At 60.9% G+C, this 57,671-nt stretch carries 45 protein-coding genes and 1 pseudogene (2 of these 46 cut by a window edge); 36 read left to right on the forward strand and 10 right to left on the reverse strand.

The features are described 5' to 3' along the window. The 7 genes in view from FIU93_RS06670 to FIU93_RS06700 are tightly spaced (at most 25 nt apart) and all read right to left on the reverse strand, a layout consistent with a single transcriptional unit that may run on beyond the window. A protein-coding gene (locus FIU93_RS06670; protein ID WP_152505130.1) for a DUF499 domain-containing protein crosses the window boundary here: on the reverse strand, window positions 1–1,817 show its 5' portion. Its footprint begins 1,480 nt before the window's first position; 1,817 of the gene's 3,297 nt are visible here — the first part of the coding sequence; its start codon is at window positions 1,815–1,817; its stop codon lies beyond the left edge, outside the window. Window positions 1,818–1,830: 13 nt separating this feature from the next. Continuing rightward, a complete protein-coding gene (locus tag FIU93_RS06675) occupies window positions 1,831–4,743 on the reverse strand; it encodes a DUF1156 domain-containing protein (RefSeq protein WP_152505131.1) in 2,913 nt (970 codons plus the stop codon). Beyond that, on the reverse strand, window positions 4,740–6,011 hold the full coding sequence (locus FIU93_RS06680; RefSeq protein WP_152505132.1) for a hypothetical protein: 1,272 nt from the start codon (window positions 6,009–6,011) through the stop codon (window positions 4,740–4,742). Before FIU93_RS06680 ends, FIU93_RS06675 begins: the two co-directional genes overlap by 4 nt. A 4-nt stretch (window positions 6,012–6,015) precedes the next feature. Continuing rightward, window positions 6,016–10,248 (reverse strand): ATP-binding protein, encoded by a 4,233-nt coding sequence (locus tag FIU93_RS06685; protein ID WP_152505133.1) that lies wholly within the window; start codon window positions 10,246–10,248, stop codon window positions 6,016–6,018. Further along, window positions 10,245–10,736 carry a hypothetical protein gene (locus tag FIU93_RS06690; RefSeq protein WP_152505134.1) on the reverse strand — a complete coding sequence of 164 codons (492 nt, stop codon included), beginning with the start codon at window positions 10,734–10,736 and terminating at the stop codon, window positions 10,245–10,247. Before FIU93_RS06690 ends, FIU93_RS06685 begins: the two co-directional genes overlap by 4 nt. 9 nt (window positions 10,737–10,745) lie before the next feature. After that, window positions 10,746–14,249: a helicase-related protein gene (locus tag FIU93_RS06695; RefSeq protein WP_152505135.1), complete on the reverse strand. Its 3,504-nt coding sequence runs from the start codon at window positions 14,247–14,249 to the stop codon at window positions 10,746–10,748. Window positions 14,250–14,274: 25 nt separating this feature from the next. Beyond that, entirely contained in the window at window positions 14,275–15,138 is an 864-nt protein-coding gene (locus FIU93_RS06700) for a WYL domain-containing protein (protein ID WP_152505136.1), read from the reverse strand. 151 nt (window positions 15,139–15,289) lie between these two features. On the opposite strand from FIU93_RS06700, the gene FIU93_RS31325 reads away from it, so the two are divergent. From FIU93_RS31325 to FIU93_RS06760, 14 genes are all read left to right on the forward strand, one after another. After that, window positions 15,290–15,433 (forward strand): hypothetical protein, encoded by a 144-nt coding sequence (locus FIU93_RS31325; protein ID WP_173017284.1) that lies wholly within the window; start codon window positions 15,290–15,292, stop codon window positions 15,431–15,433. Window positions 15,434–15,451: 18 nt separating this feature from the next. Then, entirely contained in the window at window positions 15,452–18,106 is a 2,655-nt protein-coding gene (locus tag FIU93_RS06705; RefSeq protein WP_152505137.1) for a PD-(D/E)XK nuclease family protein, read from the forward strand. Further along, complete coding sequence (locus tag FIU93_RS06710) at window positions 18,103–21,498, forward strand: UvrD-helicase domain-containing protein (protein ID WP_152505138.1); 3,396 nt, start codon at window positions 18,103–18,105, stop codon at window positions 21,496–21,498. Before FIU93_RS06705 ends, FIU93_RS06710 begins: the two co-directional genes overlap by 4 nt. A 14-nt stretch (window positions 21,499–21,512) precedes the next feature. Beyond that, entirely contained in the window at window positions 21,513–24,851 is a 3,339-nt protein-coding gene (locus tag FIU93_RS06715) for a DEAD/DEAH box helicase family protein (protein ID WP_152505139.1), read from the forward strand. A gap of 181 nt (window positions 24,852–25,032) precedes the next feature. Further along, window positions 25,033–25,212, forward strand: coding sequence for a hypothetical protein (locus FIU93_RS06720; protein WP_152505140.1), 180 nt, complete (start codon window positions 25,033–25,035; stop codon window positions 25,210–25,212). Beyond that, window positions 25,209–25,613 (forward strand): DUF2958 domain-containing protein, encoded by a 405-nt coding sequence (locus FIU93_RS06725; protein ID WP_152505141.1) that lies wholly within the window; start codon window positions 25,209–25,211, stop codon window positions 25,611–25,613. The genes FIU93_RS06720 and FIU93_RS06725 overlap by 4 nt, the downstream gene beginning before the upstream one ends. A gap of 118 nt (window positions 25,614–25,731) precedes the next feature. Further along, entirely contained in the window at window positions 25,732–26,220 is a 489-nt protein-coding gene (gene radC / locus FIU93_RS06730; RefSeq protein ID WP_269585035.1) for a DNA repair protein RadC, read from the forward strand. A 178-nt stretch (window positions 26,221–26,398) separates the two neighbouring features. Further along, window positions 26,399–28,558, forward strand: a complete 2,160-nt coding sequence (locus FIU93_RS06735) for a ParB/RepB/Spo0J family partition protein (RefSeq protein WP_152505142.1) — start codon at window positions 26,399–26,401, stop codon at window positions 28,556–28,558. A gap of 452 nt (window positions 28,559–29,010) precedes the next feature. Then, window positions 29,011–29,175, forward strand: a complete 165-nt coding sequence (locus FIU93_RS31330; protein WP_173013792.1) for a hypothetical protein — start codon at window positions 29,011–29,013, stop codon at window positions 29,173–29,175. A 278-nt stretch (window positions 29,176–29,453) separates the two neighbouring features. Further along, window positions 29,454–33,794, forward strand: a complete 4,341-nt coding sequence (locus FIU93_RS06740) for a strawberry notch family protein (RefSeq protein WP_152505143.1) — start codon at window positions 29,454–29,456, stop codon at window positions 33,792–33,794. Further along, window positions 33,794–34,828 (forward strand): toprim domain-containing protein, encoded by a 1,035-nt coding sequence (locus tag FIU93_RS06745; protein ID WP_152505144.1) that lies wholly within the window; start codon window positions 33,794–33,796, stop codon window positions 34,826–34,828. Before FIU93_RS06740 ends, FIU93_RS06745 begins: the two co-directional genes overlap by 1 nt. Before the next feature lie 323 nt (window positions 34,829–35,151). Continuing rightward, on the forward strand, window positions 35,152–36,087 hold the full coding sequence (locus tag FIU93_RS06750) for a DUF2493 domain-containing protein (RefSeq protein WP_152505145.1): 936 nt from the start codon (window positions 35,152–35,154) through the stop codon (window positions 36,085–36,087). 158 nt (window positions 36,088–36,245) lie between these two features. Then, complete coding sequence (locus FIU93_RS06755; protein WP_152505146.1) at window positions 36,246–36,662, forward strand: hypothetical protein; 417 nt, start codon at window positions 36,246–36,248, stop codon at window positions 36,660–36,662. A 696-nt stretch (window positions 36,663–37,358) separates the two neighbouring features. Next, window positions 37,359–37,760, forward strand: a complete 402-nt coding sequence (locus FIU93_RS06760) for a single-stranded DNA-binding protein (RefSeq protein ID WP_152505147.1) — start codon at window positions 37,359–37,361, stop codon at window positions 37,758–37,760. 308 nt (window positions 37,761–38,068) lie between these two features. Here FIU93_RS06760 and FIU93_RS06765 read toward each other — a convergent pair whose 3' ends face one another. Beyond that, a complete protein-coding gene (locus FIU93_RS06765) occupies window positions 38,069–39,109 on the reverse strand; it encodes a hypothetical protein (protein ID WP_152505148.1) in 1,041 nt (346 codons plus the stop codon). Window positions 39,110–39,218: 109 nt separating this feature from the next. Here FIU93_RS06765 and FIU93_RS06770 point away from each other — a divergent pair, with 109 nt between their 5' ends. Next, entirely contained in the window at window positions 39,219–39,686 is a 468-nt protein-coding gene (locus tag FIU93_RS06770; protein WP_152505149.1) for a hypothetical protein, read from the forward strand. 141 nt (window positions 39,687–39,827) lie between these two features. Here FIU93_RS06770 and FIU93_RS31665 read toward each other — a convergent pair. Together FIU93_RS31665 and FIU93_RS06780 are read right to left on the reverse strand one after the other, a co-directional pair. Beyond that, window positions 39,828–40,028, reverse strand: a pseudogene (locus FIU93_RS31665) (helix-turn-helix transcriptional regulator); the annotation flags it as partial. A 30-nt stretch (window positions 40,029–40,058) separates the two neighbouring features. Further along, window positions 40,059–40,307 (reverse strand): helix-turn-helix transcriptional regulator, encoded by a 249-nt coding sequence (locus tag FIU93_RS06780; RefSeq protein ID WP_152505150.1) that lies wholly within the window; start codon window positions 40,305–40,307, stop codon window positions 40,059–40,061. Between the two features lie 280 nt (window positions 40,308–40,587). Here FIU93_RS06780 and FIU93_RS06785 point away from each other — a divergent pair, with 280 nt between their 5' ends. From FIU93_RS06785 to trbL, 21 genes are all read left to right on the forward strand, one after another. Continuing rightward, the gene (locus FIU93_RS06785; RefSeq protein WP_152505151.1) at window positions 40,588–40,854 is read left to right on the forward strand and encodes a DUF2285 domain-containing protein; all 267 of its coding nucleotides are present in this window, start codon (window positions 40,588–40,590) and stop codon (window positions 40,852–40,854) included. Window positions 40,855–40,976: 122 nt separating this feature from the next. Continuing rightward, window positions 40,977–41,204, forward strand: a complete 228-nt coding sequence (locus FIU93_RS31865) for a DUF6499 domain-containing protein (RefSeq protein WP_353621135.1) — start codon at window positions 40,977–40,979, stop codon at window positions 41,202–41,204. Between the two features lie 277 nt (window positions 41,205–41,481). After that, entirely contained in the window at window positions 41,482–41,745 is a 264-nt protein-coding gene (locus FIU93_RS06790) for a DUF2285 domain-containing protein (RefSeq protein ID WP_286202270.1), read from the forward strand. 136 nt (window positions 41,746–41,881) lie between these two features. Further along, window positions 41,882–42,163, forward strand: a complete 282-nt coding sequence (locus tag FIU93_RS06795; RefSeq protein ID WP_152505153.1) for a helix-turn-helix domain-containing protein — start codon at window positions 41,882–41,884, stop codon at window positions 42,161–42,163. A gap of 11 nt (window positions 42,164–42,174) precedes the next feature. Further along, window positions 42,175–43,056 (forward strand): replication initiator protein A, encoded by an 882-nt coding sequence (locus tag FIU93_RS06800; RefSeq protein WP_269585037.1) that lies wholly within the window; start codon window positions 42,175–42,177, stop codon window positions 43,054–43,056. A 211-nt stretch (window positions 43,057–43,267) separates the two neighbouring features. Beyond that, window positions 43,268–43,921, forward strand: a complete 654-nt coding sequence (gene parA, locus FIU93_RS06805) for a ParA family partition ATPase (protein ID WP_152505155.1) — start codon at window positions 43,268–43,270, stop codon at window positions 43,919–43,921. After that, on the forward strand, window positions 43,918–44,169 hold the full coding sequence (locus FIU93_RS06810; RefSeq protein WP_152505156.1) for a hypothetical protein: 252 nt from the start codon (window positions 43,918–43,920) through the stop codon (window positions 44,167–44,169). Before parA ends, FIU93_RS06810 begins: the two co-directional genes overlap by 4 nt. A gap of 23 nt (window positions 44,170–44,192) precedes the next feature. Further along, window positions 44,193–44,681 (forward strand): DUF2840 domain-containing protein, encoded by a 489-nt coding sequence (locus FIU93_RS06815; RefSeq protein WP_269586233.1) that lies wholly within the window; start codon window positions 44,193–44,195, stop codon window positions 44,679–44,681. Next, a complete protein-coding gene (locus FIU93_RS06820; protein ID WP_152505158.1) occupies window positions 44,681–45,244 on the forward strand; it encodes a S26 family signal peptidase in 564 nt (187 codons plus the stop codon). The genes FIU93_RS06815 and FIU93_RS06820 overlap by 1 nt, the downstream gene beginning before the upstream one ends. A gap of 10 nt (window positions 45,245–45,254) precedes the next feature. Continuing rightward, window positions 45,255–45,974 carry a lytic transglycosylase domain-containing protein gene (locus tag FIU93_RS06825; protein WP_152505159.1) on the forward strand — a complete coding sequence of 240 codons (720 nt, stop codon included), beginning with the start codon at window positions 45,255–45,257 and terminating at the stop codon, window positions 45,972–45,974. Window positions 45,975–46,217: 243 nt separating this feature from the next. After that, window positions 46,218–47,957 (forward strand): VirD2 family relaxase/mobilization nuclease, encoded by a 1,740-nt coding sequence (locus FIU93_RS06830; protein ID WP_152505160.1) that lies wholly within the window; start codon window positions 46,218–46,220, stop codon window positions 47,955–47,957. A gap of 25 nt (window positions 47,958–47,982) precedes the next feature. Further along, a complete protein-coding gene (locus FIU93_RS06835; protein WP_152505161.1) occupies window positions 47,983–49,968 on the forward strand; it encodes a conjugal transfer protein TraG in 1,986 nt (661 codons plus the stop codon). 5 nt (window positions 49,969–49,973) lie between these two features. Continuing rightward, window positions 49,974–50,402 (forward strand): CopG family transcriptional regulator, encoded by a 429-nt coding sequence (locus FIU93_RS06840; protein WP_152505162.1) that lies wholly within the window; start codon window positions 49,974–49,976, stop codon window positions 50,400–50,402. A 449-nt stretch (window positions 50,403–50,851) separates the two neighbouring features. After that, a complete protein-coding gene (locus FIU93_RS06845; protein WP_152505163.1) occupies window positions 50,852–51,499 on the forward strand; it encodes a VOC family protein in 648 nt (215 codons plus the stop codon). Between the two features lie 476 nt (window positions 51,500–51,975). Then, the gene (gene trbB / locus FIU93_RS06850) at window positions 51,976–52,968 is read left to right on the forward strand and encodes a P-type conjugative transfer ATPase TrbB (protein ID WP_152505164.1); all 993 of its coding nucleotides are present in this window, start codon (window positions 51,976–51,978) and stop codon (window positions 52,966–52,968) included. Then, window positions 52,965–53,297 carry a TrbC/VirB2 family protein gene (locus FIU93_RS06855; RefSeq protein ID WP_152505165.1) on the forward strand — a complete coding sequence of 111 codons (333 nt, stop codon included), beginning with the start codon at window positions 52,965–52,967 and terminating at the stop codon, window positions 53,295–53,297. The genes trbB and FIU93_RS06855 overlap by 4 nt, the downstream gene beginning before the upstream one ends. After that, the gene (locus tag FIU93_RS06860; RefSeq protein ID WP_152505166.1) at window positions 53,297–53,578 is read left to right on the forward strand and encodes a VirB3 family type IV secretion system protein; all 282 of its coding nucleotides are present in this window, start codon (window positions 53,297–53,299) and stop codon (window positions 53,576–53,578) included. Before FIU93_RS06855 ends, FIU93_RS06860 begins: the two co-directional genes overlap by 1 nt. Window positions 53,579–53,593: 15 nt before the next feature. Then, complete coding sequence (trbE, locus tag FIU93_RS06865) at window positions 53,594–56,026, forward strand: conjugal transfer protein TrbE (RefSeq protein ID WP_152505167.1); 2,433 nt, start codon at window positions 53,594–53,596, stop codon at window positions 56,024–56,026. Then, the gene (trbJ, locus tag FIU93_RS06870) at window positions 56,023–56,778 is read left to right on the forward strand and encodes a P-type conjugative transfer protein TrbJ (protein ID WP_152505168.1); all 756 of its coding nucleotides are present in this window, start codon (window positions 56,023–56,025) and stop codon (window positions 56,776–56,778) included. The genes trbE and trbJ overlap by 4 nt, the downstream gene beginning before the upstream one ends. A 20-nt stretch (window positions 56,779–56,798) precedes the next feature. Continuing rightward, window positions 56,799–57,071, forward strand: a complete 273-nt coding sequence (gene trbK-alt / locus FIU93_RS06875; RefSeq protein WP_152505169.1) for a putative entry exclusion protein TrbK-alt — start codon at window positions 56,799–56,801, stop codon at window positions 57,069–57,071. Between the two features lie 3 nt (window positions 57,072–57,074). Further along, window positions 57,075–57,671, forward strand: partial view of a P-type conjugative transfer protein TrbL gene (gene trbL / locus FIU93_RS06880; protein WP_152505170.1) — the 5' portion only. Its footprint extends 768 nt past the window's final position; only the first 597 of its 1,365 coding nucleotides appear in the window; it begins with the start codon at window positions 57,075–57,077; its stop codon lies beyond the right edge, outside the window.

Genomic DNA, 57,671 nt, shown 5'->3' on the forward strand with positions numbered 1-57,671 from the left:
CGCCTGGTCGCCGAGTAGCGGTTCAGGTTCGGCGCCGATTGATCGATCTTATAGGGCGTGGACGTTGTGCCATCGACATCACCGGCGATGATCGACTGCCAGCTTACGTCGAGATAGTGCAGCAACTCCGGCTCAATGCGCGGCGAGCTAACCGCGACGCTTCCTGGCATGATCATCACCGACGGGTCGCCGCTCATCCAAAGCTCGTGGACGGCCTGCGCCATCAGACGGAGTACGCCTCGCGTACGTTGGAATTTTTCGAGTGAACCCCAACTCGTGTAGAGTTGATCGAACAACTCGGGATGGATCGGATAAGCCTTCTCCAGCTTGCGGCGGTAGTCTTCGTCCGCGCAGCCCTGCGGGAAATCGTTGGCGTTCTCTCGATAGAGCTTGGCGAACTGCTTCAGCGTGTTGTCACGGTGATGGAATTTGTCGCCGGGGATGTCCTTGAACAGCCGCCGCCGGACGATTTCATAGCTCTCTTCCTGGCTCGCCGGCCGCCACGAGGATTCCACACGGCTGAAGGTCTGCTTGAGGCGCGCTAGCGCTTCCTGGCCCCCTTCGCCACCCACCTCGATCTGCGAGGCGGGTAAGGAGGCGACGAGCAGTGTGCCGGGGCTAGCCTTCACCGCCTCCGTCAGCGACTGAACGAAGGACAAATTCGCATCGAACGACCCCGACGGCAGCCCCTCGACCTTGTAGATCTGCCGGAGGTAGGCGACCCATTCATCGATCAGGATTAGGCTCGGCGCATATTTCTTGAAGAGCGCCTCCAAGAGGTTCGAGCCCGGTGCGATGCCGCTGGCGTCGTTTCCCGCCACCATGGCATAGGCGTCAGCGCCGCCAAGCTGCCAGGCGAGTTCACCCCAGGTCGTTCGGATTTTCCGATCACCCTCGGCGTGGAGCACGTCCTGCGGTCCTCGCGATGTGCCGACGAGCACAGCGCGATTGACGCCCTTCGGCACGCTAAGGCCCTGCTTTTCGAGCAACTGGTCCAGGCCGGAGAGATCCTGGACCGGAGTCGGGCCGCCCATGTGATAGAGGGCCAGCATCGAGTGTGTCTTGCCGCCGCCGAAGTTAGTTTGCAGTTCAACGACGGGATCGCCGCCGCTGCCGGACAGCCGCTTCGCTGCCCCGATCAGCAGCGCGCTCAAACCTTCCGTCAGATAGGTGCGGCTGAAGAACTGGCGCGGGTCGCGATATTCCGGCGGAGCGCTGCCCGAATGCACCTTGGCGAGATCGGCTGCGAATTCGGCCTGCTGGAACTCGCCGGTGGCAACATCCTGGTGCGGCTCGACCACCTCGCGCCACGGCAATAGGCCGGCCACGGTCTCGACCGAGATTTCGAGACGCTGGGTTTTCCGTCGCTCCTCGTTGCGCCGAAGCTCGGTGAACTTCGTGCGCAGAATAGTGTCGCGCATCTTGCCGAGCTGCTCGGCCGTCTCGCCGGCGCTGATCGCCTCCATCAACCGACGCATGGAATCGAGCGCGCGCTCGGCGTCGTCGTAGGTGAAGGTCGCGTTGTGCGATAGCTTGTTCCGAACGTCGCCCAGCTCATTGACCAGCGAGCGTTCGGCACGGCCGAGCACCGCTTTGAACGCCTCGCTCCAGAAGCGATCCATGACGTTGAACAGCGCGGCCTGGTCCCAACCGACCGCGCCGCTGCTGTTAGGACGCAAGTTCGGCAGCTTTTCCAGCACCTGGACTTGCCAGTGCCCCTTTAGCGAGGTTTCGAGCCGCTTTTCGACGAAAGGAATCAGCGCCACCGGCAGCAGTTCCATTCCTTCAAATACATATTGGCGCGTGCTTTTTGCCACGTTCCGTTCCCCCTCAAATATCCAACCGGATCTGACGATCGCCGCGTGCGTCGTGGATGGACGCCGCGGCCTTTGTCAGCTCAGTCCAATCGGCGATCAGGGCGTTGTAGGCCGTGGCCTCCTTCGCATCCTTCCGCTTGTTTGCGCTGATGTCGTAGAGGCAGTAGGCGAGATCCTTCACCGCCACGGCCTGGGTGCTGATCTTCTTCAAAAGGACGGCGGTATCGTGGGAGATACCGTCCTTCTCGTGCAGGCGGATCAAATGCTGGAGACACTCCCACACCGTCAGGTGTCTGTCCTCTTCCGGATCCCAATCCTTGTCGAGTTCGTCACGGGCGAGGATGCGGACCTTGCCGGCGGCGCTATCTATGATCCCGGCGTGCTTGACGCTTTCGACCGCGATACCGCGCGCACGGGCAAGGTTGTCAGCCACACCATAGTCCCCCTTGCCTTTCCCGTGCTGCTCGAACCAGGTGATGGCGAACCGGGTGTCCGCGTCGAACTCACCCTGGATGCCCCCTAGGTACTCGTCGAGTTCTTTGTTGATGAGCTGAAGCGCGGTTTTCACGCTCATCGGATTGTCGTCTGACTCCAGCACAGTCTTGTAGCGCGAGAACACGCCCATGCCGGGGCCGATGGCTGATTGTGGCATATCCGCCGGCGCGATGTTGGCGGCCTGAAGCTCGGAGATCGATGGCGGCAGCTCGCGCTTCAATGCACGGATGAACTCAGCGCGTGTAATGCTTTCTGCCGTGGTTTCCTTCTTTCGACAAACGAGGACGACGGAGTTGGCAAGAGCATTGGTCCCCGAGGCGATCATGCGGTTCGCCATTTCGGTACGCATCGGCCAAGTACCAACGACAGCGTAGCCGGCTTCGACTACTGCTTGCAGAAAGGTGGCCCAACCTGTCGAGCTGATGCCCTCTTGATCAATCTCGCTCTGCTTGAATGCGTAATAAATCGTCGCCGGAAACGCATCCGATGATTGGGCCGCCATATTCGCGATTGCACGGCTCATCCCATCAAGGAAAAAGCGTTCGGCAGACTCGCGCCCCCCATGCCGATACGGCGTTGCTACCAGCTCCTCGGCCTTGGGCGTGGCGAGAACGGAAAAGACCTCTGGATATACCTTCTGGATATTTGGCTTCATCCAGCAGTAGAAAAAGTCCGACAAATCCGCATAGCCAATATTGTCATAATAGGGCGGATCGCACGAAATAACGGTCCCCGCTGGGTATTCGGCGGTCTGCGCGTCCTGATTACACTCGATACCCGGTGAAAATGGTAGAAACCGGTCCAAAACCTTGGAAACCGTTGTCGCGCTCACGAGAAAATCGCCAGCAGCACTTGCAAATGGATTGGCCTCGAAAAAATCCCACGACATGGGAATAGCCTGCCGACTGAACATATTCTTTAGCTGCGTCTTGTCCGCTGCCCACCGGCAGATCGTGTTGCAGCTGTCGGCAAGTCTGCTACCCGCCAATCCAAGATAGACGCTTACTGCCTCAGCATAGGCTTGGGCTCCGCTACCGCCATCGCGCAAAGGTACGCCATCGTTCTGGAGTCCGACGGCCAAACCATCGACCTCAATTTGTTCCCGTGCTTCCTGTACCAGATCGCTGAAAGTGTTCAGAGCCACCAACTGGCGATCAGTGAACAAGTCGCCGAAAGTCGCTAGGCCGTAGTCCACCGTCCAGAAATTGCGAGGATCGTTCGGGAGTTTGGTTACCGGTTCCCATACAGGCTTTGCCGACAGGGCGATTGTTTCGTGCATCTCCGTAGGCGCGACATAGGCTCTGCTGCGATTACCTTCCGCAACAATGGCGATCAGCGTTTGGCCCATTTTGCCGGCACGCCCATTACTCTTCACATAGTCAGGAGTGATTGCAGCATCTGACATAAGGCAGCGGAAATTCGCGCCGCGACCTGCCTTGGTCCCCTCCTTGGCCGCCGCGATCTCGGCTTTGGTTCCGCCATGCCTGACCCGATAGGAAATGGACTTCGCCTGCTTATCGACGATGGGCTCGACCCACGCCTCCTTGCCGGTCTTAGTGCTGAGCAGGAAGCTCGATGCGATTGGTACCGCAACATTCGAGAACGCTGGATCGGGACTTGGCACCGTGCGCGCCCAGATCCAACCAATCACTGTCGCCCTGGCCCCCCCATATCCCTTCGTCAGTTCAATCTGCGGATAGAGATGCCCGATGCGTTCCCATGCCTTCTTGCGCATCCACTCGCCGTAATATTTGACGTCCTCCGCTAGACCCTCGGCGTTACGATAGAACTGCCGGTCCTTCGCGCCCCGATGGACCGGCTCCTTGTCCTTGAACTTCGGCGGGATCTCGATCATCGCCTTGCCGATCATCACCGCGACCGGGTTCAGATCAGACCCATAGGCGGGCAGACCGAGACGCTGCGCCTCCAGCGGGATTGACCCGCCGCCCGAAAACGGGTCATAGACTGGCGGCAACTCGCCGCCGCAGCTCTTGCGGATTTCGACACGGGCCCGTTTCAGCACCTTCTCGTTAGTCGAGTTCTCCCACTTCACCAGGTCCTCGATGATGGCGAAGAGCCGCTTGCGCTCAATCTCGACCGCTACGTCCTCCAGCGTCGGCTCTGGTGAAACCGCCGCCGTCCCCTGCGCCGAAGCCTTGCTCTTCTCCCAAGCAGCAAGGCGCTCCGGTAGTTCCGCTTCCGCCTGAGCACGGAGTGAGGAGTTGGCGAGCAGTTCTTCGGCGTGAGACGAAGGGTCATCAACCAGCTGGGCAAAAAGAACAGCTCGACACGCAGCTAACGGCCGCCGCGCCCACCACAGATGCAGCGTTGACGGATGGCCATGCCTGATCGACTTCTCGCGCGCAGAGGCCGCATTGATCGCTTCGAGCGGAATGGCGACTTCGATGAGTTTCTTTTTGTAAGCTGTCACAGTTCCACCTCGATCCAATCGAAATCAGGAAACGGCTCGCCCGGATGCCGAAGCCTTAGCTCGCCCATCAAGGAACCGTCCGAAAAAACACTGCCGTAAAATGTCCCGCCATCCAGATCGGCGGGCGTGTCTCGCCGCTCCGATGGTTCCAGCGCCATCAACTCTGAAGCACCAGCCGGCTGTACCGCCGAACTCAGAGCGCGCAGGACTTTCAGATCAAGGCCGACAAGTTCGATGTCGATGCCATCCCGGAACCAGGGGAAAGGCCAAAACGGCCAGTCTCGGAATTCACGCCAGAATTTGCGGCTAGACAGGTCGGGATACCTCGGCGCCACAGACGCGATGCTGACAGCATATTGGCGTCCACCCACGGATAGAAGAGGAAACTCGTATCGCCGCGGCTCCTCTTCGTCTTCCCGAAGCCGAGTAGCCGCGTCGTCCAATCCCATCAGCGATAGCCACGAGGAATAATTAGCCCGGCGAACCGCGTCGCGGGGGAATTCGACAGGATTTTCAGAGATCTCCGGTTCAGGGTCGACGAAAGCGATAAGCGATGTCTCGCCGGAAGTATCTCCGGTTTCACGTAGGAAGGTGCCGATCGCAAAGCTCTTGATTGGCTGGGGGGTGATATATTTGTCCCAACCGTCGAGCTGGGTCAGTCCCTCCCTCAGGGCGCCTTTGATTGGCGGTTTCCGTCCAGGAGTCGAGAACCCACCCTTGCACTCGGCGAGCACCCATTCCTGTCGTGCGTTTTCGGCGATGAAGTCTGGTGCCTTCGTCTTGTCTGCTGGCCATTGCCTATTTTGCGTGGTGGCGCGTTTCCTCCATTCGGTTTCAAAGCGACCGACATAGGCGTAGCCGGTGTCCTCCAGGAACAGTAGAGCCATACCTTGTGCAATCCGACCGGCTAAGCCAGTGCCGGCGAAGTCAGCATAGAAATTTGACATGCCCTCGTTCAGGCACCATTCGCTCGCGTCCCAATCGAACAGGTGACCGTTTTCGAGAAGAAACCCGGTAGCCCCTACCCACCGAATTGGCGCGGACGGCCACCGCAAGCAATCAGCCTTCTTGACCGCGTGGGCGAGACGCCAAGCACTGAAATTCACGGTGCCCGATGCTTTCGGTAGCGGTCGTGTACGACCGTGGGGCTTCTCCACCTTGGCCTTCGCCAATTCATGGACGGGGAGGTTGCTGTGCCCGTTAAACGCCTGAAGGACCCGTTTGGAAACGCCACCCCAACGAGCCATGTGGTCGAGCGGCAACGCCATAGCGCTAGTCGTTGAGGTCATAAACGAGCCTGTATGTTGCGGGATGAATGGTGATCTCGCCGTTGTCGCGCAGCGCGCGTAGGTGAGTCCCCGTCATCTCGACGGGCTCGCCCTCCGGGTTGACGAGAATGAATGAGTACACGTCGGGCTTCAGATCGAGCAGGCCCCAGATGTCAGCTTCGATCTGAAGCGCGTCGCGCTCCAGACAGTGTTCCTTCGGATAGTAGTGGCACAACACCTCGCCGCTTGCCGAGCGGCGCTCCCACGGAAATCTCGCACCATTGGCGCGGCCGATCCAGCTTCCATCCGAATTGAAAAAGCGGTCGTTGCCGTCGGCCTTGTAACCGTGGGCGAGCGCGAAACGCGCCATGACGCTGGGACGTGGAGGCTTGGGGGCAACACGGGGCTTGGTGGCGATTTCAGCGTCAATCAAGTCATGATCCAGCTCTTTGGGCTGCGGCTCGGGTTCGGGCGGTGCGGTGGATTCATCGTCCTCCGACAGATGGACATCGTCCTTCGCGATCGACGCAGCATCCTCATCAGCGCCCGCGGAAGGCTCCCCTACTACACCGTCCTCAATCGGTGCGGCTTCGGGCGGGAGCTCGACAGCCGACGCAACGGTTTCTTGCTCAGGGCCAAGCGTGAAGTTCTCCTCGAGGTAGTCCTTTATGTCCTCAGGCGATCGATCGAACGCATAGGCTAGGGCTGCGCGAATATCGGTAGTCAGGTTCCTTCCGATCTCCTCGGGCACGCGCTTGGCGAGCTTCGCCTTCGGTAGAGGGCCAACGAACAGTTGACGGTCCAGCCAAAGGACGTCGGTAAGCCGCGCGGTGCCAGCGGGCATACCATCGAGGTAGGGAATGACCTCCAGTTTGGGCGCCTGGACCCAGCTTGTCTCCGCAATCGCTTCCGCTAGTGCTCTCACACGCTCGGTGTCGGCGGAATCGGCAAACTCGATCCGCCCGAGCTGAACTCCGAACGCTGTCAACCAGGCGCGCCGGTCTTCAAGACCCGTAAGCGACGAAGGCTGGTTGAAGCGCTCTTCGACGAGGTCCGATAGCGCAGCCATTGACGCAAACGGGACAGCCTGAACCGTGTCGGCCGAGAGCTGACGGAGATCCGCAGTCCTGCGTTTTACCCAATTGTGAAGGTGCCCGTAAGTGAACAGGCTTTGCATGCTGAGCATATACGCGAGCGTGTCCACCGGAACCCATTCGCCCAGCAGGTTCACCCAATGGCCGCACTCTTCCCAGATTCGCGTCGGGTAGCGTCCCAGCAGGGTGCGAACGCGACGCGCATCGTCGGGCGACAGCACCTTTTCTGATTCCAGAGTGCCCAGCCATTGTAGCGCCAGGTCCGCTGACGGACGATCAGCGACACCGATGCGCCGCCATAAGCTGAGATCGACCACCGAGACCCGGACTGTCGCAGCGCCAGGAACATCCTCTTCATCCCCGGCTAGGAACACTCCTCCCGACGTGACCCACGTGCCGTCGTGGGCAAGTATGAGTTTCTCGGTCCTGAAGGCATCCCTGATGCTCTGCGCGTCCGTGGTCGAGCTTCCGTCAAACATCTGATCGAGACGGCGATACCATTTCTCGACTTCGTGGCTAGGAGCCCTGTCCGACTTTGCCAATGCGCGCAGCCGGTCGAGCAAGCGCTCCGGGCCGCTCGGTGTATTCCGGACGCCGAGCAAGTCCAGCAGCGGGCGGGTCGTTTCCCGGTCGAGCAGCCCCTGCACAAAAGGCTCGACATCGATCAGTGCTTCCGTCTCCGGGGTGCGCCGCAGAAGATCGCCGGGTTTATGCAGGAAACCGCGCACATCGCGAAGGCACGGCAGCTCCCGAAGCCGCGATGCCCACGTCGGAAGTAGCCCGCGGCGCAATACGGTTCGTCGATGGCCGTTGGAAGCTTCCTCAACGATTGTCGCAGATGCCTTCTGTGACCAGAAATCGCTCTTCTCCGCAATCAGTCTCTCCGCGACGGCAGCCCATATGCCGTCGTCCGTCTTTGCTGCGCGCTGCCAATGCGTCCAAAGCTCAGCTGGAAAGTCCCAATCGTTAATATAGAACCACGGGTCCTTGTACCGATACTCAACCCGTCCCGAGAATGCTCGCTTCTTGAGCTCGACATTCAGCGAAGACTCGCGTCCCGAGAACGTCCGCGTCTCTGCAAGGGGTGGGAATGTCCGCAGCCCCGATCTGCCCGACGAGATCCATTGGAGCCACTCGTCGCGGGTACAGGACTTGAAGCTCGCAACATAATCGGGATGTAGAAGCCGAGTTTTCTGGATTGCCTCTGGCAACAGCTGTTCCAGCGTGCCGTGCTCATCGAACAGCACGGCCTTTTCGATAGCGCGAAGCTTCAGGTCAGCACAGGCATACCGAAAGGATCCGCCGATGGTGACCCCCAGCTTAGCTGCGATTTGGGCAAGCTGGACGCACTCGACCAGCTTTGGCTGATCAGAACTGAAGTAATCGACGGCGACGCGTTCGATCACGGCATTGACGTCGCTGGTCCCGTCAAGGCCGATCTCCTCTAGCACCGCGAAGGCTGCCTCGACAGCGTCGCCTCGCCCAGTGTCCTTGGCACTCCTGCCGCGACGCTGTTCAGCGAGGAAGCGCGTCCAGTTCTGGTTGAGTACTATCAGATGGTCGGCCAGGAACTCCCAGTCCTCGTCCGACTGTAGCAACTTCTTCTCGCCGAGTCGTACGACCTCCGAGGCTGAGTAGAGCACTTCCTTGCCTTGGACCGGAACGACGCGTAGTTGATCGGCGTTGCGGCATTGCCAGCCAGTCACCTCGGGCGCGATATACGACCACAAATTCAGCAGGTGTCGCCACGTGGACGGTCGGGGGAGATGCTTGTTACGCAGTTGCTCAAGCAGATCGGCTTTCGAAAATTCCTCGACTAGGTTCCAATGAACCAGCTTGGTTCGGTCTCTCGACGACACATGCTGGCAGAGCGCCGGTCGCGACTGTTTATCGAGCAAGGCCATCGCCTGGTCGGCGGGCCAGATATCAAATATCGGCTGTGGGACAGCGATCGCCCCGTTGGCTGCGGCGACATGGCCTTCTTCGGTGAGCAGGACCGGCCGATCTCCGATCGCTTCATCAAACGCCAGCTCGACAATGGCAGCACAAGTCCCTTCTAGCGTGCTCGCCTCTCGGTCGACGTCTGGGAGAAACCCGTAGGCATCCGCCCTCTCTCGCGGACTGGCTTTGGCTTGTTCGAGCCAATCTGCCATCGCATTGGCGGCGAGCTCGCCGGTGCGCTTCAGCAGCCAGCGATTGGTCGGCGACGTCTCTGGATCTTTGATCTTAAGTCGCGCAGGATCCTGGATGAAGGGAGCGTTGCAGGCGAAGGGAAGCGGGGTCTCAACACCGGTCGGCAGGACAACATAGAGTCGTCCTTTCGCTCCCAGGACGATCTCCACCCGGCAGGGTGGAAAGTCGCCGCCGTCCTCGGCGCCAATCATACGCTCCTTACGGATCTCGTCGAGCGCATCGACCGGAAACTCCTCTTCGGCCGAGCGCACCAGCAGGAAGGGATCATCCGCTTTATCGTCAAGGGCCATCCATTCGCTGTTGGCGATGGGACCCGGGCCGAGGCTTTGCCAATGCACTGCCTCATCGCCGATTTGAAGGCGGCGAATTGTCTTGAAGAAGAGCAGCGACACCGGGCTTTTCAGCCATTCGTCGAGGTTCTTTTCGACCTCACGGCGCAGCAAGGGGTTGGAGATCGCCACCTCGACACGCGTCGTTCCCGACGTGGTGCTCGCGCCGTCGATCCAGCGCGGTTCGGTGAACCGGGTGCGTTCGAAGGCGATAGCGAGAGTCGGCGTGAAAAGCTCGACCCGATCACCCAGGCTGAATGTGCTCTTGAAGCCGATTCCCCGAAAACCGATCGTATGGAGGGCGCGCTTGTTCGAGTAGCCGAAGCGGCAGATCGACGCGAAATGAGCTTCGATGAAATCCTCGCCATCATGCTCGAACACGAAGCGATCATTCTCGATCGATACCCGCGCTTCCTTGGCGCCAGCATCGTCGGCGTTCTGAAGCAGCTCCGAGAGAATGTGTCGCGGGCTTTGCACCTGTTTGAAGAGCTGGTGCCAAGGACCTGCGAGCTCCGGGTCCGCTTCGAGCTGGTCCCAACGTCTCGACGCGCTTTCCCGTATCCGATGGAAATAGCCGGGGGGAGCGGCGGCGCTGGCCGCTATTTGACGCCCCGCGCTCATAGCGGCCACTCAAGTGTAGAGGGAGTGGCTACCAGTTCTGGTCCGCGCGGTGGGGAGCTTTTGCGCCAGCCACCCTTGACCGTTTGGATCGCGGAAATCGCCAAGCGTTGCGCGGCAGCCAGCTCGCACAGTTCGGACACGTGCCAAAATACCGCCCAGTGCCCTTGATTATCCGACGAATATTGCCCCGTAGTCGGGGGGCGATGCAACATGCCATTCGAATGCTTGCCGTTTCCGCTTTCCTCACAACCGACATACCATCCCACCCAGGACACGATAAAACTGTCCTTCGCCGGTACGTCCTCATGCGACGGATATATGAGGACAGGAACACGCTGATCGGCGCGCAGTTCGTCGACTTTGCGGAACAGCTCCCACTTGCGCGAGCCAAATGCAACGAAGCCGGTATTGCCGGAGATTTCGGCTCCCGATTGAAGGTGCTCCAGCGGAACAGGGGCGAGGATGGAGAAGTCCTGGATATCAATCACGACAACCCCCTAAGCTGGCTCTTGCGCCCGCTCCAGCAGGCGACGAAGGTCGAATTGAATTGCTGTTTCAAGGAACGAGGGCTCCCGCTCGACGAGCGGGCCACGCACGTAGCGCGGTTCATGGGCGAAGCCGTCGGCGACCGCTACGATCGCCAGAATGAATTTCTCCGGCTCGTGCAAGGACGTGATGACTTCCTGGCGCGTGATCATCACGGAATTTGCACCATCGATGCGACCTTTGACTTCTATGAACCGAAGATGCCCCGATTTCGGATCATGTGAAGCAATGTCGTAGCCAACCTTCTGGCCGGAGACATCGACAGGAGCGTGTCCCAGAGCGCGTTCCGCCGCCATCACCGCTTGCATCGCGGCAATCTCGATTTTCTTGCGGGCGGCGGGATCTTCCGCGAAATGGTCTGGAACTCGGGGGGCATCCCGCGCAGCCAGAAGGCCATGCGGAATGACCACCATGCCACCGCGCACACGTGGCGGTTGGGATGAAATAAACCGCTCCTGCTCAAGCTGGTCCATTCGGCGCTTCTGCCGCTCCGCGAGGTCCTCGGCACGACGCTGCGCGTTCTGCCAGTTTAGCCGGGTTCGCTTACCGGCCTTTTCTTCTTCTTTCAGTTCGAAGGCACGCGAGTCCCAGTAATTGATCTCTTTTTTCAGTCGGGCCCGGACTTCCTGCTCGACCTTCTCGACTTCAGGCAACCGGCGGGCCTTGACCTCTGAGACATGTTCCTGGGCCAGTTCCACCGTGGCAAACCTGATCGCAGACTTCTCCAGTTCGCTGGTCAGCCATTGCTCGTCGAGCAGGTCACGCACAGCGTCGATCTCTTCTGTCTTTGCCGGTCGCAGGTTGAGATGAGGCGCGATTCCGGCGTTGACAGTCGTGCCGGCTCGGTCGATTGCGGCGAACTGGAGGCGCTGCGAGATTACATGCGGCTTCCCTGCGCTTGTGGTTCGGCCGTCCTGTACTGTGTGCTCCAGAAGGAAGATTGCCGAAATCGCGTCGCCCGGATCGGTCTCATCGACCATGATTGCACCTTGGCGCATGATCTGCTCATATTGCTCGCGGATCAGGCTGATTACGGCCTCCAGAAGCGGGTGACCGGGGCAGATAAAGGAAGCGACTGGCTGCTGGTTGATGTGGGCCTTGTCGAAACAAATCCGCTCATATTGTTTCTGAACAGGCGCTCCGGTGCCAATCTGCCGATCGCGCTCGCGGATGCGTACCGGAACGTGCGTGATCTCCCAGCGCCCATCTTCGCGACGCTTGAGACGGCCACCGAGATGCTGGAATGCCTCAATGAAGAAACTCTGGATGTGATGAGGCTGGAGCCGCTGTGCTTCGGCACGCTCCATTTCGAGTCGCAGCTCATCGACCTTGGCCGCGGGCATAGTGTCGTTGGTCAGCGCCCGCCGCCGAAGTAACTCCAGCAGATGGGATTGATCGACTGCTCCATCTACCTGGCGGAAGAGATATGCTTTCACATCCTCCTGCTCGCTGTACTGCACTGCCTGGAGGAGCAGCTCCTTGAGCGACGTACCTTCAAAAAGCTCACCCAGCACATCGTAGACGCGACCGCCCAATGCCTCCCGTGCCGTCTCCAGCTTTTCTAGGAGCCGCGCATAGACTTCACCTTCGCGCGTGTCAGCCGCCACGAGATTCCACAAGTGACATACCTCGGACTGCCCGATTCTATGGATGCGACCGAACCTCTGCTCGATCTTGTTGGGATTCCATGGAAGGTCGTAGTTGACCATCAGATGCCCGCGCTGAAGGTTCACACCCTCGCCGGCTGCGTCGTTTGCGATAAGGACAAGCAAGTCCTTGTCCTGCATGAATCGCTCGATAACTTTTCGACGTTCCTCGCGCGATACCCCGCCATGAATCACGTCGACTGCCTCGGGATTGCCAAGGCGCGCACGTACCTTGTCGAGAAGATAGTGAAGCGTGTCTTTGGGCTCTGTGAAGATGATCAACTTACGGCGATTCCCCGCCGCGTCAGTCATGAGATCATCGTCGAGAATACGATTGAGTTCGGTCCACTTCGTGTCCACGCCGGAACGCAGGACGCCCATGGCTTTGGACTCGAGGTCTTTCAGCGTCTCGACTTCCAACGCAAGCTGTTCGATCGTCTCAGCCGTCGTCGCGCCAGTTGAAATCAGATCCTCAAGTTCGTCGATCTCCTCCTGGCCGTATTCCTCGATGTTGCCCAGCATATCAGCGTTGAGCGCCGGCTCAGCGACTCCGGCACGGCGCCCTTTGGCCGCCAGCCGCGCTTCGCCCAACTCTGTCTCCAAACGCTCGCGACGGCGTTTCAGCGACTGGTAGATTGCTGCCGGAGATGAAGCGAGGCGCCGTTGCAGGATCTGTAATGCGAAACCAACATTGTTGCGCTTCTTGTTATCCCCTTCGGCGAACCGCTGCACACGGTTCATTTCGGTACGCACATATTCGGTGACGGCAGTATAAAGGGCGGCCTCGCCTTCGGAGAGCTCGTACTTGACTGTGCGGGCACGGCGCGGCGGGAAAAGCGGCCGGCCGTCGAACTTGAGCAATTCCTCCTTCGTCAGCCTCCGCATCATGTCTTCGGTGTCAGCGTAATGTACGCCGTCCCGGAATCGGCCTTCGAAACGATCGCCGTCGAGCAGTGCCATGAAGAGTTGGAAGTCCTCCTCCTTACCATTGTGTGGGGTCGCCGACATGAGCAGGAGATGGCGACAGACTTGCCCAAGCTTCTGCCCGACTTGATAGCGGCGTGTATATTTCACCTCGCCGCCAAAATACGTCGCTGACATACGATGTGCTTCGTCACAGACGATCAGGTCCCATTCGCGGGCGCTCATGAGCTTCTCCTGAAGCTCCTCGTTGCGCGCCAACACATCGAGCCTGACAATTAACCGGTCTCGATCGCTGAACGGGTTGCCCGACCGCGAGGTTTCGATCATGTCACGTGTGAGGATGTCGAATTCCAGATCAAATTTTTGCCCGAGTTCGTCTTGCCACTGCTCAACAAGACTGCCAGGCGCGACGATCAGGCATCGTTCGAGATCACTTCGTGCGATCAACTCCTTGAGGAGCAGGCCGGCCATGATCGTCTTACCGGCACCAGGGTCGTCTGCGAGGAGGAAACGCAACGGCTGGCGCGGCAGCATCTCGCCGTATACTGCTGAGATCTGGTGCGGCAACGGATCGACCAGGCTCGTGTGAATGGCGAGGTAGGGGTCGAAATAGTGTGCCAGCTTGATGCGGTTGGCCTCGGTCACGAGACGCAAAAGCGCGCCATCGGCATCGAACGACCAGGCTCGACCGCTCTGCTCCACCTCAAGGCGATGCTCATCGTCGCGATAGAGGACCGACTCCGCCACCGTTCCGTTATGGTCGCGGTAGACGACGTTAATCGCCTGGTCGCCAATCCAGTCGACCGAAACGACATGCGCCGGCCTCGCCGAGGCAATACCGCAGATCGACGCGCCGTTCTTTACATCCTCGAGTTTTGCACCCATCAGTCGACGCTTCCCCCCGAAATCTTCATAGCTGAAGCTCCGCCTTTTCCAGCGCCGCCTCAGTCTCCTTGCGGTTTAATGCAACGATATGCTGCGTACGAGGGCTTTGCTTTGCCGCATCCACAAGCAAGCCAAGTCGCTTGAGAACATAGAACAGCATTGCATAGCGAACCGAAAGAACGCCGCTCCCGTGGTCGAACCCGTAGTCTTTGGCGACAACCTTTTTCTGGCTCTCCGTGAGATCGGGATGCGGACCGATGACCACGTCGAAAAAGTTGTTCCAGAGCCAGTCCTGCTCGCCAGTTGCCCCGGGGTCGCCTTTGCCGCCGACTTCAAGCGTCCGTGGCAACAGGAAGTCCTTGAACTTGTGCTCAAGGTGACAATAGGCGCGAACATGCCAACGGAACCCGTCATAGCCAAACGCATGCGGCGTGATCCTTCTCCAAATCGGATCCGGGCGAACTTTGTTCATAGACTGATAGAAGACATCCACCGAGACGCCTTCGCGCACGGCATCGAGAATCTTGCGCAGAACCTCGATGTCGACATCCCGCTTGGGCGTTAGCGCAACATCGGTCTTGGGGAGTTCCGCAATCCAGGAATCACTTGATGGGACGGAGCCTTCGGCAACTGAACGAAGCTGGGCGAGATAGACATAAGGGTCGGGATCCAGGAAGCGCAGGACAAACTTCTTGGCAGCAACATAGCGCTTGCCGCGCTTGTCATACTCCATGTTTCCGGGCGCCCTCTCCTGATAAAGCGCCAGATCTTTCGAAGCCTGCGGAACCGACACGCCAAAAAACTCAACGATGTCGGCGCGGTTGATCGAGCCCTCCCAGAACAGGCGAAACTCAATAAATTCAAGCCTTTGCTCAACACCCCAGCGCACTCACGGCTCCCTGACTGCGAGAAACTATACGATTGGCCACCTTGGTCAGACTATAAACTATATGGACAAGACGGAAAGTCCGTGTAATTATTATTCCCATTATAGCCGTTCGTCAACGGCAGAACATCGCTAATTGCCGAAGGAGAGGGTGATGCCGAAGCGCAGTGCAAACCGTGAGGTAACCAGCAAGAAGGCGGCGAGCGCAGCCGCGAAGGTCTTACGGAACCCGAATAGCAGCAAGGCAGCCAAGAGCGCGGCTGCGTCGGCGCTGACCCAGCGTCCGAACAAGAAGTAACCCGGAAAGGGGGCAGCGATGACGGCCGCGAAGCGATCCACCCTTGTCGTGTATGGTCGCCTGGCAATGCGGGAGGCCCGCCTCGCGGCGGCTCGTGGCGGTCAACATGGCCTCCAGATCATGTCATTCGAACAAGCCGCGGTGCGGCTCGCGGGCGGCTTCACCCGCGCGATCGACGAAGAAAGCCTGCGCGCGGCGATCCAGACGGTCCTCCCTGAAACACCGATGGGCGAACTGGAAGATATCAAGATGCTGCCGGGCATGATCGGCGCGGCCGCCGACACACTGCACAAGGCGTGGCGGGCAGGTATCGATCTTGCCTCCCGGTCAGCTGATCATCCAAGGCTTGAAGCCATCGCTCGCCTGGAGGCCGCTGTTCTCACCGAACTTCCGGGCGGAATGATGTGTTCGGTCGATATTGTCGCCACAGCCATCAGCCGGATCACCCATGCGCCCGCCATATTCGGCTCGATGGAAATCGTCGGACTGACCGAACTGTCTCCCTGCTGGCGGCCTCTGCTGAAGGCGCTCGCCGAGCACATCCCCATGCAATGGACGTCAGGTCCTCGCCCTGTCCCAGCCTGGCTCAAGGAAAGCGGAGTTGCTGTCTCTCGAGGCGATGCTGAGGCGCCGACCATTCGATCCGTCAGTGCCGCGACCGCTTACCATGAGGCAGTCGAGACACTGCGTTGGGTTCGGTCACTGCTCGCGTCGGGCGTATCGCCCGCCGACATTGCCATCGCCACCGCGTCGCCGGCCGACTACGACGATCATTTTCTCGCGCTGCGAGCCGATGCCAATATTGATCTGCATTTCGTTCATGGCGTCCCTGCCGTCACGACACGTGACGGACAAGCGGCAGCGGCACTCGCCGACATCGTCGTGCGCGGACTTTCGCAGTCGCGCTTGCGCCGTCTCGCCGCCCTGTGCCGCGATTCTGCACCTCTGGCTTCCCTTCCCGATGGCTGGATGCGCGTCCTTCCAAGCGATGCACCCTTGTCAACGCCGTCCGCCTGGAACCAACTGCTGGCGCGCCTCGCGCCAGACGACTGGCCTGACGGCATGGATCACGCCCCGGTGTTGCGTGCTGCGGTCGATCTGCTGGCAAAGGGACCGGACGCGGTACAGGAGATCGGCGAAGCCTTCCTCAAGGGCCGGGCATTGTCCATCTGGCGCAAAGCCCTTCTGGCAGGGCCCGCCGGCGCGATCGACAGCACGCTGGAATCATTGAAACAGGATGACGGGCTCGAGGCCTCCGTCTCCGTGGCCTGGATGCCGGCCAGCGCCCTCGCCGCGTCGCCGCGACGCTTCGCTCGGCTGATCGGTCTCAATTCCTCCCGCTGGCCACGCGGGATCGCCGAAGATCGGCTGATCCCGGACCACATCATTCCAACGGGCGAGCTCGACCCGCTTCCCGTCAATCTGGCAGATCGCCGTGACTTTGATACGATCCTCGCCACTACGGGCAGCGACGTCGTCCTCACCCGCGCCCGACGCGACAGCGACGGCCGGCTGCTGGGTCGCAGCCCTCTCCTCGCCACCTATGACGAGGAAGCCTATCTGCGGCGCAACGCCGTTCCCGCCCATGCCTTCAGTGAAACCGACCGGCTGATGGCGCGGCCACAGGAATTCGCCGCCGATCCCCAGGCATTGAGTGCGCGTTCCTGCTGGCGCGATTGGCGCATGGCCGATGTGACAGCTCATGATGGAATGGTCAGGTCTGATCATCCTTTGGTTCTCGCGATCCTCGCGCGGACCCAGTCGGCGAGCTCGCTCAAGACACTGCTGCGCAGCCCCATCAACTTCCTCTGGCGCTATGCTCTCGGTTGGAAATCCCCGCAAGGCAGTGCCGAGCCGCTCGTGCTTGACGCCCTGCAAACCGGCGACCTCATCCATCTGGTGCTCGACGGCGCCCTGCGAAACCTCGAGGCGACAGGCGGTATCGCGTCCGCCGACGTGGCTGCCGTTCGGGCTGCGGTGGACGAAGCTGCTGGTGCGGTGGCGGCCGAATGGGAAAGCGAACGGCCCGTTCCGCCCGCTGTTATCTGGGGCCGCACGCTTGGGGACGCGCGCGCTCTTGCCGGACAGGCGCTTGCCTATGGCAATGATCATTTGCCGGGCAGCCGATCCTTTGGCGAAGTCCCGTTCGGCGGGTCCGAGCCCAAGTCGGAGGCGGCATTGCCCTGGGACGCCAGTGTGCCGGTGATCATCCCCGACACCGGATTTCAGATTGCCGGCTATATCGATCGGCTCGACATCGCTGATGACGGCAGTTGGGCGCTCGTACGCGACTACAAGACCGGTAAGTCGCCCAAAGGCAACATCCGCATGAACGGCGGCCGCGAGCTTCAGCGTTGCCTCTATGCCTTCGCCGTCAAGGCGCTCCTGGGCGACCACATCGCGATCAGTGCCTCGCTGCTCTATCCGCGTGAACCGCTTGACCTCCGGCTTGACGAGCCGGACATCGTCCTGGCGGAGATCAAGGCATATCTGCAGGCGGCGAGAACCGCATTGGCCAGCGGCGCTGCACTGCCCGGGCCGGATACCGGAGGCGACTATGACGATCTCGCTTTTGCCCTGCCGGCAAACGCAGGCGCCACCTACTGCAAACGCAAGCAAGCCGCTGCAATCGAGCGGTTGAGCGAAGTCGCGCCGATCTGGGAGGCGGAATGATGAGCAGCGTGGAAGTCCTCAAGGATGATGGTGCCCGGCGTGACGCTATCAGCCGCCACGACCGGTCCATCCTGGTGGAGGCCGGCGCGGGGTCGGGCAAGACCGCCGTCATGGCCGGCAGGATCGCTGTCATGCTGGCGCAGGGTGTCGCGCCAAGTTCCATCGCCGCGGTTACGTTTACAGAACTGGCGGCCAGCGAGCTCCTCTTGCGCGTCCGCGATTTCGTCGAAGATCTCGCCGCCGGCCATGTCGCACCGGAGCTCCGCGCCGGCCTGCCGGAGGGACTGTCTGCGGCGCAGCGCGACAATCTGATTTCGGCCAGCACGGCGATCGACGAAATCACCTGCTCGACCATCCACGGCTTCTGTCAGCGATTGATCAAGCCCTACCCGGCGGAAGCTGATATCGATCCGGGCGCAGCGGTCATCGATCGCAACCAGGCCGATCTCAACTTCCTCGAAATCGTCGATGGCTGGCTGCGCGAGCGATTGTCTGGCGATCAGGGCGGTGTCCTGGCCGAGATGGTGCTGCATAGCCCGGGAGAGACCGTCGCTCTGATGCATAAGATCGCCGAAGCCCTCCGGCGTTCGAGGAATCTGGTCGCACCGGACGCGATGCTCTTTGCAAGCCACCTGCAAGCCTTCCAGCAGGCGGCCGACGAACTATCGGCCTTTGTGCAAGGTGCCGGCGTCGATGAGCCGGAAACGGAGGTCTTCGCCGCGCGCTTTTCTGAAATGGTGGCTGCCCTTCCATCCGTTGCAGATGGTTCCACGCCCGCCGCACTCGTCGGGCTGCTGGTTGCACGTCCGCATCCCGACCTTACGACCGGGGCAGGCAGTTTTTACGCCTACCGCAAGAAGGGCAAATGGGCGGCGGCGGCCAAGCAGGCCGGGCTTTCCAAGGCAGACGGTGACAGGCTGAACGATACGGCCAGCGGTTTGTACGAGGCGTGCTGTGGCGCGTGGACCGCACTGCTCCAGGCGGTTTCCGGCCAGGTCCTGACGACATTGATAGATGAAGCACGCACAATCCTGGCACGCTATCGCGAGCACAAGCGCGCCAGCGCCCAGCTTGATTTCGACGATCTTATCTACGCCGCGCGCGATCTGTTGCGTGACCATGAAATTGTGCGACAGGCGCTCGGTCAGCGGTATTCAAAGGTCTTGGTCGACGAGTTTCAGGACACCGACCCGCTCCAGGCCGAAATCTTTTGGCGTCTATGCGGTGATCCCGGCGATGACCCGAAGGACTGGACGAACTTCCGGATTAGGCCGGGCGCACTCTTCTTGGTCGGTGACCCCAAGCAGGCAATCTACCGCTTCCGCAGCGCGGATGTCGGTGCTTATGTCCAGGCCCGCACGGCCTTCTCGAATCAGGACGTGGACGGACTCGTTTCGATCTCGACCAATTTCCGTTCCTGTGCCTCGATCCTCACTTTCGTCAACGAACGGTTCGAGGCTGTTCTATCGGCTGATGGCCAGCCCGGCTTCACAGCGCTCGATCCCTTCCACAGCGATCCGGATGATGGCGTCTGCGTCGCGGCGATCGATATCGCGGTTGCTGACGAGAACGGCAAGGCCAGCGCCGAGCAGCGACGCGACGCCGAAGCCGAATCGGTGGCTGAACTTTGCGCGCGGTTGATCGGCAGTCATCCGGTCCGGGATCGCAAAGCCGGTGCACAACGCCCCTGCCAGCCAGGCGACATCGCCCTGCTCGCCCCGACCGGCGCGGAACTCTGGCGTTATGAAGAAGCCCTTGAACGCCGTGGCATCCCGGTCGCAACCCAGGCCGGTAAAGGTCTGTTTCGTCGGCAGGAAGTTCAGGACCTCATCGCGATCACGCGGGTTCTCGCCGATCGTCGTGATACGCTGGCGCTCGGCGCACTGCTGCGCGGCCCGATTGTCGGGCTCAGCGAAGAGGAACTCCTGGACATCGTCTGGGCGCTTCCGCGTTCGGAACAAGAACCCGACCGGATCCCGTGGCTCGACCTCGGTGTCGACCCGGCGACAATAATGCATCCGCTGGCGCGCGATGTGATCGAGCGGCTGCAGGCGCTCCAGAAACGCGCCAACAGCACGACACCGCACGATCTTCTTTCGCAGGCCGTTGATGTCCTTCGGGTACGCCCTGTTCTTCTGGAACGGCATCGCGGTCAGGCAGAACGAGCGCTTGCCAATGTCGATCTCTATCTCAGCCTCGCCGTCAGCTATGCAGTACGCGGCCTGCGGGCCTTTTCCGAGACAATAACGGCGGCATGGATGGATGAGGCCCGTGCCGTGGAAGGCCGGCCTGATGCGCAGGAAGAAGCCGTCGCCCTCTACACGATGCATGCCGCGAAAGGTCTCGAATGGCCGGTCGTCATCCCCATTAACACCATGACAGGTGTGATGGCGCCTGATAGCGCCGTGACCGATCGCCAGACTGATACCTTCTACTGCCCGGTTCTGGGTGTCCCTCCGTCCGGTTACGACGCGGCGCGGCAGGCTGAGAAGGATGAACTGGACCGCGAGCGGGTTCGGCTCTGGTATGTCGCGGCAACCCGCGCCCGGGAGCTCTTGGTCTTGCCGCGGCTCGACGCCACGCCTTCAGCGTCGGCCTGGATCGGCCTGGTGGACCTGTCCCTGACAGAACTCCCTCCCCTTGACGTGTCGCATCTGCCGATCGATCCGATCGTGGTGACAGGCGATGCCGCAAACGACCAGACACGGGAGAGCTTTGACACTGAGGCTGATTTGATTGCTGAAAGGCAGATGCACCTGACCTGGCTTGCGCCGAGCCGCGACGAGACGGCGACCGGTTCGGTGCTTCAGGAAGAAGAGCCGGATATATGGATCGGCTCCGCTGATACTTCGGCACCAGACGCAGAAGCGGCCGCCTCCCTCCAGGGCGGGCGCGCGCGTGGACTTATCCTTCACAAGCTCATGGAAGAAATTCTGACAGGGGAATGCGACGAGGCCGGCGCGGCTCTCATCGCGCGTGCCGCTGACCTCATCCGTGCGCTCGGCGAGGAGCCCGCCTCCGAGCCGGCGAACGGGCTTTCGCCTGAGGAACTGGTCGGTTGCGTTACGCGAACGCTGGCCTTGTCGGAGGTGGCGGCCTTGCGTCCCTCATTGCTCGCTGAATTTCCGGTCTATGCCCTTCAGCAAGAGGATGCCGAGCTGGTTGCGACTGCCGGCATCGCGGACGCGCTTACAATTGATCCGGAAGGTCGGCCAACCGTCGTGATCGACTGGAAGAGCGACGTGAATCCCGCCCAGGAGACACTCGATCACTATCGGGCCCAAGTGCTTGCCTATCTCGACATGACCGGTGCTGAACGGGGCCTGATCGTTCTGATGACGAGCGGAACGGTGATCACCGTCCCGCCTTCGCCCCAGACGATTGCGGCTTAGTCTGGGACGCGACCATGGCCTCCCGCAAACGCCCCGAACCCGCCCAGGACGATCTCTTCAATCCCGAGGTCGAACTGCTGCTGCCGGCTCGGCTTGCGATCGAGGGCAAGGTCCTGGGAAGTCCGATACGCCAGTTGGCGGTTCCGCCGCTGCGCGTGCGCTGCCGGCTGCGACCCTTTTCGATCCGCCGTGCGACGGGTCATGAAACCACGCTGCCGACCGGCGAGGCACTGAAGATTCTCAATGCGAAGACTGCCACCTCGCTGGAGGCGGATCTCATTCTTCTGGTCCCCGGTGCAAGTGAACCTGCGCAGATCGCCAAAGCACTCGATGCCGGCAAAGGCCGGTGGATGACTGCGTTGCCCATCCGCATCGACACGTTGAAGCGCCAAGCGCGGGTCGAACGGCTGGCAGCGGTTTCGGCATCCTGGTCAGGCGCCTTTCATCTCCGGGAGGGACGAGCAGCCGAAAGTGAGCAGCCAGCCCAGCCCGGTCTGCGACGTCCTCAAATCGGCGCGTTGCACGCGGCTTTGGCCCATGCGACGCGATCGAGCGATCCGGCCACCATCGTCATGCCGACGGGCACCGGCAAGACGGAAACCATGCTCGCGCTCAACGCCCACCAGCGCTTCGAGAGACTACTGGTCGTGGTGCCGACGGACGCCCTGCGAGAGCAGATCGCGGGCAAATTCGAGACCTTCGGCGTGCTGAGGCAACAGCAATGCCTGGAAGACAAGGCAGTATTTCCCGTGGTGATGCGCCTTTCGCACATTCCGACGACGGTAGCCGAGGTGGATGAGATCTTCGACAGCGCCAATGTCATCGTCACGACGATGCAGATCGCCGGCCGGGCCGAAGCAGCGGTCCAGGAGCGGATGGCAGCACGTGCCTCTGCGCTGTTTATCGACGAGGCTCATCACATCGGTGCCCCGACCTGGGCCCGCTTTCGGGGTCTCTTCGCCGATCGCGAGCCGCCGCTTCCGATCGTCCAGTTCACCGCCACACCGTTCCGTGAGGACGGCCGGCGCGTCGACGGCGAGTTCATCTACACCTATCCGCTCAAGAAGGCGCAGGCCGAAGGCTATTTCAAACCGATCCGCTTCGAGGCTGTTTTCGGGCTCGATCAGGCGGACGCCGATCTCGCGGTCGCGGAGAAGCTCGGTGAAGTCCTCCAGGGTGATCTGGCCGCCGGCCTCAACCATCTCGCCATGGCGCGCTGTCAGACCATCGACCGTGCCAGAACCCTCCACCAGCTTTACAGCGAGATGTACCCGGAACTTCGTCCGGTCATCGTTCATAGCCAGCAGTCGATCCGTGAACGTCGTGCAAACCTTGCCGCTCTGCGGCGCTTCGAGAGCCGGATCATCGTTTGCGTGGACATGCTTGGCGAAGGTTTCGATCTGCCGGAACTGAAGATCGCCGCCCTGCACGATCCGCACAAGAGCATAGCCGTCACCATCCAGTTTGTCGGCCGCTTCACCCGCCAGGATCCGCGCCTCGGCGACGCCACCGTCATCGCCAACACCGGCATTGACGACATTGATCGTTCACTGGCCAAGCTCTATGCGGAGGATGCCGACTGGAACGCACTGGTTGAGGCACTCAGCACCGCGAAGATCGACCGGCAGGTCCGCCGTTCCGAGATGTTCAAGGGCTTTGTAGGCGACTTGAGCGACATTCCGCTGCAGACGCTTGAACCGAAGATGAACGCCGTCGTCTATCGCACCAATTGCAATGGTTGGGAGCCTTTGCGGGCCGAGGACTTGTATAGTCCCGGCGTCTATCTCGGCATGAAGGTTAACCCACACCAGCGTGTCGCCATCTTCGTCACCCGCTCCGAAGAGCAGGCCGGCTGGACCACGGCCCAGCACGCGACCAATGTCACCTGGGACCTGCACATGATGCATTGGGATCCCGATAGTCAGCTCCTCTATATCAGCAGCTCAATCAAGGGACCGTATGACCGATTGGCCAAGGCGGTCTGCGGTGAGGCCACACGCCGGGTCGAGGGCGAGGAGGTGTTCCGCAGCCTGCACGGGTTCAATCGCCTGATCCTGCGCAATCTTGGCCTGACGCACCATCAGGGACGCGGTGTCCGCTACTCCATGTATATGGGTGTCGATGTCGCCGACGGACTCGACACGGCGAAGTCCCAGTCGCGCATCAAGAACAACGTGTTCGCAACCGGGTTCCTCGACGGCGTTCCCGCCTCTCGTGGCTGTTCAGCCAAAGGCAAGTTCTGGTCGATTTCGCGGGTTCGTGATCTGACTGACTGGGTCGAATGGTGCGCGGATATCGGCAAGGCCGTCAACGATCCAGGGATCACCACCGATGGCGTCTTCAAGAGCGCGATGCGACCTCGCCAGATCAGCGAACGCCCAAATGTGCCGCCGGTCGCGATCCACTGGCCTGAATCGCTGCTGACGCAAATCGAGGACCGGATAGAAATCAGTTTCGGCGCCGAGCCCGTAGCCTTCGCCGAATGCGACATCGAGCTGCTGGATCATGAACGCACGGGTCCGTTGCGCTTCGCTGTGCGCAGCGACACCCATATCGCCGAATTCGAAATCGTGTTTGCCGAAGGTGTCGCCCGCTATCCGCAGCGCTCTGGTCCGAAAACAACCATAAAGGTCAGCGGCAAGGTGAAACCGCTGTCGGAATCCTTCGGCGAGGATTCCCCGCAGATCGACTTTGGAGATGGCTCACTGCTGATCTACAGCCACCTCTATGCCCTGCCTGAAGGCGTCGTGGTCGAACCCTATCCCAACGACCGGATCGAGGCCTGGGATTGGTCGAAAACCAATATCCGCGCCGAGGCGCAGGGACCTGAGAAGCGTGCCGACTCGGTGCAGCGACGCGTCATCGAGACATTGCTCGCAGAGCGTGACGCATATGACCTCATTTTCGACGATGACGGCGCCGGCGAGATCGCGGATGTGGTCACTCTTCGAATAACTGAAGGTCTGGTGCAGGTGACGCTTCACCATTGCAAATATTCCAGTTCCGACACGCCTGGTGCACGGGTGAAAGATCTCTATGAAGTGTGCGGGCAGGCCCAAAAATCCGCCCGCTGGCGTGATCGTCCCAATCGAATGTTCATTCATATGCTGAAGCGGGAGAAGTTGCGCCTCGAGAAGGGCCAGACTTCCCGCTTCGAACATGGAACGGCCGCCTTCCTCAAGAAGCTGAAAGCGAGCTGGCAGGACTATCGCTACGAATTCGATGTGCGCATTGTTCAGCCTGGACTGTCGCGAGCGGCCGTCACAGAGGAAGGGCTGCATCTACTAGCCAGCGTGGAAACCTATCTCCTTGAGACGCGTGCCATGCGGCTGAAGGTAATCGCAAGTAGCTGACCGCTCGAAGAAGATGGAGGGGAAAGCCTTCCCCTGCGACCGAGCCTGTAGTCTTGGCCGACCCCTTCGAGCGGGGGAATCCCCCGCAACGCCCCCTTTGAGAGTGAGAGTGCGGACGGGTTTGCCGTGACGGGATGAGGACCGGAGGAGAAACCTCCAGCGCCCGTCGCGGAGACCCGCGATGTCCAAACAGAACCGTAAATCCGGCGCCCGGAGCAACCGGACCAACCTTTACTCCGAAATCACCGACAAAATCATCGCCGAGCCGGAGGCCAGCCGGGCAGCCGACTGGATCGAGTCCTTCCTTTCGGATGAGACTGGTTCCGCCGACGCCGGCACTGGCGACAAGAGGGCGGCATGATCCTCCTGACTCCCGATCTCCGTGAACGCCTGCTTGCCAACGGCCGTGAGCGCGACGCCGACCACGTGCCGGTCGTCAAATTCTTCAATCCTTTCGGCCAAGGCGTCTGGCTAGCAACCGAGCTCGATCCTGACGGCGACATTCTGTTCGGCCTTGCTGATCTCGGCTATCCGGAACTTGGGCATTTCTCGCTGGGGGACCTGGAATCCATCCGGCTGCCCTTCGGCATGGGGATCGAGCGCGACATCCTGTTTCAGACCGACGTGCCGGTCTCGGTCTGGGCGGAAGCGGCCCGTCAAGCCGGCAGCATCCGCGCGGCCGAGCGCATGCTTTATGCCCGGCATCGAAGCGATGATGTGCGCAACAGGAATTCCGTGGATGCGGAAAACCGGAACGCCTGAATTCTGGCTGCAGTGCTTTACGGGTCTGCGCCGCTCTCAGAGGAAGAGGGCGGCGCGGTTCCTCGTGACGGGTTGTGAGCATTGGCAAGGGGCCTGCTGCCCGTCGGGAGACCAGACCATGACCCGGCATCAGAAGACATTTGCCATGGAAACGCAGCACGCACCAATCTCGGCTGAGGAGCGGGTGGTTATTTACGAAGCGCGCCAGATTCTGCTGCGCCACCTCAACCAGAACCCGGTCCTGTCGTCCTGGCAGGCGGTGCTCGACTATTGCGCCCTTACCATCCGCGGCGAGGTCGAGCGGTTTCATGTGCTTTATCTGGACAAGAAGAACAGGCTCATTTCGGATGAGTGTCTGGCGACCGGAACCGTCGATCACGTGCCGGTCTATCCAAGGGAGGTCCTGAAGCGCGGTCTCGAACTCAACGCCACCGCGCTGATCCTGGTCCACAATCATCCGTCCGGCGATCCCGAGCCCTCGCGCGCCGACATCACGATGACGAAGGAAATCAGAAAGGGCTGCCAGGTTCTGGGCTTGACGCTGCATGACCATATCATCGTCGGCATCGGCCGGGAGGTCAGTCTGCGCGCCCGCGGCGAGATCTGATGGATTGCAGAATGCGCTGACGGAACCCGGCTGCATTCGACCTTCGGTCCCGAAGCGGTGGCTTCCGATCGCAGGGGGCAGGCCACGCTCCATCGAGAGGGAGAGGAGGGCTGGGGCTTTCGCGACGGGTTGAGTGCAGAGAGAGAGGCTCTCGGCGCCCGTCGCGGAGAATATCCCAATGGCACCTGCCAATCAGAAACTCACCCTGTCGCCCTCGCGTGACATCCCCTTCAACAAGCTCGTCCTCAGCCAGTCGAACGTCCGGCGTATCAAGGCCGGCATCTCGGTCGAGGAACTGGCCGAGGACATCGCCCGCCGCGGCACACTCCTCCAGAGCCTCAATGTCCGCCCCGTGCTCGATGAGGGCGGCAACGAGACCGGCATGTTCGAGGTGCCGGCCGGCGGACGCCGCTATCAGGCCCTGGCAATCCTCGTAAAACAGAAGCGTCTCGCCAAGACCGCACCCGTGCCCTGCGTTGTCCGCGATCCGGCGACCAGCATCCTCGCCGAGGATGACAGTCTCGCCGAAAACACCCAGCGCGTCGCGCTGCATCCCCTCGACCAGTTCCGTGCCTTCTTGGCATTGCGGAACAAGGGCATGAGCGAGGAGGAGATCGCGGCGGCCTTCTTCACCACGGTCCAGGTCGTCAGGCAGCGGTTGCGCCTTGCCACTGTGTCTCCCGTGCTGCTCGAAGTCTATGCCGCAGACGGCATGACGCTGGAGATGTTGATGGCCTTCACCGTCAATCCGGACCATGCCCGTCAGGAACAGGTTTTGGAAAGCATTCGCAACTCCTGGCAGAAGGAGCCGTGGCAGATCCGGCGCATGCTCACCGAAACCACGGTGCCGGCATCCGATAAGCGCGCCCGTTTCATCGGCCTTGAAGCTTATGAGGCGGCGGGCGGCGCAATCCTGCGCGATCTCTTCTCCCACGACAATGACGGCTGGCTGCAGGACGTCTCCCTGCTCGATAGCCTGGTTGACCAGAAGCTAAAAGGTATGGCGGACGAGATTGCCGACCAGGGCTGGAAATGGATCGACGCTTCGGTCGAACTCCCCTACGGCCACGCCAACGGTCTGCGCAAACTGACCGGTGCGATGCAGGACCTTACCGAAGAGGAACGGGCGGTCCGAGAAGCACTCCGCAAGGAGCATGACGACCTCGAGGCGGAATACACGGAGGCCAGCGATCTGCCCGACGAGGTCGATCTGCGTCTGGCGGAGATCGAGGCCGCGCTTGAGGCCTTCGAAAACCGTCCCGTCAGCTTCGATCCGGAAGAGATTGCCCGCGCCGGTGTCTTCCTCAGCATCGGCCGGGATGGCGAATTCGTCGTCGATCATGGCTATGTCCGTCCCGAGGATGAGCTTGACGCCGCCGTCGAGGGCAGTGGCTCTGGAAACGGAGGTGACGCCAGCATCGATCACGATGATGCTGGTGTCGGTTCTTCGGCGCGGCGCGCTGTCATCACCATCGGCAGCCAGCCGATGGATGCAGATGACGACGAAGGCGACGTCATCAAGCCGCTTCCGGAACGCCTTGTTACAGAGCTGACGGCCGAACGGACGTTGGCGCTGCGCGACAGGCTGGCGAACAATCCGTCCGTCGCGTTCCTGGCTGTGTTGCACAAGTTCTGCCGGGACGTCTTCTCTCGCTACATGACCTATAGCCCGGCCATGGAAGTCTCGGTGCGCAACACCGGCTTCTCCCTGCAAGCGCCCGGCCTGAAGGAAATTCCGGCGGCACAGGCCATCGAGGAACGCCACAAGGCCTGGGAGGCGCGTATGCCGGACGACGAGGCCGCCCTCTGGGATTGGCTCGCCTCGCTCGAAGGCACCGAGCAGGCGGAGCTCTTCGCTCATTGCGCGGCGTTCGGCGTCAACGCTCTCTACGAGAAGGCCGATCGCTACGGCGGCGGCACCGTCACCGTGCACGGCATCCAGCAGCGTCTCGCCGAGGCCGATCGTCTCGCCCGCGCTGTCGGTCTCGACATGGTGGAAGCAGGCTGGCGGCCAACGGCCGAAAACTACCTCGGCCGCGTCACCAAGCCTCGCATCCTCGAAGCCGTACGCGAAGGGGCGGGCGAGCGCGCCGCCGAGTTGATCAACCATCTCAAGAAGGGCGATATGGCCAAGGAGGCCGAACGGCTGCTGGCTGACACAAGCTGGCTGCCGGAGCCGCTGCGCATGACGGACGCTGGCGATGCCTCGCCGGTCGAGGCGGAAAACGAGGAGGGCGGAGCAGATGAGACTCTTCCGGCGTTCCTCACCGATGATGACGGCGACGATGAGAACGCGGAAGCTAACGAGGATGACGCCGCCCTTGTAGCTGCCGAGTAACGCGATCCCGCCCCGGAGCTGCAAGGCTCCGGGCTTTTTTCATGGTGGCCTTGGTCGGGCAGCAATTACAGGGCTGTTCAAAGGACCCAACACCATCAAGTCAATTGTGCTCCGATGGAGATCCGCCGGTTGCCTGACCTATGGCTTCGCTTCTGCCCATCGTTGCATTCCCTCTCGATCGGCTGGCAGAGGACAGAGGTGGTCGTGCAAACGCATTTCCGGGTTTCCGGCTTCTGACGGACACGGAAACCATCCCCCGCTTCCATTCGCTGACCTTGGTCTGAACGAGGCTTTGTCATTCAACCCGCATGGGGTCGGCTTACGCGCGCGTGCCGCCTCGCGGATTCGGGACGAGCCCGAACGCGCGCGGTGATTGCCGTTCTCGATCAGACACTACGGGCGCCTGTCGCGCGGGGGATGGTCCCCTGCCTCCAACGACAGGAGCCGGAACAATGACCCTTCAAGACGCCACCGCCTTCGCTTCCAGCCTCGCCGCCACACTGATGGTTTCCATCGTCGTTTTCCGGGCTGGCGACGGATCCTTCGGTGCTGTAACCGCCGACGAAATCGACGGCGACGAGGTGGCTGTGATGTTTGAGATCGATCCTTTCTCGTGAGGCGATCGCCTCACGGTCGGCCGAGGTCGTTGAGCCCCGGTTCCCGAAATCACTTGCCGCATTTGACCGTGGCGGGCTCAAGGGCGCTCGAGGAGCCAAGCTCGCTTCCTGCTTCCCACCGACCTTTGACCTTCTTCCAGCTTGATCGCGCCCGCCTTCCTGCGTGGCGCGATTTCTTTTGCCCTGAGAGGGAGAGGGCTGCCGGGACGTGGTGAGCCCGGGCGGTCGAGAGAGCGCTGGCCGGGCTTTCCCGTTGCTGCTCTCGAGGATCTCCTCTCATGAACATGACCGCACCCGTGACCGCCCCGGCCACGCCGATCGCTCCTGCGCCCGCCATCCTGGCCGTCGCCCATGATCTTCTTGAGCATCTTGAACAAGGCCGGCGCGTGGACGCTGCCATGTTGCGCGCCGCAATGGAAATTGCGTTCGGCGCGTCTGATACATCCGGCGCCTGGAACTGGAAGGACGCCTATGACGCTTGCGAGGTGGCAACAGTTCTGTTCCTGCGCAAATACGGCAAGGCGGTTTTCCGTAAAGCCGCCATTCCAGCTGCACGGCTTTCCGTGCTGGAGAAGATCGTGGCGCTGCTACCAACGCAGACGCGCCGGTCCGAAGAGAGCCAGACGCTCCAGCAGTTCAGCACGCCTGTTCCCCTTGGCCTTGCCGCGCTGACGGCGGCTCATGTTGCCGAAAACGATCGTGTGCTGGAACCCTCGGCCGGTACCGGCCTGATGGCGGTTCTGGCCGAGATCGCCCGTGGATCGCTGATCCTAAACGAGCTTGCGGAAACTCGCGCCGACCTGCTCGCTTCTCTCTTTCCGGCAAAAGACGTTACCCGGTTCGACGCCGCGCAGATCGACGATCACCTCGATCCGGGGCTGGTGCCTTCCGTCGTCATCATGAACCCGCCCTTCACGGCGCTCGCGAATGTTTCTGGGCGCATTGCCGATGCCGGTTTCCGGCACATCGCCTCGGCGCTGAACCGCCTCGCCCCGGGCGGGCGGCTGGTGACGATCACCGGGGCAAATGTCGGTCCGGAACTACCGGGCTGGCGCGAAGCCTTTGTCCGCCTGCAGGAGCGCGGCACCGTCGTGTTCTCCGCAGCGATCACCGGATCGGCTTACGCGAAACACGGAACGACCTTCCCGACGCGGCTCACCGTGATCGACAAGGTACCCGCAGTGGAACCGACCCTGTTCCCGTCCTCGCCTGGTATGGCACCGGACGTCGCCACGCTTCTCGGTTGGATCGAAAACGCGGTTCCACCTCGGCTGCCGGTTTCGCTTCCCGAGGGTCCGCGATCACCGGTCCCCTCTGCTGGCCGAGCGGCGCGAGGCGGTCCGGCGTGCCCGGCAAAATCTCGTCCGGCCAGGCCCGCCGTTGCCGATCCCGAGGCCGTTGAGCTATCCTACGAAACCGTCGATTGGACACCGCCTGAGGGCGCCGGGTTTACCGACGCAATCTATGAGGCTTACGGATTGCAGTCGATCCGTATTCCCGGATGTCAGGATCATCCCACAAAACTGGTGCAGTCGGCGGCGATGGCGTCGGTCGCCCCGCCCAAGCCAGGCTACCGACCGTTTCTGCCGGCGAACGTCGTCACCGAGGGAGTGCTGTCGGACGCGCAGCTCGAGACGGTGATCTACGCGGGCGAGGCTCATTCTGGTCATCTTGCCGGCAGTTGGACAGTCGACGAGACCTTCGATCTCGTCCAGGCAGCGCCCGAAGGGGTTGCCGGCGCTTTCCGCTTCCGCCGGGGCTTCATGCTCGGCGACGGCACCGGTGCGGGCAAGGGCCGCCAGTCGGCCGCGATCATCCTTGAAAATTGGCTGCGCGGCCGCCGCAAAGCGGTCTGGATCTCCAAATCCGGCAAGCTGATCGAGGACGCGCAGCGCGACTGGTCTGCCCTCGGTATGGAGCGGCTGCTGGTCACGCCTCTGTCGCGCTTTCCTCAAGGCAAGCCGATCACGCTCATCGAAGGCATCCTTTTTACCACCTACGCCACGCTGCGCTCCGACGACCGTGGCGACAAGGTTTCCAGGGTGAAGCAGATCGTCGAATGGTTGAAGTCCGGTCCCGGCGCCGAGGCCGAGAAGGATTTCAATGGAGTGATCATTTTCGACGAAAGCCATGCCATGCAGAACGCCGGTGGCGGCAAGGGCGAGCGCGGGGATGTTGCGCCGTCGCAGCAGGGTCGCGCGGGACTGCGCCTTCAGCACGCGCTGCCCGATGCCCGCGTCGTCTATGTCTCGGCGACCGGTGCCACCAGTGTGCACAATCTTGCCTATGCGCAGCGGCTCGGTCTCTGGGGAAGCGACGATTTTCCGTTTGTGACAAGGGCCGAGTTTGTCGAGGCGATCGAGGAGGGCGGCGTCGCGGCGATGGAGGTGCTGGCCCGCGACCTCAGGTCACTCGGGCTCTACACCGCCCGTTCGCTCTCCTATGACGGCGTCGAATACGAACTTGTCGAACATCAGCTGACGGCCGAGCAGCGCCGCATCTACGACGCGTATGCCGGGGCCTTCACTGTCATTCACAACCATCTCGACGCGGCGATGGAGGCTGCAAACATCACCGGAAGTGAGGGTACGCTCAACCGGCAGGCCAAATCCGCTGCGCGATCCGCTTTCGAGAGCGCCAAGCAACGCTTCTTCGGTCATCTGCTGACATCGATGAAGACACCGACGCTGATCCGGTCGATCGAGCGCGATCTGGAGGCGGGGCATGCTGCTGTCATTCAGATCGTCTCGACGGGCGAGGCGCTGATGGAGCGCCGGCTCGCCGAGATCCCCACAGAGGAGTGGAATGACGTCCGGGTGGACATCACCCCACGCGAATATGTTCTCGACTATCTCGCCCATTCCTTCCCGGTGCAGCTCTATGAGCCCTTCACCGACAGCGAGGGCAATCTTTCCTCGCGCCCGGTAACCCGGGACGGTCAACCGGTGGAATGCCGCGAGGCGGTCGCCCGGCGGGACGAGTTGATCGAGCGGCTCGCTGCGCTGCCGCCGGTTCCCGGTGCGCTCGATCAGATCGTCCAACGCTTCGGCACAGACACGGTTGCCGAGGTGACGGGCCGTTCGCGGCGCATCGTGAGAAAGGGTGATCGTCTCTCTGTCGAGAGCCGCGCGGCCTCTGCCAATCTCTCCGAGACGTCCGCCTTCATGGATGACCTCAAACGCATCCTCATCTTCTCCGATGCCGGCGGCACCGGGCGCAGCTATCATGCGGATCTCTCGGCAAAGAACCAACGCTTGCGGGTCCACTACCTGCTCGAGCCCGGCTGGAAGGCGGATGCCGCGATCCAGGGCCTCGGGCGGACGAATCGCACCAATCAGGCGCAGCCGCCGCTCTTCCGGCCCATCTCCACGGATGTGAAGGCGGAAAAGCGGTTCCTGTCGACCATCGCCCGCCGCCTCGACACGCTCGGCGCTATCACTCGCGGCCAGCGCCAGACCGGCGGGCAGGGGCTCTTTCGCCCCGAGGACAATCTGGAAAGTTTTTATGCCCGCGATGCGCTGCGCCAGCTCTATCTTATGATCGTGCGCGGCAAGGTCGAGGGCTGCCCGCTCGAACGGTTCGAGACCGCCACCGGCCTGAAGCTGACAGATGCGAACGGCATCAGGGACGATCTGCCGCCGATTACCACCTTCCTCAACCGGCTTCTGGCGCTGACGATCGAGCTTCAAGCCATCCTCTTTGCCGCCTTCGAGCGACTGCTGGACGCCAGGATCGAGGGGGCGATCGCCAGCGGCACTTATGATCTCGGGTTGGAGACACTGACGGCCGAGAGCTTTGTGGTCACCGATCGCCGGACGATCCACACCCATCCGGCGACCGGTGCGGGGACCCGGCTGCTCACCATCTCCGAGAAGCGTCGCAACAGGCCCATGCCGCTTGAGGATGCAATTGCCCGTGCTGAAACGGAGCCCGGTGCCAGGCTGCTGGTCAACGGCAAGTCGGGGCGGGCGGCCGTTCAGGTGCAGGCGCCGTCGATGATGATCGACGATGGCGAGATTGAGCGCCGTGTCCGGCTGATCCGGCCGATGGAGCACAGCCACCTCTCGCTCAAGGTGCTGGCCGACAGCCATTGGCAAGTGGCGGATCGAGATGCGTTCGCTTCGGCCTGGGACCACGAACGGTCCGAGATTCCGGAATTCACCGAGAGCACGTTGCAAATGGTCTGCGGTCTGCTCCTGCCGGTCTGGAAGCGTCTGCCGAACGAGTCAACACGGGTCTATCGGCTGCAGACCGACGAGGGTGAGCGCATCATCGGCCGCCGCGTCTCGCCCGCCTGGGCGGCCAATGCAACCGCGACGGGATCGGTGACGCTGTCTCCCGATGAAGCCTATGCTGCACTGATCGATGGCCAGACGATCCTGGATCTGGCCGAAGGTCTGCTGCTCCGGCGGGGCCGCGTCATGGGGGCAAACCGGATCGAGCTCACCGGGTTCTCGGAAGGTATGCGCGATCGGCTCAAGGCCTTCGGGCTCTTTTCGGAGATCATCTCCTGGAAGCTGCGCTTCTTCGTGCCCGCCGATGAACGTGGGGCGGAGGTGCTCGGCAGAGTGATGGAAGCCTGGCCGATCGAGCGCGTCCTGGACCGTGGGGCGGCCTGATGTCCCGTGTTGAGGCTTCCGATCTGGCGGTGCGTCTTGCGAGAGCGGCCGAAGCGGTGTGCCGCCACTACCTGCCAGCCGGCCAAAAATCCGGCCGCTACTGGCTGGTGGGGGATGTACACGGTTCGCCGGGCCGGTCGATGTTTGTCCGGCTCAAGGGACCGGATCGTGGCAAGGGCGCTACTGGAAAATGGACAGATGCCGCGACGGGCGAACATGGCGATCTGCTCGATGTCATCCGCGAAAGCTGTGGGTTCTCCGACTTTCGCGATGTCGCCGAGGAAGCGCGGCGGTTTCTGAGCCTGCCTCGTCCTGAGCCCGAGAAACGGTCCAGACAACTGTCGTCGGTTCCATCCGGTTCTGCCGCGGCCGCAAGGCGGCTCTTTGCCATGTCGCAGCCGATCGCCGGAACACTCGTGGAAACGTATCTCCGTAATCGCGGCATTACGGCTTTGCACGCAACCGCAAGCCTGCGCTTCCATCCAACATGCTACTACCGGCTGGAAGGCGGCGGCTCGACCAGACAGCTTCCGGCGATGGTTGCCACCGTCACCGATCTCGGCGGGCGTCAGACCGGCGCGCATCGCACCTGGCTCGCGGCGGACGGCTCTTGCAAGGCGGACATCGAGACACCGAGGCGGGCGATGGGAGACTTGCTCGGTCACGGGGTGCGGTTTGGAGTGGCGCAAGATGTTCTCGCCGCCGGCGAGGGGATCGAGACTGTGCTGTCGGCTCGCTCCGCCGGTGTCGAACTGCCGGTGCTGGCGGCGCTCTCGGCGGCCCATCTCGCCGCCATCCTGTTCCCCAAGAGTCTCCGGCGGCTCTATGTCCTGCGTGACCGCGATCCGGCAGGTGAGGGCGCGCGGAAGGTTCTTTTGGCCAGAGCCGCCGAGGCCGGGATCGAGGCACTGGCGCTGACGCCGCGGCTAGGCGACTTCAATGACGATTTGAGGCGCGACGGCATTGACACCCTCCGGGAACGGTTGCGGCTTCAGCTCCATCCCGAGGACGTGGCACGCTTTCTGGCGGCGTGAGGGAGCGGCAGATGAGGACTGTGGCACACCGGTTGCCGTCCTCCTGTCATATCCGGTCCTCCCGGTCTTCCTCGTCGGACACGTCGCCGCCCACGGCCTTCTTGAGAGGGCAGGCGGCCCACAAACGGGACGGCCGGGCAATGGCCACGCCCGGCTATTTTCCGCCGCGCCTCCAGGGAGGCGCTTTGCATCGCGAGGCAAAATAGCCGGACTTGGCCATCGGGACCCTCGCTTCTCTCGGGCTGCCCGGCCGTCCCGTCCGTGGGCTGGTCGCTGCCACGAAGGCCGCGATGGGCGCGGCTCACCCGACGAGGAACCCCGAAATGACCTTTTCAAACGATACGGCAGCCAATGAGCCGGTCCACAGCTCCTCTCAGACCGGTCACGCCCTCACCGAACTCCAGCTTTACGGCTGGCGTCCGTTCGAAGACGAACCCGATCCGAGGCCGCTTCCTGAGGACAGTATGGTCTCCAGCGCGGTCACCGACATCTTCGACGCCCTGATCGCGACACTCGGCGATACACGTCTTGAACCCGAACTCGACGAATTGCTCTGGGGCACGGTCAATCTCTTCCACCGCGCCACGACGCGCACCGAACGGGCACTCGATGACAACGAGCAGGCGCAGCGCCGGCTGCAGCGGGAACAGGACGGCTCGGAGGTGAAGTCCGTCGAGCTGGAGCGCCTGACGGCCGAGGGGCAGAGCCTGATCGAGCGCAGGAACGCGTTGGAGCTCTTCCGGGACCTCGCCGTCGAAGGCTTCGAGCGCCATCAGGGCAAGCCCTGGCAGCCCCGCAATGGTTCGCGTGTCAGTCATCGCAACCTCACCTCGGCGATGATCGACAGCCGGGATTTCCTGGCCGCGAAACGCCGGGCCGAAGCCGAGATGCTCCTGCCGCAGGGGCCGAAGGTCGCCATCACCGGCGGTGTTGACTTCAACGACCACCGCCTGATCTGGGCAAGGCTCGATCAGGTCCACGCCAAGCACCCTGACATGGTGCTGCTGCATGGCGGATCGCCGAAAGGCGCTGAGCTCATTGCCTCCTGTTGGGCGGACCATCGCAAGGTGCCGCAGGTGGCCTTCCGCCCCGACTGGGCCAAACATGCTAAGGCAGCACCCTTCAAGCGCAACGACGCAATGCTGGACGCGCTTCCGATCGGAGTCCTGGTCTTCCCCGGCACGGGCATCCAGGAAAACCTCGCCGACAAGGCCCGCAAGCTCGGTATCCCGGTCCTGAAATACGAGGGTGGCGCGTAAGCGCCTCCTTTTCTTGCATGACAGACTTGACCCAGGAAGTCGTCTCGGGGTCAAATATCCAGACTTGCAGAACCGGCGAAGCTATATAGTCGCAGGCGGAGCGTATCCATCGGCAGCCTGTCGTGATCCCTTAATAATCACCGACGCCGGAGGCTGTCATGACGCTCATTCTGCTCGCCATCTCCCTTTCCGTTACGCTCTGCGTGCTCGCCTTCAACTTTGCGATCTATGCGCTGCCGGTCATGGCCGGGATCTCGGCGTTCCAATTTGTCCACGCCGCTGGCGCTGGTTTCGGCCCGTCGGCGCTCGCGGCGCTTGGTGGCGCGGCATTCTCTGTCGGTCTGGTGATCGCGATCCTGGGGTTTGCGAGGAACCCGTTTCTGCGTCTCGTGGCGCTGGGGGTGTTCGCGGCACCGGCGGCGGTTGCCGGTTATGCGCTTGCTCATGGGCTCGCGAAAAACGCTCTCGAGTCCGAGATTGCGCTCAACCTTCTCTGCGGCACTTGCGGGTTGATCGTGGCGGTCGCTGCAATGACCAATCTCAGCGCGCTCGGCGAGGATGTGTTGTCACGGTGAACGGGCACAGGGAGAGGCCTGGTCAGGCATCTGCTGCTTCGCACGGCAGAGACGTCGGACACCTAGCCGGAACCTTTGGACCTGCCGTTCCAATACGGCTTCAACCGGTCTGTGTCCCACCACCTTGTTCTGGCGGGTCCTGGTCGACTGTGGAATTCGATGAGGCGATAGTCGCTGCGGCGACCCGCGGGTGTCGCGCACAGGAACGGGTTGGTGGGTACTGCCTCAGCGCCGGACCGAACCTTCACGCATACCCCCGACCCGTTTTCCGACCGTTTCCGCAACATGAGCAGAGCCTGGTACCCAAGTCCGAAACCGTCCTCGCCATAGCTCCTGACCGCGGATGTCATGGCGCGGGTGGCAGATAATGAAGTCGTCCGTCAGTGCAATTGGCACTGGGGTGGCCGAGGCTGCCGATGATTTTCTGCCCGCCAGAATGATGTTTCCGCACCGCGTCTCCGAAGACGCTTTCCCGAAAAACCTGTCCCTCCTCTTCTGTGATCCCCTAAGCCCGTTCGGTCTCGGCCGGCAACCCCCGCGGCCGGACCCGTGTTGGCGCCTGCCGCGCCTGCCCGCACCACGTCCCGCCTTGGGGGTCGGGCGGATGCCGAAGCATCCGTGCAGGCCGCTCCCGACGGTCTTGGCCGGGCATCATCGGAGGGACGGTCCCTCCGGTTGAAGCAACGGAGACTAAACATGCAGAACATCGTCATCCTCGCCGGCAACATCGGTCAGGCCCCGGAAACCCGCACCACCCAGAGCGGCACCTCCATCACCCATTTCACCCTTGCCACCTCGCGCCCGCGCTACTCCGAAGGCAAGGTGATCCGCGACGCAGAAGGGCATCGCGTCCAGGACACCGAATGGCACCGCATCACCTGCTTCAACGGCCTCGGCAAGACGGTTCAGGAGTATTGCGAGAAGGGCATGAAGGTCCTGGTTCGGGGCCGCATCCACTACACCAAGTGGACCGATCAGGCGGGTGTCGACCGCTACGGCTGCGAGATCATCGCCGAGACGGTCGATTTCCTGAGCCGCGCCAAGCAGACCGAGACCGAGGACGGCACACCTGATGACCAGGACGAGATCCCGTTTTGAGGCGGGTATCTTCGGCCCGGCGGAGCAATCCGCCGGGCATCTCTTGAACTCCGGAGTTCAGTCAGAAAACGACCGCTAATTCCCTCTTCTTTGTGCATCCACAGTGGCGCGTCGTCGTCCAACTCAATGTGCAAATAAGTGAAAGAGTCACCTTTCGCAGTTCCCACAAAGAACGACAAGAAAGGGGCCGACTGTTGATTGGCGCCTTCTGACATTCGGAATAGCAATAGCGGTCATGATGAAAGACTTGCTGAGCGACGCTTGGGCGCTCGACGAGAGAGCGTATTTATGAATATACCAGCTCTTCATCAGAGCTTAGAACAAACGATGTCTGCAGCTGCCTTCAGGTCGTTAATTATCTGAGTCCCAGATATGCGTAGAGAAGTTATGTCGAGAGCTGCAAGCTGCTCGTCGATTTTCTTATCTTTCTCGCGTTGCCTTCTTCGAGAATGATGCGTCCCGTCACAAAATACAGCGAGACGCTGATCGGGAAAAAAGATATCTATTTCGGTAACCAACTGAAGATCATGTCGAAGCTCGATATCCGCATACGCGTCGTAGAGAGACGGGTATGTTCGCCCATCAGGAAATACAAGCCGCTGCAATTCTGGTCGAAGCCCGCGGTAGAGGAGTTCCTGATACAGGAATAGTTCAATTGGAGTTTGAGCGCCCCAAATTCTTCGCGTTTCAACCTTTTTGAATGGTTGATAAATTGTCTTTAATCTATTTCGAAGAAACCGAATCCGCGAGCGCTCATCAGGCAGAAATCCGTCGAACTCAGATACTTCACTTCGATCAAAGTCTGTATGGAGGTAGTACATTCCGACTACCAGTCCAAGTTCGTCAACGTATCCCTTGCCGCCTTTCAGACCGAGGATGGTGGAAATCTCTGAAAAGGCTTCCCATTGTCCAACGAACGGATCAAAACCTGCATAGGCCCAATCTGTCTCTTGAAAAGCAGCCCCACCCCGATGCGCTTTGATCGAATGAATGTTGACAGTGGTGACTGTTCCACGCTTTGACATCGGAAGATTTGAGATCGCGTAAGGCACCCCGGTTGAAGTGCCATCATCATCCGAGAACAGCGCTAAACTCAGTACGAGTAGAATTGGCTGAAATGTAGCATTGAGAGTAGAGAAATATTCGACCTCAGCGTCCGACGGCTCATCATGCAATATGCCATTAGTTAAATCAGCCATTTTACCTGTGATTGGCTGAATACCCCCAAGTGGCATTAGCGATACATTTATCGGTTCTGGTACCCATTCCCAAGAGACAGCGAAAGGAGATTTTGGGAGCAAAAAGTATTCAGGACGATCTTGCAATGCCTTAGGTCTATCATTTATCATCGGATTTTACCTTCTAATTCCCAATACTTTTGCTTCATTAATTTTCCGCGAGCTAAATATGATGGTGTGACAAGGCGATTATTAAAAAAAATACTCAAAAGGTGAACCAATGGGCGATGGATATAACTTTGCACAATTGAAAAAAGCGATCTTAGCTATGAGCCGTGCGACCGATTGGGAAGTCGCCAAAAAAGAATGGAAGTTGGTAGGCATTTCGGAGGCAAGTGAACCCGAAACATGTCTATGCGGCCATTTTCCTATCGTTGAGCTTTGCACAATTTCAAATAACACCACTGAAAGAACTGTGGATGTTGGAAACGTTTGTGTGAAAAGGTTCCTCGGTTTTCGTTCTGATCTTATCTTTGCTTCTTTGAAGCGCATACGAAAAGATATTACAAAGAGCGTTGGAAGTGATGCGACGGCATTCTTTTATCAAAGCGGTATTATTAATGATTGGGAATATGGCTTTCAGCAAAATACGATGCGGAAACGAAACCTAAGCCCTGCGCAGTTAGCCACTAGACGGAAAATCAACGAGAAGATTATCGCATCGATTGGTCGACGTGGTATTAGCTGACATGCTCCCAGTAAAACCTCCGATTTGATACAAACTTGTTCTGGTAATGTCTGGTCCTAAGAAGCGCGTCCGACGACGCGACCGACTGAAATGGGGACGCTTTGCTGCCCTGTCTGAGGTTGGTTGGTCCCCGTCAACTGCCCGCATCAATTCCAGGTGGCATACGCCCATCGCCAGAGCTAGTTCGTAAATCGTAATGGCCGTCGGATTAGGTTTTCCGCGTTCGATGCCGCTTAAAAATTGCTGAAAAAGTCCCGAACGCGCTTCAAGCCGCTCCTATGTCCGGCTTTATTTCCAACGCAGGCAGGCAAGGTTCCGGCCGACGAGCTGGTGCATACCAATGCGCCGATCAATCACAGTTTGCGTACTTCTCTAGATATCAAAGTCGGGTTTCGATTCTTCCAGGTCGGCAGAGGGTCGTTTCAGCAATTGCGCGGCTTCTACACCGAGCACTTGCGCCAATCTGTCAACGACATCAATGCTGGCGTTATACACGTTGCGTTCCAAGGCGCTGATGTAGGTCCGATCAATTCCTGCTTCATGCGCAAGTTCCTCCTGTGACAGGCCTCTAGCCTGCCGCAATGCTCTCAGGTTTTGCGCGAACACCTCTCGGATTTCCATAAAATCGAGAGCAACGCCTTGAAGAGTATTTCACCACGGAGTATTCTCTACAAACGAGCTGTGCCGGGACTGATCCTCGGGTTGCACTCGTACGCCTGCGCAGAAAACTCTGTGTAATCGGTGGTTATCGCGGGCCGAATTTGTTGTTTTTCACCCGTTCCAATGCGCTGCATGCATCACGCGATGCGTTGGGCGAACCTTACAACCGATCTCAATAATTGTTAAAAAGACTTGGGCACCACTGCTTTCACGGCGGCACGAATTTAAGAGGGGACGCGCGATGACTGAGCCGGGATTTCTCGATCAGGCGCCGGACAAAAATCAACTCACCGACTACGATCGAAAGCACTTCAAGCTTTATATGCGTCTTCTGGACGCCAAGGCGGACGGCGCGGATTGGACAGAAGCCGTCCAGGTCTTGTTCGGTCTCGATCCGGATAGGGACCCCGAGCGGGCACGGCGTATGCACGACAGCCATCTGGCGCGCGCGCAATGGATGACAGAACACGGCTACCGGCTCATGCTGGCGGAAGGCGAGAGGAAATGACCGTGTTTGGCGATGCGTTCCGCGCATCATGTTCTCCCAACCCAAGGGGTTCCCATACTCACTACAACTTATGATGGTTCCGGCCTCCAATTGCATTTTTCCTGCATTTCAGGAGGTTGCCGATGGTGCCGGATGTCTCGCAGTGGCGATCAGACGCTGCGTACGATTACTTTGACGATTCGAGTGTCCCCGATCTTTGCTGGGAAGGCCTAAGACGAAGTCCCAACTATCAGCGAGAGTACGCAGACCTGAAAGCCGAAGGGAGGTCTCCTGACGAGATGGACGCATTGCTCCGCGCTCGCTGGGGGATTTCGTTTCGCAACAAGTCCGGAATTGACGGCTCTGGATGAACCCATTCACTGGGAGCCGGCTGCCGATAAGTCGAAGGTCATCCTGAGAAAAGCGGAATCCGGCTTTGGATCGGACGAACCCAGCCTTCTCACAATTCAAACCCTCCGCAGCGGGATCACCCGCCAGGGCCCTGATGGGATGCATGCCATCCTCGGAAAAGGGCTGAAATCCGTCCATCTTCTGCTTCAGGACGCTCGCTTTACCGAATATCCGCTCTGTATTATATCCCGATTGGACGATGGTGCTCGCGCCCGTCACAGGGCAATTGGGAGGTTGTTGGATTTCCTCGAAGGCAAAGAGATTGGCGCGGACAGCCGGCTCACCCCACAGAAACGCCTTCGGTTCAAATCCATGCTGCGGGCGGTCGATGGCCGCACAAACGGTGCGTCCTACAGGGAGATTGCCGAAAGTCTCTTCGGGGCCAGGCGGGTGGCGTCAGAGCCATGGAAAACCTCTCCCCTTCGCGACACGACCATAAGGCTTGTGCGGGACGGCCTCGCTATGGTTGCCGGCGGCTATCTGGACCTGCTCCGCCGCTAGAAAGCCCGAAAGTTCGAAGGGGTGCGATTTTCGTCTCCTCATCTTCGCACTCCCTCTTCGCCGCGCCACTCCGCCATCGTGACCTCCATCGGCCGCTGCTGACCAGCGGTGCTCACTACTTCCTGGAGGTTCGACCATGCCCGATCCGCTCGCCGGAATGCCGCCGCGCTATCTGCGCACCCCCGAAGCTGCCCGTTTTCTCGGCCTTTCCGGGCGCACGCTCGAAAAGCATCGCACCTATGGAACGGGACCTGCATACCGCAAGCTTGGTGGCCGCGTCGTCTATTCGCTCGAGGACCTGCAGGCCTGGGCCAACCGGGGTGCTGTTACCTCCACGTCTGATCCGAGCGGGCAGGTGCTTCCGGCAAAGCGTCATAATGCGCAGCAGGCAAGCGGTTCGGGCCGCGCTGTGCGATGAGGAGTGCTTTGGTGAACCACAAGGCGCATTCGCCTCACGATCAGCTCGACTTTTTTCGGGCACTGCCCGGAGATCTTGCTCCGCGCGACGCGCAGGATCTGATGGCCTACCCCTTCTTTTCGCTCGCCAAGTCCAGGCGCTTGAAACCGATAGATTTCAAGGCGGGGCCGATCGTCATCTGCGTCGAGGCCGTCGCCGAGCATGGCATGGCGACAATTTGGGATGCGGATATCCTGATCTGGGCCGCCTCACAGATCGTCGAGGCACGAGACGCCGGTCTTCGGACCTCACGTCTGATGTCGGCCACTCCTTACGAGATCCTGACCTTCATCGGCCGGGGTGTCAGCCGGAGGGATTACGACCGGCTCAAGTCCGCTCTCGACCGGCTGCAATCCACCACCGTTGCGACTTCCATCCGTCAGCCGACCGAACGGCGCATGCATCGATTTTCGTGGATCAACGAGTGGAAGGAGAGGGCCGACCATCGCGGGCGCCCTCTTGGCCTCGAACTGATCCTGCCAGACTGGTTCTACTCCACGGTCCTCGAAGATGCGCTCGTGCTGACCATCGACCGCGCCTATTTCAGCCTGACCGGCGGTCTTGAGCGCTGGCTTTACCGGCTCGTGCGCAAACATGGCGGCCGCCAGGAGCATGGCTGGAGTTTCTCGCTCAAGCACCTCCACGCCAAGTCAGGCAGCCTCTCGCCGCTCAAGCATTTCACCTACGACCTGCGCGACATTGTCCACCGCCAGCCCTTGCCTGGCTATCGCCTGGAACTGGACAGATCGCCCGATGCGCCACCGCGCCTGTCTTTCGCTCCGACCGGTGAGGCGTCTGTCTCCCGCGCGCCCCATCAACGCCGCGCCAACACTCGCTCTGGGGGAAAGCTGTGAATTCACTCGTGCTATCAGGGACCCGAACTATCGTGCCATCGGGGACCCGAACCTCGTGCTATCGGGGACCGAAAACGCTTAATTTCGATGCCAGGCCAACAGCTTACGCGTCCCGTAACTTTCCTAACCAGAATTCCTTCGGAATTCTTCTAACGCCTGCGCGATTTTCAAGCCCTGCGGATAAGTTCCTGTACCGCCGTGGAGTCGCGTCATGATCGTCGCGCTGCTCAACCAGAAGGGCGGTGTCGGCAAGACGACGTTGGCGCTTAATCTCGCGGGAGAATGGGCGCGGTGCGGCAAGCGTGTGACGCTCATTGACGCCGATCCGCAAGGTTCGGCTTTGGACTGGTCGGAAGCCCGCAGCCGGGAAGGCCTGCCGAGATTGTTCGGAGTGGTCGGGCTTGCCCGCGACACCCTTCACCGGGAAGCACCGGATCTCGCCAAGAACGCCGACCATATCGTCATCGACGGACCGCCCCGCGTTGCCGGGTTGATGCGCTCGGCGCTGCTGGCTGCCGATCTGGTTCTGATCCCCGTGCAGCCATCGCCGCTCGACGGTTGGGCGTCGGCGGAGATGCTTGCCCTCGTCAACGAAGCGCGCATCTACCGGCCACAGCTGATGGCGCGCTTCGTTCTCAATCGTTGCGCTGCCCGTACTCTGATCGCCCGGGATACGGCTGAAGCTCTTTCGGACAACGATCCTCCAGTTCTTTTCCAAACCGTCGGTCAGCGTGTTGCCTTTGCGAGCGCTGCGCAGTCCGGACGCCTCGTCAGCGAACTGGACAAGGAGACGCCGGGTGCCAGGGAAATCGCAGCCTTGGTCTCAGAGATTGACAGGCTCGGGATTGAAAGGTCCGGCTCATGAGCAAACAGTCCACCCGCAAAGGCTTTGCATCACGGCCAGCCGATCCGGAGCGTTGGGTAAAGGCTGCTGAACGGAAAACAGACGCCGCCGATGCGAGCGTATTTACCGCGCGCCTCACCATCGACGTGACACCCGATCAGCGCGCGCGGATCAAGATCGTGGCCTTCCAGCGCGGGGTCACAGTTGCCGACATGCTGCGCGAGTTGCTCTCGCGTGAATTTCCAATCACCGACGGAGATATGCCATGAGCGAGAAACCGCGCTGTAGTTGGATGGGCCATCCGCTCCCCGACGAGGTCACCGCGGAGATGACCTTGGTCGAACTCACCTGGAAAAAAGGCAAGATCGAGCACTGGATCCGTTTCGGCTGCCAGTCCTATGAGCACATTCTCAACGGCAGCTCCCGCATCGTCGGTTTCTCGCCCGGGTCGATATTCTGTTTTGTCCGGTGGGCGGCGAACGGCTACGGCACGGTGGTCTCCCGCATCGATATCCTGAGTGCAGTCGGACGCGGCGCCCCTTACCAGACATTGCCCTTCGTGCGCCCCGGTGGGGAATTGCTTTTGAAGATCCATGGCTGGCCGAAGGTCGAGCGGGTGCTGCAGGCGATCGATGCGATCGAGGCGCTCGCCATCGATCCCGCGGATGCCTCACCGGACTATTGGCGTCATCTTCACAACCGCCTGACCGTCGGCGAGGAAGCCCATCCCTATACGCGGCCCGAGCATCATGCCTGGCTCAAACGGCGGCGGGTACAGTGATGCGCAGACGCTGGCTCATCTTCGCGGCGACTGCCCTGTCCGCGGCACTCCCCCTGGCACCGGTGGTCTTCGATTGGCAACCACGCCTGATCTGGAATGCGTCGGCCAGTGTGCCGGTCGGGCTCTATTTTGCGCAACCCGTAGGTCAGTTGAAGGTCGGCGACCTGGTTGCCGTTACGCCGCCCACGGCACTCACCGACTTCCTCGCTGAGCGGGAATACCTTCCGCGCGGTATCCCTTTGATCAAGTACGTGCTCGTGCTGCCCGGAACCGGTGTCTGTCGCAACGGGGCGACGATCTTCGTCGGGGGCAAGCCGTATGGGCAGGCGCGGGAACGTGACCGGTTGGGCCGTTCTCTGCCGCGCTGGCAGGGCTGCCGCGGGCTGGGTGAGGGCGAAATCTTTCTCATGAACCCGGACGCGCCGGACAGTTTTGACGGCCGATATTTCGGGCCGCTTCCGGTCACCGTGATTTCCGCAAAGCTCACGCCGGTCTGGACTGAGGAGTCTGCTCGCCTCACGCAATTCCAGAACCGTCGCAGTACTTCTCGATCGAGCGGGTAGGAGTAATGCCATGCGTCACGCTGCCTTCCTTCTCCTTACCGGCCTGTTCTTCGATTGCATTTCGGCAGATGTGGTGTCGGCGGGAACCGCAACGTCCGGGCAACCGATACCAGGCGATCCATATACCGCTCACTTCGCAGAAGCTTCGCAGCGTTTTGGCGTTCCGGCGCATTGGATCCGAGCGGTCCTGGACATGGAAAGCGACGGCAATCCGAATGCCGTCTCCGCCGCCGGCGCCATGGGACTGATGCAGCTGATGCACGGAACCTGGGAGGAGATGCGCGGTCGATACGGTCTTGGCGCCGATCCGTATGAACCGCGCGACAACATCCTCGCGGGCACGGCGTATCTCCACGAGATGTTCGATAGGTACGGCGATATCACTGGCATGCTGGCTGCTTACAATGCCGGCCCAACGCGCTACGACGCCTATCTGAAAGCCTGTCGAGCGTTGCCATCCGAAACGCGGACCTATGTCGCGCTGCTCGCCCCGACACTCGGCGACCAACCCCTCCCGGACGCTGACGGAGCATCCGTGTGTTCCCAGGATTGGCGTGACGCACCGCTCTTTGCGGGTCTCAAGATCGCCAACACATCTGCAAATCGGCAGCAACTCGATGGCAGGTCCAGTGCTGCGCCGAATGCAGCTGAAACAGGCCGCAGGTACCCGCGCTCCGGGACGGCTGGAACGCTGTTTGTCTCCAGATCTTCCAGAGAGGGTCTTCGATGAGCGCAGTCGACGGAGCCCGCACTCTGGAGTGCTCCCGCGCAGGACAGAGCGGATTAGGGCCGGCGGCGTGTGACGCGGCCGGTGGATGGCGAGATAAAAGGGCGCAAGGTGCGCTTGGGCCGGTCGGTTGTTTTTGCTGGTCTTTTTGCTTCGTGGCGCAATGTGCCGTGAAAATCCGCAATGTGTGCCAACTGCTTATCTCCCTGACTTTGCTTGGATCTTTACACATTGCGGAGATGTCACATGTCCGATGAGCACGATTTCCGCATCCGGCCCGGGCGCGTCCGATCATCGCGCGCGCAGCGGGCCCGCCCGTTCATTGCCCAGGCACTGGCGGCTGCCCAGAAGGCTGGTGGACATGTGTCGCGCTCGGGCCGGATCAGCACCGGCAGGCACTCGCATTTCGGACGTGGCCGGAGGGCAAGTGTTCTGGCCAATCGCTTGCTGACCGGAAGATCCCGTGTCGTCGTCATCAAAACCCGGGTGGTTCGCCATTCGGCACGATCCGCACCGCTTGCCGCACACCTCAAATATCTCGGCCGGGAAGGGGTGACGCGGGACGGGGAAAAGGCTCGGGTGTTCGGTCCCGGCGACGATGCTGTCGATCCGAAGGAGTTTGCCGAGCGTTGCCAGGATGACCGGCATCATTTCCGTTTCATTGTCTCGCCGGAAGACGCCTCAGACCTCGCCGATCTGAAATCCTTCAGCCGGGACTTGATGCGACAGATGGAAAAGGACCTCGGCATAGACCTCGACTGGGTCGGCGTCGATCACTGGAATACGGACAATCCCCATGTCCATATCATCCTGCGCGGAAAGCTTGATGACGGCCAGGACCTGGTGATTTCCCGCGACTATATCAAGGAAGGCATGCGCGCCCGCGCCCAGGATCTGGCGACACTGGAGCTTGGACCGCGCACCGACCTCGAAATCCGAAACCATCTGCAGTGCCAGGTCGAGGCCGAGCGCTGGACCCAGCTTGACCGTCAGCTTCTTCGAGACGGCCGCAGGACCGGTATCATTGATATGGCGCCCGACCCGGACCGGGCGCCGGATGAATACCACGCCCTGAAGGGCGGACGTTTGCGCAAGCTGGAAACGCTTGGCCTGGCCGATCAGGTTGGTCCCGGTCAATGGGTGATTGGCGAGGGCGCAGAGGCGACGTTGCGTGAACTCGGCGAACGTGGAGACGTCATCAAGCGGATGCACTGGGCCCTGACTGGTCGGGGTATCGAGCGTGGATCAGCAGGCTACGTTCTCGCCGCCGAAAATCTGGACACGCCCGTCATCGGCCGCCTGGTCGAGCGCGGTCTCGACGATGAACTGAAAGGGTCCGCTTATGCCGTCGTCGACGGTGTCGACGGGCGGACCCACCACATCAGACTTCTCGACATTGACGCTGCCGGCGACAGCGCGCCGGGGTCTATCGCTGAACTCCGACAATTCACCGATGCGCGCGGGCAGCGGCGCGTTGCACTTGCGGTCCGCTCCGATCTCGACATCGAGCGGCAGGTCACCGCCTCGGGAGCCACTTGGCTCGATCGTCAGAACATTGCCCGCGAACCTGTTGCGCTCTCGGAGGGTGGTTTCGGTGCCGAGGTCAGAGACGCTCTCGAGCGCCGGGCAGAGAATCTGATCGAGGAGGGCCTTGCTGAGCGCAAGGGACAGCGTGTCACCTATGCGCAAAATCTTATCGAGACGCTACGTCGCCGCGAGCTTGATGCCCTTGGGACGAAACTCGCAAGTAATGCCGGACTGCCGATTACTCGTGTGAGCACCGGCGAGTATGTCGCCGGCACTTATCGTCAACGCTTTGACCTCGCCTCGGGACGTTTCGCAATGATCGATGACGGTCTTGGTTTCCAGCTCGTGCCGTGGACGCCTTCGCTCGAAAAACAACGCGGCCTTCATGTCTCGGGTGTTGCCCGCTCGGATGGTGGTGTGGACTGGGGCTTCGGGCGCAAGCGAGGGCTTGGGCTCTAAAAACCAATCAATCAGGACGGCCACAATGTCTGCGACAAAAATCCTCTGGGGCCAACTTTTGGCGGTCTCTCTCATTGTGGTGTTCACCACCTGGGGCGCAACGCAATACGTTGCCTGGAAACTGGGCTTTCAGGGGCAGCTCGGAACTCCCTGGTTCGAAGTGGCCGGTTGGCCAATCTACTATCCTCCGGCCTTCTTCTGGTGGTGGTACTTCTATGATGCGTATGCGCCGAACGTCTTTCTGCACGGCGCCGTCATCGCTGCTTCCGGCGGATTTCTGTCTATTGCCGTTGCCATAGGCATGTCGGTCTGGCGGGCGCGCGAAGCAAAACGCGTTGAGACCTACGGGTCTGCTCGTTGGGCCGAAAGGCAAGAGGTGCGAGCGGCAAACCTTTTCAACCCTGACGGCGTCATTCTAGGCTGCTACGAAGAGAACTATCTCCGTCATGATGGTCCGGAACATGTGCTCTGCTTCGCCCCTACCCGATCCGGCAAGGGCGTCGGACTGGTTGTGCCTTCGCTGCTGACATGGCCGGGCTCGGCCATCGTCCACGATATCAAGGGAGAAAACTGGCAGCTCACCGCCGGTTTCCGCGCGAAGCACGGTCGGGTGCTGCTGTTCGACCCCACCAACTCGAAATCGGCCGCCTACAATCCGTTGCTCGAAGTCCGCCGCGGCGAATGGGAAGTGCGGGACGTTCAGAACATCGCGGACATCCTGGTGGATCCGGAAGGGTCGCTCGAAAAGCGGAACCACTGGGAGAAGACGTCCCATGCGCTTCTCGTCGGCGCGATCCTGCATGTCCTCTATGCCGAGAAGGACAAGACACTGGCGGGTGTCGCGGCTTTCCTGTCCGACCCTAAACGTCCGATCGAGTCGACCTTGTCCGCGATGATGAAGACCGCCCATCTGGGGGAAGCCGGACCGCATCCGGTGATTGCCAGTGCGGCGCGCGAGTTGCTGAATAAATCTGAGAACGAGCGCTCCGGGGTATTGTCAACAGCCATGTCGTTCCTTGGACTTTATCGGGATCCCGTTGTGGCTGAGGTGACACGCTGTTGCGACTGGCGGATCAAGGACTTGGTGAATGGCAATCTGCCCACAACGCTCTACCTTGTGGTGCCGCCATCGGACATCAATCGCACCAAGCCGCTGATCCGTCTGATCCTCAATCAGATCGGCCGCCGTCTGACGGAAGACCTGCGGGCAAACTCCGACCGTCACCGTCTGCTTTTGATGCTCGATGAGTTTCCGGCTCTGGGCCGACTGGATTTCTTCGAGTCGGCCCTTGCCTTCATGGCCGGCTATGGCCTCAAGAGCTTCCTGATCGCGCAATCTCTGAATCAGATCGAGAAGGCTTACGGACCCAACAATTCGATCCTCGACAATTGCCACGTTCGCGTCAGCTTCGCCACGAATGACGAGCGGACGGCCAAACGCGTTTCGGATGCTTTGGGCACTGCTACAGAGATGAAGGCGATGAAGAACTATGCCGGTCACAGGCTGAGCCCCTGGCTCGGTCATCTCATGGTCTCCCGGTCCGAGACCGCACGCCAGTTGTTGACCCCAGGCGAAATCATGCAGCTTCCGCCAACTGATGAGATTGTCATGGTTGCGGGCACGCTGCCGATCCGGGCGAAAAAGGCGCGCTATTACGAAGACAAGCGGCTCATCGAACGTATCCTGCCGCCGCCTGAACCGGCTTCGCCTGTCCAACGACAGACCGATGATTGGAGCGACCTGCCGGTTTCTGCCAGCTCCGAAGCCAGCCAACAAACGTCGGAAAAGATGGGAGAGGACGAGGATCCAACCGGATCCGAACGCCGACACCAACCGGAACTTAACAGAGCTGAGGCTGTCGAACAGAAGGAGCCGGTCAAAAATGAATTCGAGGTCGATCTGACTGACGACTATGAGGATGACACCGCCCGGACCAGCCGGATGATCCGGGTCATGCAAGGTGTGGCACGGCAAGTCTCGCTTGATCCCGGCGATGGCATGGAGCTTTGACGGCAATGGCAGCTCGCAAGAAGAAGGCCCAGATTTCTGCCTATCTCGACCAGGACGTCATGAAGATGCTGTCCGATTACGCTGCGCGCCGGGACCTCTCGCAGTCATTGGTCGTCGAGGCTGCCATTGCGTCCTTTTTGTCGCCGGACGCAGATGAGCGACGCGAGGCGGCTATCACCAAACGCCTCGACCAGATCGACCGGCGGTTGACCAGGTTGGAGCGCGATCTCGGGATTTCTGTCGAGACACTCGCCATATTCGTTCGCTTCTGGCTTGCGACAACACCTGCGCTACCGAAACCGACCGCACAGGCCGCGCGCGCCAAGGCTGGAGAACGGTACGATACCTTCGTCACTGCGCTTGGGAGACGATTGGCCAAGGGGCCTAAGCTCAGGCAAGAGATTGCAGAGGATGCTCCAGGCGAGTCAGATTAGGGCTGTCCAACAAGGGTAGCCGCGCCCGGGTTTGAAAGGGTGTTGCGTTTCGATCTCGACGCGTCCTCGCAGCATGCTCTTGTACCATTTGACAACGGGGAAATATGCTTAAGATGACAGGCAGAAAAGCGTCCCCGTTTCTGTCGTTCGCCTATTCTTAGCTTAGCCCTGAAAGCAGCCGTTCGTTGCGGGGTGATCGAATGGCGGGTTCGCGAAAGAGGTCCGTCCAATCGTCGCAAAAGTATCTATTTTGCGGCGTCGCAAATATCAGGCGCGCAATCGCTACAAAACTCGGGACTTTCGCGACAGAAGATCGCCGAGAGCTACTAGAGTGTGGTTCTTGACAATCTCACGTGAATTTTGCGATAGTGATATTGCGCGCTACGTAGGGTGCACCGGCTCCGGGCCGACTGGGCAATGCCCGCCTGCGAACTTCAAAGGTAGCGCCTATGCCAAACCTCGAAAACTTTAAGAAGCAAGCCAAGCAGTATTTGCGCTGGCATCGCGAGCGATACTATCCGGTGGCGGCCCAAATCAGGGCTGCTTTGCCACGATTTCAGCACCTCAACGATACTCAGATACTTGAATCCAGCTTCAAGCTAATGGACGCGCAAGAACTTGTCGCACGTCAATTGGGATTCGAGGGATGGCAGGCGCTCAAGTCCGGAGCCCATGCCATGACCACTCAAAGCAAACAGACTGCACCTCGCCCCGTTCTGAGTTCCACCTCCGCGCAACTGTTCGTCTCCGACATCAATGCGTCGTGTGACTTTTTCGCGGACAAACTCGGCTTTGCAATCGACTTCGTTTATGGGGACCCACCGTTCTACGGACAGGTTAAACGTAACAAAGCGCAGCTCGCGCTTCGGCTGGTCTGCGAACCTGTGTTTGTTGATGATATACGAGAACGCGAACATCTGCTCTCCGCCTCAATTACGGTCGATACCGCAAGCGAGATCAAGCAACTCTTTCTGGATTTCCAAGCCTCCGGAGTGGATTTTCACCAGACGCTTAAGAAAGAACCTTGGGGTGCTCGAAATTTCATTGTTCTGGACCCAGACGGAAATCTCATACTGTTTGCTGGTCCGGCCGACTGAATATCCTCGAATCTCCGCCCACCACCCTGGATTGTCGCAGAACTCCTGGTTTTTGCAGTAGAACCGGACCGATTGAAAAGCCTTCGGTATTTTTGTCGCAAAAGTCGGGCGCAAAAGTCGATATTTTGTGCCCGACTTTTGCGACAGGTTTCTGATGCAAATTCTGGAAAGCTGACTTTCATTGGTCACGTCACAAATGACAGCAATGGGCCGATTGCTACTATGCGCCTCCCAAGCGCGAATGTCCGCTTCGTTTATTGGCGAGGCCAAACCTACCTGTCGCCTCCCGGCCCCGAGACGGTCGTTTACAAGAACTCTAAAAGGACTTGTCAGCGATAGCCCCGCCGCCATTTTCCTGTCTTTGCACGCCACACTACTCCTCCGTTAAACAGCTATTGAACCTCTCCAAAATCAGGTTCTTTTAATCATCCCCGTCTGGGGGCATTCCTGCCATCCCCGGCATCAACGGGGATCCCATGGCACCATCACATCAAAATCCGGAAGGCCAGGCACGCGGCGCACGTATGCTCCGCACGGCGCTCGGGTCCGCGATCACCCGTCTTCTGGAAGATCCTGCCGTAATCGAGGTGATGCTGAACCCGGACGGGCGTGTCTGGATTGACCGCCTCTCCGAAGGTCTCACCGGAACCGAAGAGTGGTTGTCACCGGCCGACGGCGAACGCATCGTGCGCCTGGTCGCGCACCATGTCGGCGTTGAGGTGCACCACGCTGCGCCGCGTGTTTCGGCCGAACTCCCCGAGACGGGAGAACGGTTCGAGGGCCTTCTTCCTCCTGTCGTTGCCGCACCCACCTTCGCCATCCGCAAGCCCGCCGTCGCTGTTTTTACCCTTGAGGACTACGTTGCCGCCAGGATCATGACGCCGGCACAGGCCGAGACACTCCGCTCGGGCGTCGCGACACGCGCAAACATTCTCGTCGCCGGCGGAACCAGCACCGGCAAGACCACGCTGACCAACGCGCTTCTGGCCGAAGTCGCCAAAACTTCCGACCGTGTGATCCTCATCGAGGACACCTGCGAGCTTCAGTGTGCGGCCCCTAATCTCGTTGCCATGCGCACCAAGGACGGCATCGCCTCGCTGTCCGATCTCGTCAGATCGTCCCTCCGCCTCCGCCCTGATCGCATCCCGATCGGCGAGGTGCGCGGACCTGAGGCCCTGGACCTCCTGAAGGCCTGGGGAACCGGACATCCCGGCGGCATCGGCACGATCCACGCCGGTTCCGCCATCGGGGCCCTGCTCCGGCTCGAGCAACTCATCCAGGAAGCCGTCGTCACCGTTCCACGTGCCCTGATCGCGGAGACGATCGACCTCATTGCCGTCCTAGCAGGCCGCGGTTCGCAGCGGCGTCTCGTGGAGCTCGCCCGCGTCGAGGGCTTTGGTCCCGACGGCGACTACCGCGTTTCCCCGGCCGTTCCCACAACTTCCTCCCATTCAGGAGATCATCCATGATCCGGACCATCCTTCGTACACGTCGTCCTATCGCGACTGCCGTCGCTGTGCTTCATATCAGCCTGCTCGCGGTTCCTGCCGCCCACGCTGCCGGATCCTCCATGCCCTGGGAAGCGCCACTGCAGTCGATCCTGGAATCCATAGAGGGCCCGGTCGCCAAGATCGTCGCGGTGATCGTCATCATCGTGACGGGCCTGTCGCTGGCCTTCGGCGATACGTCCGGCGGCTTCCGCCGCCTGATCCAGATCGTCTTCGGCCTGTCGATTGCCTTCGCCGCCAGTTCCTTCTTCCTGTCGTTCTTCTCCTTCGGTGGCGGGGCGCTTGTCTGATGGCGGAGACCTTCGAACATCGTGATCAGGTGCCGGGTTTCACGGTGGCGGTGCACCGGTCCTTGAGCGAGCCGATCCTGCTCGGAGGCGCGCCTCGGGCAATCGCGATCCTGAACGGCACTTTGGCAGGGGCCGTCGGTCTCGGTCTGCGCCTCTGGCTCGTTGGGCTTGCCATCTGGCTGATTGGGCATCTGGCCGCGGTCTGGGCCGCAAAGCACGATCCGCTCTTCGCCGAGGTCGGTCGCCGGCATCTGCGCTTTCCCGCACATCTGAGCGTGTGAGCGGAGGCCCTGCCGATGATGAACCTCGCCGAATACCGCACGCGTAACTGCCGCCTTGCCGACTATCTGCCCTGGACAGCGCTGGTCGAGAAGGGCGTGGTGCTTAACAAGGACGGCAGCTTCCAGCGAACAACCCGTTTCCGTGGACCGGATCTCGACAGCGCCGTTCCTGCCGAACTCGTCGCGGTTACCGGCCGTCTCAACAATGCCTTCCGCCGTCTCGGGTCCGGATGGGCCATCTTTGTCGAGGCACAGCGTCATGCTGCCAATCACTACCCTGACAGCAGCTTTCCGGATGTGGCCTCCGCACTGGTCGACGCGGAGCGCAAGGCAAGTTTTGAAGAAGCCGGTGCGCATTTCGAGTCGAGCTATTTTCTGACCTTCACCTATCTGCCGCCAGCCGAAGAGGCCGCTCGCACGGAACGTTGGTTGTTCGAAGGCAGGGAGACGAATGACATCAACCCGCAGGAGGTGCTTACCGGTTTCATCGACCGTACCGACCGGATCCTTCAGCTGATCGACGCTTTCATGCCCGAATGCGTCTGGCTCGATGACGCCGGGACGCTGACCTATTTGCATTCGGCGGTCTCGACCAACCGGCACACTGTTCGCGTGCCGGAGACACCGGTCTATCTGGATGCACTGCTTGCGGATCAGCCGCTTGCCGGCGGCCTGGAGCCAAGGCTCGGAGACAAGCATCTGCGGGTCCTGACGATTTCCGGGTTTCCGACGGCGACCACGCCCGGTCTGCTTGACGACCTCAACCGGCTGGCCTTTCCCTATCGCTGGTCAACCCGCGCGATTTTGTTGGACAAGACGGACGCAACAAAACTCCTGACCCGGATCCGGCGCCAGTGGTTTGCCAAGCGCAAATCCATCGCCGCGATCCTGAAGGAGGTGATGACCAACGAGCAGTCGGCACTCGTCGACACCGACGCCGCGAACAAGGCGGCTGATGCCGACCTGGCACTGCAGGAACTCGGCGCGGACCATGCCGGCATCGCTTATGTCACGGCGACCGTCACGGTCTGGGATACGGACAGCAAAATCGCCGACGAGAAGCTGCGGCTCGTGGATAAGGTCATGCAGGGCCGAGATTTCACGTGTCTGCCGGAGACTATCAACGCAGTCGACGCTTGGCTGGGCAGCCTGCCGGGGCACGTCTATGCCAATGTCCGCCAGCCACCGATCTCAACTCTCAATCTCGCCCACATGATCCCCTCAAGTGCGGTGTGGGCGGGGCCGGAGCGGGACGAGCATCTTTCGTCTCCTCCCTTGCTCTACGGCAAGACGGAAGGCTCGACCCCGTTCCGGTTTTCCCTTCATGTCGGCGATGTCGGCCATACGCTGGTCGTCGGCCCGACAGGGGCGGGCAAGTCCGTCCTCTTGGCGCTGATGGCACTGCAGTTCCGGCGTTATAGGAACTCCCGGGTATTCGCCTTCGATTTCGGGGGATCGATCCGTGCAGCGAGCCTCGCCATGGGCGGTGACTGGCATGATCTCGGCGGCGGCCTCACCGAAGGCCGAGACGTATCGCTGCAGCCTCTTGCCCGGATCGATGCCGCCGCCGAGCGCTCCTGGTCCGCCGACTGGATCGCTGCCATCCTCATGCGCGAAGGCGTCACCGTCAACCCGGACGTCAAGGAGCATATCTGGACGGCGCTGACGTCGCTTGCCTCCGCGCCGGTAGGCGAGCGAACGCTCACCGGACTTTCCGTACTGCTCCAGTCCAACGATCTCAAACAGGCCATGCGTCCCTATTGCATCGGCGGGGCCCATGGCCGGCTGCTCGATGCGGAAGGCGAGAACCTGGGCTCAAGCAGCGTTCAGGCCTTCGAGACCGAGGGGCTGATCGGGACCGGTGCGGCACCCGCCGTGCTCGCCTATCTGTTCCACCGGATCGAGGATCGGCTAGACGGATCGCCCACCCTGATCATCATCGATGAAGGCTGGCTGGCGCTCGACGACCAGGGTTTTGCGGGTCAGCTCCGGGAATGGCTGAAGACCCTTCGCAAGAAGAACGCCTCCGTCGTCTTTGCCACGCAGTCTCTGTCCGACATCGACGGCTCTGCTATTGCGCCAGCCATTATCGAGAGCTGCCCGACACGGCTCCTGCTGCCGAACGAACGCGCAATCGAGCCGCAGATTGCCGGAACCTATCGCCGTTTCGGTCTCAACGACCGCCAGATTGAGATCCTCGCGCGGGCGACACCCAAGCGCGACTATTACTGTCAGTCCCGGCGCGGCAACCGGCTCTTTGAACTGGGCTTGTCCGAAGTCGCGCTGGCCCTTTGCGCGACCGCCTCGAAGACCGATCAGACAGTCATTGCCGGCATTCTCGCGGCTAACAGCCGTGAAGGTTTCCTCGATGCCTGGCTGCGGCACCGCGGTCTTCCGTGGGCGGCCGATCTGATCCCCGACCTCACCAACCTGGAGACCTCCTCATGACGTTCCGCCGATCCCGTGCCGTTGTCGCTGCTGCCGCAATTCTGAGTGCGCCATTTCTCAGCTCTGTCACGTTCGCCCCGCCGGCTTTTGCCTGGCGTGTCGTGTTCGATCCGTCGAACTATGCCCAGAATGTGCTGACGGCGGCACGGACGCTGGAGCAGATCAACAACCAGATCGTCCAGCTTCAGAACGAAGCGCAGATGCTGATCAACCAGGCTCGCAATCTGGCCAGCCTTCCTTATTCGGCTTTGCAGCAGCTCCAGCAATCCGTGCAGAGGACGCAGCAGCTTCTTGAGGAGGCTCAGAACATCGCTTTCGACGTCCAGCAGATCGATCAGCTGTTCCAGCAGCAATACGGCAATATCGATCTGAGCGCGAGCGAACAGCAGCTGGTCGCCGGTGCGCGTAGCCGCTGGCAGAACACGGTCGGCGGCCTTCAGGACGCCCTGCGCGTGCAGGCCGGCGTCGTCGGCAATATCGAGACCAACCGCGCGCAGATGTCCGCGCTGATCGGACAGAGCCAGGGGGCGACCGGAGCACTTCAGACAGCCCAGGCCGGCAACCAGCTCCTCGCGCTCCAGGCGCAGCAGCTTTCCGACCTCACCGCAGTCGTCGCTGCCAATGGCCGGGCGATCGCCTTGAGTGAAGCGGAACGAACGGCCGCGGCCGAACAAGGCCGCATCCAACGCCAGCGCTTCCTGTCGCCGGGCTCCGGCTACCAGCCCGGCAACGCGCGCATGTTCAATAACTGATCTTTCGGGAGGAATTTTCCATGGACGGCAGGATGCTGGCCCGGTTGGCAGCAATCGTTTTTGTTGCAATCGCCATCACCGCGAGCCTGATCGAGATGTCCCGCAAGGACGATCCGGCGCCCAAGCTGACTGCGCCGGCTACACAGCCTTCCGACGATACTGTGCGTGCCGATCTGCGCCGCTGTCAGCAGATGGGCAGAGCTGCGGTCGATGACCAAGACTGTCTGGCAACCTGGCAGCAGAGCCGGGACCGGTTTCTCGGTCGGGGTCCTCGAACCGGCGAGGGACGTTGATCCATGGGCGGCACGGGTGTCATCGACAACTTCCTCGGGGTCTTCACCAGCTACATCGACAGCGGCTTCGGTCTGCTCGGTGGTGAGGTCGCCTTTATCGCGACAACGCTCATCGTCATCGATGTGACGCTGGCCGCGCTCTTCTGGTCCTGGGGCGCCGAGGACGACATCATTGCCCGTCTTGTGAAGAAGACGCTGTTTGTCGGCATCTTCGCTTATCTGATCGGCAACTGGAACAATCTCGCACGGATCGTCTTCGAGAGCTTTGCCGGGCTCGGCCTGATGGCCTCCGGCACCGGATTTTCCGCCGCCGATCTGGTGCGCCCGGGCAAGGTGGCGCAGGTGGGTCTCGATGCCGGAAGGCCGCTGCTGGAGTCGATTTCCGACCTGATGGGCTGGGTCGCCTTTTTCGAGAACTTCATTCAGATCGCCTGCCTGCTCTTCGCCTGGGCGCTCGTCATCCTGGCCTTCTTCATCCTTTCCATCCAGCTCTTCGTCACCCTGATCGAGTTCAAGCTGACGACCCTGGCAGGTTTTGTGCTCATTCCCTTTGGGCTGTTCGGCAAGACAGCCTTTCTGGCCGAACGCGTGCTCGGCAAT

Source organism: Labrenzia sp. THAF35 (genome assembly GCF_009363595.1).
In the GTDB taxonomy this organism is placed as follows: Bacteria; Pseudomonadota; Alphaproteobacteria; order Rhizobiales; family Stappiaceae; genus Roseibium; species Roseibium algicola.

Excerpts from the sequence above, each read along its gene's own strand:
- FIU93_RS06765 (WP_152505148.1), bottom strand. The coding sequence starts at position 39,109 with ATGATAAATGATAGACCTAAGGCATTGCAAGATCGTCCTGAATACTTT.
- trbB (WP_152505164.1), top strand. The coding sequence starts at position 51,976 with ATGGCACCATCACATCAAAATCCGGAAGGCCAGGCACGCGGCGCACGT.
- parA (WP_152505155.1), top strand. The coding sequence starts at position 43,268 with ATGATCGTCGCGCTGCTCAACCAGAAGGGCGGTGTCGGCAAGACGACG.
- FIU93_RS06830 (WP_152505160.1), top strand. The coding sequence starts at position 46,218 with ATGTCCGATGAGCACGATTTCCGCATCCGGCCCGGGCGCGTCCGATCA.
- FIU93_RS06855 (WP_152505165.1), top strand. The coding sequence starts at position 52,965 with ATGATCCGGACCATCCTTCGTACACGTCGTCCTATCGCGACTGCCGTC.
- FIU93_RS06770 (WP_152505149.1), top strand. The coding sequence starts at position 39,219 with ATGGGCGATGGATATAACTTTGCACAATTGAAAAAAGCGATCTTAGCT.
- FIU93_RS06835 (WP_152505161.1), top strand. The coding sequence starts at position 47,983 with ATGTCTGCGACAAAAATCCTCTGGGGCCAACTTTTGGCGGTCTCTCTC.
- FIU93_RS06820 (WP_152505158.1), top strand. The coding sequence starts at position 44,681 with ATGCGCAGACGCTGGCTCATCTTCGCGGCGACTGCCCTGTCCGCGGCA.
- FIU93_RS06695 (WP_152505135.1), bottom strand. The coding sequence starts at position 14,249 with ATGGGTGCAAAACTCGAGGATGTAAAGAACGGCGCGTCGATCTGCGGT.
- FIU93_RS06840 (WP_152505162.1), top strand. The coding sequence starts at position 49,974 with ATGGCAGCTCGCAAGAAGAAGGCCCAGATTTCTGCCTATCTCGACCAG.
- FIU93_RS06740 (WP_152505143.1), top strand. The coding sequence starts at position 29,454 with ATGAACATGACCGCACCCGTGACCGCCCCGGCCACGCCGATCGCTCCT.
- FIU93_RS06685 (WP_152505133.1), bottom strand. The coding sequence starts at position 10,248 with ATGAGCGCGGGGCGTCAAATAGCGGCCAGCGCCGCCGCTCCCCCCGGC.
- FIU93_RS06745 (WP_152505144.1), top strand. The coding sequence starts at position 33,794 with ATGTCCCGTGTTGAGGCTTCCGATCTGGCGGTGCGTCTTGCGAGAGCG.
- FIU93_RS06750 (WP_152505145.1), top strand. The coding sequence starts at position 35,152 with ATGACCTTTTCAAACGATACGGCAGCCAATGAGCCGGTCCACAGCTCC.
- radC (WP_269585035.1), top strand. The coding sequence starts at position 25,732 with ATGACCCGGCATCAGAAGACATTTGCCATGGAAACGCAGCACGCACCA.
- FIU93_RS06825 (WP_152505159.1), top strand. The coding sequence starts at position 45,255 with ATGCGTCACGCTGCCTTCCTTCTCCTTACCGGCCTGTTCTTCGATTGC.
- trbE (WP_152505167.1), top strand. The coding sequence starts at position 53,594 with ATGATGAACCTCGCCGAATACCGCACGCGTAACTGCCGCCTTGCCGAC.
- FIU93_RS06860 (WP_152505166.1), top strand. The coding sequence starts at position 53,297 with ATGGCGGAGACCTTCGAACATCGTGATCAGGTGCCGGGTTTCACGGTG.
- FIU93_RS06680 (WP_152505132.1), bottom strand. The coding sequence starts at position 6,011 with ATGGCGTTGCCGCTCGACCACATGGCTCGTTGGGGTGGCGTTTCCAAA.
- FIU93_RS06795 (WP_152505153.1), top strand. The coding sequence starts at position 41,882 with ATGCCCGATCCGCTCGCCGGAATGCCGCCGCGCTATCTGCGCACCCCC.
- trbJ (WP_152505168.1), top strand. The coding sequence starts at position 56,023 with ATGACGTTCCGCCGATCCCGTGCCGTTGTCGCTGCTGCCGCAATTCTG.
- FIU93_RS06720 (WP_152505140.1), top strand. The coding sequence starts at position 25,033 with ATGTCCAAACAGAACCGTAAATCCGGCGCCCGGAGCAACCGGACCAAC.
- FIU93_RS06715 (WP_152505139.1), top strand. The coding sequence starts at position 21,513 with ATGGCCTCCCGCAAACGCCCCGAACCCGCCCAGGACGATCTCTTCAAT.
- FIU93_RS31865 (WP_353621135.1), top strand. The coding sequence starts at position 40,977 with ATGGTGCCGGATGTCTCGCAGTGGCGATCAGACGCTGCGTACGATTAC.
- FIU93_RS06785 (WP_152505151.1), top strand. The coding sequence starts at position 40,588 with ATGACTGAGCCGGGATTTCTCGATCAGGCGCCGGACAAAAATCAACTC.
- FIU93_RS06725 (WP_152505141.1), top strand. The coding sequence starts at position 25,209 with ATGATCCTCCTGACTCCCGATCTCCGTGAACGCCTGCTTGCCAACGGC.
- FIU93_RS31325 (WP_173017284.1), top strand. The coding sequence starts at position 15,290 with ATGCCGAAGCGCAGTGCAAACCGTGAGGTAACCAGCAAGAAGGCGGCG.
- FIU93_RS06735 (WP_152505142.1), top strand. The coding sequence starts at position 26,399 with ATGGCACCTGCCAATCAGAAACTCACCCTGTCGCCCTCGCGTGACATC.
- FIU93_RS06815 (WP_269586233.1), top strand. The coding sequence starts at position 44,193 with ATGGGCCATCCGCTCCCCGACGAGGTCACCGCGGAGATGACCTTGGTC.
- FIU93_RS31330 (WP_173013792.1), top strand. The coding sequence starts at position 29,011 with ATGACCCTTCAAGACGCCACCGCCTTCGCTTCCAGCCTCGCCGCCACA.
- FIU93_RS06845 (WP_152505163.1), top strand. The coding sequence starts at position 50,852 with ATGCCAAACCTCGAAAACTTTAAGAAGCAAGCCAAGCAGTATTTGCGC.
- FIU93_RS06810 (WP_152505156.1), top strand. The coding sequence starts at position 43,918 with ATGAGCAAACAGTCCACCCGCAAAGGCTTTGCATCACGGCCAGCCGAT.
- FIU93_RS06780 (WP_152505150.1), bottom strand. The coding sequence starts at position 40,307 with ATGGAAATCCGAGAGGTGTTCGCGCAAAACCTGAGAGCATTGCGGCAG.
- trbK-alt (WP_152505169.1), top strand. The coding sequence starts at position 56,799 with ATGGACGGCAGGATGCTGGCCCGGTTGGCAGCAATCGTTTTTGTTGCA.
- FIU93_RS06705 (WP_152505137.1), top strand. The coding sequence starts at position 15,452 with ATGACGGCCGCGAAGCGATCCACCCTTGTCGTGTATGGTCGCCTGGCA.
- FIU93_RS06760 (WP_152505147.1), top strand. The coding sequence starts at position 37,359 with ATGCAGAACATCGTCATCCTCGCCGGCAACATCGGTCAGGCCCCGGAA.
- FIU93_RS06755 (WP_152505146.1), top strand. The coding sequence starts at position 36,246 with ATGACGCTCATTCTGCTCGCCATCTCCCTTTCCGTTACGCTCTGCGTG.
- FIU93_RS06710 (WP_152505138.1), top strand. The coding sequence starts at position 18,103 with ATGATGAGCAGCGTGGAAGTCCTCAAGGATGATGGTGCCCGGCGTGAC.